Origin of the sequence: Kitasatospora sp. MAP5-34 (assembly GCF_029894335.1) — a bacterium.
Taxonomy (GTDB): Bacteria; Actinomycetota; Actinomycetes; order Streptomycetales; family Streptomycetaceae; genus Kitasatospora.
Map to the genome: position 1 here is coordinate 57672 of NZ_JARXZC010000019.1, position 57334 is coordinate 115005.

At 72.0% G+C, this 57334-nt stretch carries 46 protein-coding genes, 1 tRNA gene and 1 pseudogene; 25 read left to right on the forward strand and 23 right to left on the reverse strand.

Translation table 11 applies throughout. The features are described 5' to 3' along the window. Nucleotides 1–14: 14 nt before the first annotated feature. From P3T29_RS17470 to P3T29_RS17490, 5 genes are all read right to left on the reverse strand, one after another. Nucleotides 15–1052 carry an ABC transporter permease gene (locus P3T29_RS17470; protein WP_280717412.1) on the reverse strand — a complete coding sequence of 346 codons (1038 nt, stop codon included), beginning with the start codon at nt 1050–1052 and terminating at the stop codon, nt 15–17. Beyond that, on the reverse strand, nt 1049–2686 hold the full coding sequence (locus P3T29_RS17475; protein WP_280717413.1) for a sugar ABC transporter ATP-binding protein: 1638 nt from the start codon (nt 2684–2686) through the stop codon (nt 1049–1051). The genes P3T29_RS17470 and P3T29_RS17475 overlap by 4 nt, the downstream gene beginning before the upstream one ends. 97 nt (nt 2687–2783) lie before the next feature. Next, entirely contained in the window at nt 2784–3827 is a 1044-nt protein-coding gene (locus P3T29_RS17480; protein ID WP_280717414.1) for a substrate-binding domain-containing protein, read from the reverse strand. A gap of 665 nt (nt 3828–4492) precedes the next feature. Continuing rightward, nucleotides 4493–5263, reverse strand: a complete 771-nt coding sequence (locus tag P3T29_RS17485) for a leucyl/phenylalanyl-tRNA--protein transferase (protein ID WP_280717415.1) — start codon at nt 5261–5263, stop codon at nt 4493–4495. A gap of 19 nt (nt 5264–5282) precedes the next feature. Continuing rightward, complete coding sequence (locus P3T29_RS17490; RefSeq protein WP_280717416.1) at nt 5283–8312, reverse strand: amino acid adenylation domain-containing protein; 3030 nt, start codon at nt 8310–8312, stop codon at nt 5283–5285. A 622-nt stretch (nt 8313–8934) separates the two neighbouring features. On the opposite strand from P3T29_RS17490, the gene P3T29_RS17495 reads away from it, so the two are divergent. Next, entirely contained in the window at nt 8935–11985 is a 3051-nt protein-coding gene (locus P3T29_RS17495; protein ID WP_280717417.1) for an EAL domain-containing protein, read from the forward strand. Nucleotides 11986–12044: 59 nt separating this feature from the next. Here the strand turns inward: P3T29_RS17495 and P3T29_RS17500 are convergent, their stop codons facing one another. Both P3T29_RS17500 and P3T29_RS17505 read right to left on the reverse strand, forming a co-directional pair. Then, nucleotides 12045–12419: a hypothetical protein gene (locus P3T29_RS17500; RefSeq protein ID WP_280717419.1), complete on the reverse strand. Its 375-nt coding sequence runs from the start codon at nt 12417–12419 to the stop codon at nt 12045–12047. 52 nt (nt 12420–12471) lie between these two features. Beyond that, nucleotides 12472–12918 carry a DUF1772 domain-containing protein gene (locus P3T29_RS17505; protein WP_280717420.1) on the reverse strand — a complete coding sequence of 149 codons (447 nt, stop codon included), beginning with the start codon at nt 12916–12918 and terminating at the stop codon, nt 12472–12474. Between the two features lie 91 nt (nt 12919–13009). Between P3T29_RS17505 and P3T29_RS17510 the strand changes: the two genes are divergently transcribed. After that, nucleotides 13010–13588, forward strand: a complete 579-nt coding sequence (locus tag P3T29_RS17510) for a TetR/AcrR family transcriptional regulator (protein WP_280717421.1) — start codon at nt 13010–13012, stop codon at nt 13586–13588. Between the two features lie 129 nt (nt 13589–13717). On the opposite strand, the gene P3T29_RS17515 is transcribed toward P3T29_RS17510, so the two are convergent. Next, nucleotides 13718–14008, reverse strand: a complete 291-nt coding sequence (locus tag P3T29_RS17515) for a PASTA domain-containing protein (RefSeq protein ID WP_280717422.1) — start codon at nt 14006–14008, stop codon at nt 13718–13720. A 475-nt stretch (nt 14009–14483) separates the two neighbouring features. Here P3T29_RS17515 and P3T29_RS17520 point away from each other — a divergent pair, with 475 nt between their 5' ends. Then, the gene (locus P3T29_RS17520) at nt 14484–14876 is read left to right on the forward strand and encodes a DUF4280 domain-containing protein (RefSeq protein ID WP_280717423.1); all 393 of its coding nucleotides are present in this window, start codon (nt 14484–14486) and stop codon (nt 14874–14876) included. A 38-nt stretch (nt 14877–14914) separates the two neighbouring features. Here P3T29_RS17520 and P3T29_RS17525 read toward each other — a convergent pair whose 3' ends face one another. Continuing rightward, nucleotides 14915–16306, reverse strand: a complete 1392-nt coding sequence (locus tag P3T29_RS17525) for a hydrolytic protein (RefSeq protein WP_280717424.1) — start codon at nt 16304–16306, stop codon at nt 14915–14917. A gap of 296 nt (nt 16307–16602) precedes the next feature. On the opposite strand from P3T29_RS17525, the gene P3T29_RS17530 reads away from it, so the two are divergent. From P3T29_RS17530 to P3T29_RS17545, 4 genes are all read left to right on the forward strand, one after another. Beyond that, nucleotides 16603–17229 carry a response regulator transcription factor gene (locus tag P3T29_RS17530; RefSeq protein ID WP_280717425.1) on the forward strand — a complete coding sequence of 209 codons (627 nt, stop codon included), beginning with the start codon at nt 16603–16605 and terminating at the stop codon, nt 17227–17229. Nucleotides 17230–17517: 288 nt separating this feature from the next. Continuing rightward, nucleotides 17518–20565 carry a hypothetical protein gene (locus tag P3T29_RS17535; protein ID WP_280717426.1) on the forward strand — a complete coding sequence of 1016 codons (3048 nt, stop codon included), beginning with the start codon at nt 17518–17520 and terminating at the stop codon, nt 20563–20565. Then, entirely contained in the window at nt 20562–21281 is a 720-nt protein-coding gene (locus tag P3T29_RS17540; protein WP_280717427.1) for a DUF4255 domain-containing protein, read from the forward strand. The genes P3T29_RS17535 and P3T29_RS17540 overlap by 4 nt, the downstream gene beginning before the upstream one ends. Continuing rightward, nucleotides 21278–23338 (forward strand): ATP-binding protein, encoded by a 2061-nt coding sequence (locus tag P3T29_RS17545; protein ID WP_280717428.1) that lies wholly within the window; start codon nt 21278–21280, stop codon nt 23336–23338. The genes P3T29_RS17540 and P3T29_RS17545 overlap by 4 nt, the downstream gene beginning before the upstream one ends. A 36-nt stretch (nt 23339–23374) precedes the next feature. Here P3T29_RS17545 and P3T29_RS17550 read toward each other — a convergent pair whose 3' ends face one another. After that, nucleotides 23375–24949, reverse strand: a complete 1575-nt coding sequence (locus P3T29_RS17550) for a DUF4157 domain-containing protein (RefSeq protein ID WP_280717429.1) — start codon at nt 24947–24949, stop codon at nt 23375–23377. 341 nt (nt 24950–25290) lie between these two features. Here P3T29_RS17550 and P3T29_RS17555 point away from each other — a divergent pair, with 341 nt between their 5' ends. The 4 genes from P3T29_RS17555 (at nt 25291) to P3T29_RS17570 (ending at nt 27967) form a co-directional block, all read left to right on the forward strand. Next, nucleotides 25291–26847: a phage tail sheath subtilisin-like domain-containing protein gene (locus tag P3T29_RS17555; RefSeq protein WP_280717430.1), complete on the forward strand. Its 1557-nt coding sequence runs from the start codon at nt 25291–25293 to the stop codon at nt 26845–26847. A 63-nt stretch (nt 26848–26910) separates the two neighbouring features. Next, nucleotides 26911–27357, forward strand: coding sequence for a phage tail protein (locus P3T29_RS17560; protein WP_280717431.1), 447 nt, complete (start codon nt 26911–26913; stop codon nt 27355–27357). Next, nucleotides 27354–27815, forward strand: a complete 462-nt coding sequence (locus P3T29_RS17565) for a hypothetical protein (RefSeq protein ID WP_280717432.1) — start codon at nt 27354–27356, stop codon at nt 27813–27815. Before P3T29_RS17560 ends, P3T29_RS17565 begins: the two co-directional genes overlap by 4 nt. After that, the gene (locus tag P3T29_RS17570) at nt 27812–27967 is read left to right on the forward strand and encodes a DUF6760 family protein (RefSeq protein WP_280717433.1); all 156 of its coding nucleotides are present in this window, start codon (nt 27812–27814) and stop codon (nt 27965–27967) included. Before P3T29_RS17565 ends, P3T29_RS17570 begins: the two co-directional genes overlap by 4 nt. Before the next feature lie 1581 nt (nt 27968–29548). Here P3T29_RS17570 and P3T29_RS17575 read toward each other — a convergent pair. Together P3T29_RS17575 and P3T29_RS17580 are read right to left on the reverse strand one after the other, a co-directional pair. Next, nucleotides 29549–30544, reverse strand: coding sequence for a hypothetical protein (locus P3T29_RS17575; RefSeq protein ID WP_280717434.1), 996 nt, complete (start codon nt 30542–30544; stop codon nt 29549–29551). Between the two features lie 273 nt (nt 30545–30817). Further along, entirely contained in the window at nt 30818–31171 is a 354-nt protein-coding gene (locus tag P3T29_RS17580; protein WP_280717435.1) for a hypothetical protein, read from the reverse strand. Between the two features lie 52 nt (nt 31172–31223). Between P3T29_RS17580 and P3T29_RS17585 the strand changes: the two genes are divergently transcribed. The 8 genes from P3T29_RS17585 to P3T29_RS17620 all read left to right on the forward strand — a co-directional run bounded on the left by P3T29_RS17585 (nt 31224) and on the right by P3T29_RS17620 (nt 38632). Then, nucleotides 31224–31415: a hypothetical protein gene (locus P3T29_RS17585; protein ID WP_280717436.1), complete on the forward strand. Its 192-nt coding sequence runs from the start codon at nt 31224–31226 to the stop codon at nt 31413–31415. Between the two features lie 123 nt (nt 31416–31538). Next, nucleotides 31539–31964 carry a phage tail protein gene (locus P3T29_RS17590; RefSeq protein ID WP_280717437.1) on the forward strand — a complete coding sequence of 142 codons (426 nt, stop codon included), beginning with the start codon at nt 31539–31541 and terminating at the stop codon, nt 31962–31964. Between the two features lie 59 nt (nt 31965–32023). Then, the gene (locus P3T29_RS17595) at nt 32024–32722 is read left to right on the forward strand and encodes a LysM peptidoglycan-binding domain-containing protein (protein WP_280717438.1); all 699 of its coding nucleotides are present in this window, start codon (nt 32024–32026) and stop codon (nt 32720–32722) included. A gap of 4 nt (nt 32723–32726) precedes the next feature. After that, the gene (locus P3T29_RS17600; protein WP_280717439.1) at nt 32727–34502 is read left to right on the forward strand and encodes a VgrG-related protein; all 1776 of its coding nucleotides are present in this window, start codon (nt 32727–32729) and stop codon (nt 34500–34502) included. Nucleotides 34503–34580: 78 nt separating this feature from the next. Then, nucleotides 34581–35033: a GPW/gp25 family protein gene (locus tag P3T29_RS17605; RefSeq protein ID WP_280717440.1), complete on the forward strand. Its 453-nt coding sequence runs from the start codon at nt 34581–34583 to the stop codon at nt 35031–35033. Further along, nucleotides 35033–36976 (forward strand): putative baseplate assembly protein, encoded by a 1944-nt coding sequence (locus P3T29_RS17610; RefSeq protein ID WP_280717441.1) that lies wholly within the window; start codon nt 35033–35035, stop codon nt 36974–36976. Before P3T29_RS17605 ends, P3T29_RS17610 begins: the two co-directional genes overlap by 1 nt. Beyond that, a complete protein-coding gene (locus tag P3T29_RS17615; protein ID WP_280717442.1) occupies nt 36973–37629 on the forward strand; it encodes a phage tail protein in 657 nt (218 codons plus the stop codon). The genes P3T29_RS17610 and P3T29_RS17615 overlap by 4 nt, the downstream gene beginning before the upstream one ends. 16 nt (nt 37630–37645) lie before the next feature. Continuing rightward, on the forward strand, nt 37646–38632 hold the full coding sequence (locus P3T29_RS17620; protein WP_280717443.1) for a zinc ribbon domain-containing protein: 987 nt from the start codon (nt 37646–37648) through the stop codon (nt 38630–38632). 14 nt (nt 38633–38646) lie between these two features. On the opposite strand, the gene P3T29_RS17625 is transcribed toward P3T29_RS17620, so the two are convergent. The 3 genes from P3T29_RS17625 to P3T29_RS17635 form a co-directional block, all read right to left on the reverse strand. After that, nucleotides 38647–40752 (reverse strand): BTAD domain-containing putative transcriptional regulator, encoded by a 2106-nt coding sequence (locus P3T29_RS17625; RefSeq protein WP_280717444.1) that lies wholly within the window; start codon nt 40750–40752, stop codon nt 38647–38649. Nucleotides 40753–41069: 317 nt separating this feature from the next. Continuing rightward, nucleotides 41070–42725 (reverse strand): phosphoglucomutase (alpha-D-glucose-1,6-bisphosphate-dependent), encoded by a 1656-nt coding sequence (gene pgm, locus P3T29_RS17630; protein ID WP_280717445.1) that lies wholly within the window; start codon nt 42723–42725, stop codon nt 41070–41072. 87 nt (nt 42726–42812) lie between these two features. After that, the gene (locus tag P3T29_RS17635; RefSeq protein WP_280717446.1) at nt 42813–43661 is read right to left on the reverse strand and encodes a helix-turn-helix transcriptional regulator; all 849 of its coding nucleotides are present in this window, start codon (nt 43659–43661) and stop codon (nt 42813–42815) included. Nucleotides 43662–43761: 100 nt separating this feature from the next. Here P3T29_RS17635 and P3T29_RS17640 point away from each other — a divergent pair, with 100 nt between their 5' ends. After that, entirely contained in the window at nt 43762–44814 is a 1053-nt protein-coding gene (locus P3T29_RS17640) for an NAD(P)-dependent alcohol dehydrogenase (RefSeq protein WP_280717447.1), read from the forward strand. 40 nt (nt 44815–44854) lie between these two features. Here the strand turns inward: P3T29_RS17640 and P3T29_RS17645 are convergent, their stop codons facing one another. The 5 genes from P3T29_RS17645 to P3T29_RS17665 form a co-directional block, all read right to left on the reverse strand. Then, nucleotides 44855–45706: a maleylpyruvate isomerase N-terminal domain-containing protein gene (locus P3T29_RS17645; RefSeq protein ID WP_280717448.1), complete on the reverse strand. Its 852-nt coding sequence runs from the start codon at nt 45704–45706 to the stop codon at nt 44855–44857. A 169-nt stretch (nt 45707–45875) separates the two neighbouring features. Beyond that, nucleotides 45876–45949 (reverse strand) — tRNA-Met (locus P3T29_RS17650). A gap of 124 nt (nt 45950–46073) precedes the next feature. After that, nucleotides 46074–47027 (reverse strand): NADPH:quinone oxidoreductase family protein, encoded by a 954-nt coding sequence (locus tag P3T29_RS17655; RefSeq protein ID WP_280717449.1) that lies wholly within the window; start codon nt 47025–47027, stop codon nt 46074–46076. Nucleotides 47028–47163: 136 nt separating this feature from the next. Beyond that, nucleotides 47164–48519 carry an ammonium transporter gene (locus P3T29_RS17660; protein ID WP_280717450.1) on the reverse strand — a complete coding sequence of 452 codons (1356 nt, stop codon included), beginning with the start codon at nt 48517–48519 and terminating at the stop codon, nt 47164–47166. Beyond that, nucleotides 48516–49874 (reverse strand): ammonium transporter, encoded by a 1359-nt coding sequence (locus P3T29_RS17665; RefSeq protein WP_280717451.1) that lies wholly within the window; start codon nt 49872–49874, stop codon nt 48516–48518. The genes P3T29_RS17660 and P3T29_RS17665 overlap by 4 nt, the downstream gene beginning before the upstream one ends. A gap of 263 nt (nt 49875–50137) precedes the next feature. Between P3T29_RS17665 and P3T29_RS17670 the strand changes: the two are divergent. Further along, nucleotides 50138–50689: pseudogene (locus P3T29_RS17670) on the forward strand (lipase); the annotation flags it as partial. Nucleotides 50690–50754: 65 nt separating this feature from the next. Here P3T29_RS17670 and P3T29_RS17675 read toward each other — a convergent pair. Beyond that, nucleotides 50755–51723, reverse strand: a complete 969-nt coding sequence (locus P3T29_RS17675; RefSeq protein ID WP_280717452.1) for an aldo/keto reductase — start codon at nt 51721–51723, stop codon at nt 50755–50757. Nucleotides 51724–51810: 87 nt separating this feature from the next. Between P3T29_RS17675 and P3T29_RS17680 the strand changes: the two genes are divergently transcribed. Then, on the forward strand, nt 51811–52785 hold the full coding sequence (locus tag P3T29_RS17680) for a magnesium transporter CorA family protein (RefSeq protein ID WP_280717453.1): 975 nt from the start codon (nt 51811–51813) through the stop codon (nt 52783–52785). A gap of 22 nt (nt 52786–52807) precedes the next feature. Here P3T29_RS17680 and P3T29_RS17685 read toward each other — a convergent pair whose 3' ends face one another. Beyond that, nucleotides 52808–53626, reverse strand: coding sequence for a neprosin family prolyl endopeptidase (locus P3T29_RS17685; RefSeq protein WP_280717454.1), 819 nt, complete (start codon nt 53624–53626; stop codon nt 52808–52810). A gap of 149 nt (nt 53627–53775) precedes the next feature. Between P3T29_RS17685 and P3T29_RS17690 the strand changes: the two genes are divergently transcribed. Next, nucleotides 53776–55137 (forward strand): tetratricopeptide repeat protein, encoded by a 1362-nt coding sequence (locus P3T29_RS17690; protein ID WP_280717455.1) that lies wholly within the window; start codon nt 53776–53778, stop codon nt 55135–55137. A gap of 27 nt (nt 55138–55164) precedes the next feature. On the opposite strand, the gene P3T29_RS17695 is transcribed toward P3T29_RS17690, so the two are convergent. Beyond that, a complete protein-coding gene (locus P3T29_RS17695; protein ID WP_280717456.1) occupies nt 55165–56064 on the reverse strand; it encodes a hypothetical protein in 900 nt (299 codons plus the stop codon). Nucleotides 56065–56220: 156 nt separating this feature from the next. On the opposite strand from P3T29_RS17695, the gene P3T29_RS17700 reads away from it, so the two are divergent. After that, on the forward strand, nt 56221–56841 hold the full coding sequence (locus P3T29_RS17700) for a TIGR03086 family metal-binding protein (protein ID WP_280717457.1): 621 nt from the start codon (nt 56221–56223) through the stop codon (nt 56839–56841). A 99-nt stretch (nt 56842–56940) separates the two neighbouring features. Beyond that, the gene (locus tag P3T29_RS17705; RefSeq protein ID WP_280717458.1) at nt 56941–57204 is read left to right on the forward strand and encodes a dsRBD fold-containing protein; all 264 of its coding nucleotides are present in this window, start codon (nt 56941–56943) and stop codon (nt 57202–57204) included. The last annotated feature ends 130 nt before the right edge of the window (nt 57205–57334 follow it).

The following is a 57334-nucleotide window of genomic DNA, read 5'->3' on the forward strand; positions in this document are numbered from 1 at the left end:
GAGGGCCCCGAGGGTCAGGCGGGTAGGCCCACGGCCCGCTCGCCGTTGCGGCGCTGCTGGATCACCACGGCGGCGACCAGCAGGGCGCCCTGGGCGACGTTCTGCCAGAAGTCGTTGATGCCCTGGACGGTGAGGCCGTTCTCCAGCGCGCCGAGCAGGGCGACGGCCAGCAGGGTGCCGCCGATGCCGCCCTTGCCGCCCTTGAGGGCGCAGCCGCCCAGCGCGGCGGCGGTGATCGCCTTGAGTTCCAGGCCCTCGCTGCCGGAGGTCGGCTGGCCGGACCCGGTACGGGCGGTGAGCAGGATGCCCGCGATGGCGGCGACCGTGCCGGTGAGGGCGTAGGCGGCGACCAGGTACTTGTTGATGTTGATGCCGGCGAGCCGGGCGGCCGTGTCGTTGCCGCCGATGGCGTAGATGTTGCGGCCGATGTCGGTGTACTTGAGCAGCAGGTGGACGGCCAGCGCGACCAGCACGAGGATCCAGATCATCACCGGCAGGCCGGCGATCTTGCCCCGGCCCAGGAAGACGAAGACGCTGTCGTTCAGCACGTAGCCCTGGGCCCGGCCGTTGGAGACGAGCTGCGCGACGCCCTTGTAGGCGGCGAGGCCGGCCAGGGTGGCGATGGTCGGGTTCACCCGTCCGTAGACGATGATGAGGCCGTTGAAGACGCCGACCAGCGCGCCGACGCCGATGGCCGCGCCCATGCCGAGCAGTGCGTTGGACCCGGCGGAGGTGAAGGCCATCGCGCTGACCACGGAGGCCAGGCCCGCCTGGGAGCCGACCGAGATGTCCAGGCCGCCGCAGATGATGACCACGGTCTGGACGACCGCCAGCAGGCCGGTGATGGTGACGGCCTCGCCGATCACCTGCATGTTGGACCAGCTGAGGTAGTTGGCGTTCAGCGAGCCGAAGAGTGCCATCACCACGGCGAGGCCGCCGATCAGGCTGAGGTTCTGGCCTCCGACGGCACTGAGCAGCGAACCGGCGCGGCGGGCGGGCACCCGGCTCTGGTTCTTGGCCGAAGTGCCCGGCTCGGTGGTGGCGGTGCTCATGCGGTCTCTCCAAGTACGGGGGCGGGGGCGGAGGTTACGAGGTCGTCGGCCATGGCGAGGGAGAGGATGGCTTCCTCGGAAGCCTCCTCGCGGCTGAGTTCGCCGGTGATCCGGCCGCTCTGCATGACGACGATCCGGTCGGCGAGGCCGAGCACCTCGGGCAGCTCGGACGAGATGACGAGGAGCGCGACGCCCTCCTTCGCCAGGTCGGCGATGATCTGGTAGATCTCCGCCTTGGCGCCGACGTCGATGCCTCGGGTCGGCTCGTCGAGGATCAGCACCTTGGGCTTGCGGGCCAGCCAACGGGCCAGCACGACCTTCTGCTGGTTGCCGCCGGAGAGCTTGCGGACCTCCTGCTCGATCGAGGGGGTGCGCACCCGCAGCCGGTCGGCGAACTCCTGGGCGAGGGCACGCTCGGCCGAGCGCCTGACGAACCGCCAGCGCCGCAGCCGTTCCAGCACCACCAGCGAGGTGTTGTCGCGGATCGTCCGGTGCAGGAAGAGCGCCTGGGCCTTGCGCTCCTCGGGGGCGAGGCCCAGCCCAGCCTTGATCACCTCGCCCGGGCGGCCCGAGCGCAGCCGCTTGCCGTCCAGCCGGACGGTGCCGCTGCGGATGGGCAGGTCCCCGGCCAGCGCGAGGGCCAGTTCGGAGCGCCCGGCGCCGACCAGGCCGGCCAGGCCGACCACCTCGCCGGCCCTGACCTGGAGGCTGATGTCGCGAACGGCGTCGGTGGTGACGTTCCGTACGTCCAGTACGACCCGGGCGTCGGCCGCGGCGGCGGTGCGGTCGGCGCGGGTGAACATGGTGGACAGGTCGCGGCCGACCATCAGCCGGACGATCTCGGTCTCGCTGGTGTTCGCGGCGTCGAGTACGCCGGCGACCGTACCGTCGCGGAGCACCGCGACCCGGTCCGCGAGCTGGAAGATCTCCTGCATGCGGTGCGAGACGTAGATGACGGCGATGCCCTGGTCGCGCAGCCGGCGGATCAGCGCGAAGAGCGCGTCGACCTCGTGCTCGGAGAGCGAGGAGGTCGGCTCGTCGAAGGCGATCGCCTTGGCCGCGCCGGTCAGGGCGCGCATGATCTCGACCAACTGGCGCTGGGCGGGCGTGAGTTCGGAACCCAGTAGATCGGGGTCGAGCACCCGGCCGAAGCCGAGCCGGTCCAGGTCCGCGTTGATCCGGCGGCGCAGCTCGGCGCGGTCCAGGCGGCGGCCCGCCTTGTGCGGCAGCGAGCCCGCGTACACGTTCTCGGCGACCGAGACGTGCGGGATGATCTCCGGTTCCTGCGGGATGATCCGGATCCCGGCGGCGCGGGCGTCGGCGGGGGAGCCCAGGGTGAGCGGCGCGCCGTCGAGCAGCAGGTGGCCCTCGGTGGGCTGGTGGTCACCGGTGAGGATCTTGAGCAGGGTGGACTTGCCGGCGCCGTTCTCGCCCATCAGGGCGGTCACCTGTCCGGCCGGGAAGTCGAGGGTGACTCCGCTGAGCGCCTGGACGGCGCCGAAGCGTTTGGTGATCCCGTGGACGCCGACCGTGCTGCCGGTTCTGGCACCGGTTCTGGCACCGGTTCGCTTGCCGGTGGCGGACGGTGCCGTCGGGGGGCTGGGGTCGGGGAGGGCGCTGTCGGCGCTGGTCATGGATCACCTCTGGGCACGGAGCGGAGGCCCGGGGTGGGGCGGGGAGAGCGAGCTCCACCCCGGGCGGGTTTCGGAGGACCGGTCAGCTGATCGGTGATCAGCTGCAGGTGAGGCCCGAGTCCTTCCAGTTGGTCGCGTCGACCATCTTGGTGCTGGCGAACGCCTCCTGCGGGAAGGCCTTGCCGTCCTTGAGCTTGTCGACCATGGTCTGGACGGCCAGGGCGCCGACGTCGCTGCCGTTGATGAAGAGCGCGGCCTTCATGCCGGACGGCTTGCCGCTGCCCCAGTCCTTGCAGGCGAGGTAGGCGCCGAGGCCGACGCCGATGATGTTGTCGGCGCTGACGCCCGAGTTCTGCAGCGCGGTGACCCCGCCCTGGACGTTCTCGTCGTTGCAGCCCCAGATCACCCAGTGCTTGACGCCCGCGTTGGCGGTGATGGTCGCGGCGACCTTGTCCTGCGCGTCGGTCGGGGTGTTGTCGGTGGCGACGTTGATGGTCTGCACCTGCCCGGCGTCCGCGAAGAAGGCCGAACCGGCCGCCTTGACGCGGTCGCCGCAGACCGTCACGTCCTGCTTCCAGGCCGAGATGATCCGGGTGTCGGCAGCCGTCCAGCCGGCCTTCTTGAACTCGGCAGCGGCGCGCTTGCCGACCTCGCCGCCCATCTGCTCACCGCTGAAGCCGATCCGGGGCACCAGGTCCTGGTGGGCGCAGCCGACCGGGTCCGGGCCGGTGGAGCAGATCTGGTCGTCGGAGGTGAGCAGCGCGACCTTGCCGTCCTTGGCGGTCTGGACCACCTGCGGGCCGACGGCCGGGTCCGGCACGACCATGATCAGGCCGTTGCTCTTCTGCGCGATGGCGGACTGCACCTCGCTGATCGTCTTGTTCGCGTCACTGCCGAGGTCGACGACCTTGAGGTCGACACCGAGCTGGGCGGCCTTCGCCTTGGCGCCGGCGGCCTCGCCGATGAAGTACTCCTGGTCGCCCTGCTTCTGCAGGTAGGTGATCGAGATCTTCCCGGTCACCTTGGCGACGTCGCCGCCGCCGGTCTGAGCGGTGGTCTGGCCGGTCGAACAGGCCGTCAGGCCCATCGCGACCAGCAGGCCGACAGCGGCGGCGGCACGGCGGCTGCGTGCAGTGAACATGAGTGCTCCTTCGCGCGGACACCGGGCATCAGGTGTGCGCGTCGCGGGGGTGCCGGGAGTGCGTGGGTGGCGGGGTGAACCGCCGGCCCGGCGCTGTCCGGCGAGGGGTGGGAGGGTGGCCGCGCTCGGGGGTGGCCGGTTCCGGGGACATGGATCTCGAGTCCTGGCGTACGCACCACCTCAGGCCCCGAGGAAGGGGTGGTGCGACGTTGAGCGCTCAATAATCCATCAGAACCAAACACCTTTAAACGCGATGCGACACATGACACCCTCTGCCATATGCGGCCGTCAAGGGGATGTCGGGCTTCCGGCCCGCTTGATATGTGCTTGTGACATTGCCTGCGTGTGGCAGGTGCCGCACCGGCCACGCGCCGGTCACGCACGTGCCGCCCGACCCGCCCGCACCCTGGGGGTGCGCGCGGGCGGGCGGCAGCGATTGTGGCGCCCAAAGATGTTGACTAATGGGTATTCATGTTCGAATGTGTTGGCATGGTGCCTGTCGGCCCGTTCGGCGGAGCCGGGCCGACAGGCACTGCGTGGAGCCCTCCGGCGGTCACCGTCAGCTGACCCTGCTTGCGACGTGGTCCGCCGGGGCAGGTTGCGGGGCGTGCCGGAGCCGGTCGGACTGACCTGGGGCCATGGCCCGAGCCGGTTGGAGTGCCGCGTCACCCCGCCGGTCGCAGGTCGCGCGGCAGGAGTGGTGACTCCTGGGCGTGGCGCAGGAGTTCGAGGTAGTCGGCCCGGGGGAGCATGGTGCCGCCCAGACTTCGGACGGCCGGGCTGTCCCACTGGGCATCGAGCAGCAGCCCGCCCGCCTCCGCGAAGCGGGCGGCCAGATCGGCGATCGCGACTCGCGCGGCGTCGGTACGGCGGTGGAACATCGAGTCCAGGCTGAGCACCGGCCCGACCTGCACGCCGAAGGCTCCGCCGATCAACTCGCCGTTCTCCCACACCTCGACGCTGTGTGCGTGGCCGTCCCGGTGCAGTCCGTAGAGGCCCTGCTTCAGTTGGTCCGTCAGCCAGCGCGGGCTGCGGCCGGCCCGGCACTGCTCGACGACCTGCGCGAATTCCCGGTCCACGCTGGTGGACCACCGCAGACCGTTGCGCAGCCGCCGGGCCAGCCGCCGCCCCAGCCGGACTCCGCCCGGAGTGATCACCGGCCGTGGGTCCGGCGACCACCAGGCCACTCCGTACGGCACTTCGGACGGCACCTCGCCACCCACACCGAGGACGGCGATGCTCCCCGCCGCGACGCGGTCCTCGTACAGGGCTTCGTTGAGGTACCGGCTGTACTCGTCCGCCGCCGGCAGCGGGTACGCGCCGGCCCGGTAGCCCGCCAGCAGTCCGGCCGGGGTCAGATCGGCGCAGAAGGCGGCCGGGGCGTCGCCGGGCGCCGCCGAGAGGTCGACCGAACTCCACGATCTCAGCGCCGCCACCACCGGCTCCTCCCCGTGCTCACGGTGCTGCCCGTAGCGGCTCCAGGAAGCCGCCGGCCAGCAGATCGTCGAGGTAGAAGTCGAGCAACTGGGCGTCCACGGGCGGGAATTCGATCCCGCTGCCGCGCAGCGCCCGTTCGGCCCGGGCGCGGGAGAAGAGCGGGAAGGTGGGCCGGAAGTACATCTCGCTGATGGAGAGGCCAGCCCCGGCGCACCGGTCCACGAACAGTGGGACGAACGCTGTCATCGGGTGCGTCGGGTGCGCTGCGGCGAACCGTACCAGCTGCTGGACCCAGTCGGGGTAGGGGAGTTGCTCGATCGGACAGCCCCGGGCCCGCAGCCGGTCGGCCAGTTCGCCGAGCAGTGCGTAGCGCGGGTTGGTGAGGTGGTAGACCTCCCCGGCGGCCGGGAGGTGGGTGGCGATGTGGGCGACCGCACGGGTGAAGCGGTCGGCGGGTACGAAGTCCAGCCAGAGCTCGACGTCCGGGCAGACCCCGCTGTCCGCGAGGAACTTGATGAGCGCGCAGATCTCCGTCCCGGTGTTCATCGTGCCGGTGGTCAGATCGCCCGTGACGTCGTTGACCCGGTGGATCGCGACCGGCAGTCCCGCTGCGGCCGCGTTGTGCAGCAGGGCCTCCGCGACCCACTTGCTCTCGACGTAGCCGACCGACAGCTGGTCGGGGTGGCCGAGCGGGGTGTCCTCGGTGACGTACCGGACGCCGGCCGGCCCGAAACCGGCCAGCACCGCCAGACTGGACACGTAGTGCACCGGTATCGACCTGGCGTGGCCCGCCAGCCGGAGGATCTCCCGGGTGCCGCAGACGTTGGCCGGGCGCAGATCCTGGTACGGGTAGAGGAAGTTGACCTGCCCGCCGCAGTGGTGGATGACGTCCAGGCTCGACGCCAGCGCCTCGAACCGCTCCGGCGCCAGGCCCAGCATCGGTTCGGTGAGGTCGCCGACCAGCGGGACGACCCGGTCCGCGACCGGCTCGTGGCGCAGGAACCGGCGGTGCGCCGCGCGGATGCGGTCCAGGGCCCGCTGCTCGTCCGGTGCCCGTGCCAGACAGTGGATGCGGGCCTCGGTGGTCTCCAGCAGGGTGTGCAGCAGGTGGGCTCCGCAGAACCCGGTGGCGCCGGTGAGCAGGATCTCGGCCGGGTGCTGCCAGCGCGGGGCCGGACCGCCGTTCCGGCGTACGGGGACGTCCAGGACCGCCTCGGCCGTGAAGTCCACCGGCTGCGGCGCCTCGCCCGGCGTGCCCGTCCGGGCGGAACCGGTCACCTCGGCGAACGCCCGCAGCGTCGGGTGGTGCAGCAGCGCGCGGGTCAGGAAGCGGATCTGGGTCACGCCGATCCCGAACATGATCCGGGCCCGCGCCAACATCTCCATCGCGATCAACGAGTTGCCGCCCAGGGCGAAGAAGTCGTCGCCCGGTGCCACCCGTTCGACCCCCAGCAGCTCGCACCAGAGCTGGGCGAGGGCGGCCTCCACGGCCGACCCGTTGCCGGGCGCGGCCGGCTCGGCGGGCGGCGGCCGCTGCGGGCCGGTCCTCGTGTCCGGCGTCAGCGGCAGTTGCTCGACGTGCACGAACGCGGACGGGACCATGTGCTCGGGCAGCCGGGCGGACAGGTAGGCGCGGACGCCCCGGTGGAAGGTGTCGGCCCGGGCCGGGGTGCGCAGCGTGAAGTAGGCCGTCAGCATCTTGCCGCCCTTGGGACGGTTCATGGCGACCACCTGGGCCCGGTCGACGGCCGGATGGGTGGCGAGCGCGGACTCGACCTCCGCCGGGTCGACCCGGAAGCCGAGCACCTTCACCTGCTGGTCGGTCCGGCCGGACAGTTCGAGCCGGGCGTCCGGCCGCAGCCGCCCGGTGTCCCCTGTCCGGTACATCCGCGCTCCCGGGACTCCCGCGTACGGATCGGGCAGGAAGAGCTCCGCCGTCAGCTCGGGCTGCCGCCAGTAGCCGCGCGCGAGGGGCCGGCCACCGAGGTAGACCTCGCCCTGTTCGCCGGGTCGCACCGGGCGCAGCGCGGCGTCGAGCACGTACAGCCGGGTCCCTGGCAGCGGCGAGCCGACCGGCACCGGGGCGGGCGGCGGGCCCAGCAGGTCGCCGGTGATCTCGGACATGGTGGAGGTGATCACCGTCTCCGTCAGGCCGTAGGCGTTGACCAGCCGGGTGCCCGGCAGCAGGCGCAGCGAGGTGAGGCAGTCCTCGGCGGGTACGGTGTCCCCGCCGACCACCAGCAGCCGCAGCACTGAGTCCAGCGGGCCGCCGCCGTTCGCGCTGCCGTTCGCGCTGCCGTTCGCGCTGTCCAGGAACTGGTGCCAGTAGGCGGGTGTCAGGTCCGCCACGGTGATGCCGAGCACCGGCAGCCGGTCGACCAGCTCGGTCGGGGCCCAGGTGCGGCGGCCGCCGAGGACGACGGCGGCTCCGCTCAGCAGTGGCGTGAAGATCTGTTCGAGCGAGGTGTCGAACCCGAGCGCGGCGAGCTGGAGTACCCGGTCCGTGTCGGACAGGCCGTACGCCTCGGCGGCCCTGGTGAGCGAGAGCGCCATCGAGCGGTGGCCGACCAGGACGCCCTTCGGGGTGCCGGTGGTGCCTGAGGTGTACATCAGGTACGCGAGATCGTCCGGGGCGGTGGCGTCGGTGGGGGTGTCGTCGGTGCCGCTGTCCGGTGCAGGGGGGTTCTCCACCAGTACGGGCGAGACGCCGCAGGTCCGGAAGCGCCAGCCGTGGTCACCGCTGGTCACCACCAGCCGGGCGCCCGCGTCCTCGGTGAGCTGTCGCAGCCGGCGGTCCGGGTGGGCCGGGTCGAGCGGCAGGAAGGCGCCGCCGGCCTTGAGCACCGCGAGCAGCGCGACCACCATCGGGATGCCCCGGTCCAGGCAGACCGGGACGATCATCTCCGCGCGGACGCCCCGGTCGCTGAGCGTCCGGGCCAGCCGGTCGCTGCAGCTGTCCAGTTCGCGGTAGCTGAACTCGCGGTCCTCGTCGACCACGGCCGTGGCGTCCGGCCGCCGGGCCGCCTGCCGTCGGAACAGCTCGTGCACGGTCGGGAACGGAGCGCTGCGGTCGCTCGGGGGAGTTCGCGTCCGAGGAGTTCGCGGGGGAGTGCCCGGCGGGCTCGGGGGAGTTGTTAACAGGGGAGTTCGCGGAGGAGTCTGCGGGGAAGTTCTTGGGGAAGTCGAAGCCGTCCACCGGGCCCGTACCTCGGCGCGGCACCGGTCGAGCGGGGCGGGCGCGCACACGCTGTGCCAACCGGCGGGGACCGGAAAGTCACCTGGCCAGATCGCGTACTGTCCTTCGCCGTTCAGCAGAACGGAGTTCAGCCCGGAATTCCGCGGTGGGGGAGGGTCGGATCTGTCCACTGGCCTGGACCTCGGAATGCTACGAGGGAGTGCTGACAGTGCCTGAGAGGGACGGGAGTTGCGTGGCCCGCCGGTGTGCGGGCCCCGCTTCTCGACTATAGCCACTCAGTGTGATCTATGTATGATAAAAAGGCCCGGCCAATGGCCGTCCTCCATGCATCGACCCTCCAAGCATCGACCTTCCCGCGTCTGTGAATCGCGTTCGTGACTCGCGTTCGTGACGCGGTGGAGGGAGGGAGCGGCGAAGGGAGAGGCTGCGTTGACATCTCGCCGACAACGTCTGATGGCCTGTTACTTCGGCTGGATGGCATTGCTCACCGTTGTCTACTACCTGAATCCCACCGAACGCATCGTCTGGTGGACCGGAATCGGGCTCAGCGGAGTTGCCGCCATCATCGTCGGGGCCCGGATCAACCATCCGGCACACGCACTGCCCTGGTATCTGCTCGCCGTCGCGAACTTGAGCTTCACGGCGGGTGAGGTGGTGCAGGTCATCCAGACCGACTATCTCCACCAGGTGGATTTCCCGTCGATCGCGGACGGTTTCTATCTCGCCGAGTATCTCCTCTACGCCGCCGGCGTCCTGGGGTTCATCCGCTGGCGGACGGCCCACCAGGACCGTGGCAGCGTGATCGACGCGCTGACGATCACCGTCGGCCTGGCGCTGCTCGTCTGGATCTACCTGATCCTCCCGTACGCGGTGAGTCCCGAGCTGACCTGGGTGCAGAAGGCGATCTCGATGGCGTACCCGCTCGGGGACGTCCTGGTGCTGGCGATGCTGCTCCGGCTGCTCGTCCCACGCGGCGGCAAGAGCACGTCGTTGCAGCTGCTGGCCGTCGGCACCGTCGGCATCCTGGTCTCCGACGTCCTGTACGGGTTGATCCAGCTGCACGGCGTCTGGCACATCGGCACGCCGGTCGACCTGGGCTGGGCCGCCTTCTACTGCGCCTGGGGTGCCGCCGCCCTCCACCCGTCGATGGTCGAACTCACCAGGCCTATCCCGGTCCAGCCGCCGCACATCACGCGCGGGCGGATCGCCCTGCTCGCCCTTGCCTCGCTGATCGCGCCGGGAGTGCTGCTGGTCGAGGTGAACCTCGGGGACTCCAGCCATGCCGGGGTGATCGGCGCGTTCTCGGCCGTCCTGTTCCTGCTGGTGCTGGCCCGGCTGTCCGGGGTGGTCATGATCCACCGGCACGCCGTCGCCAGGGAGCGGGCGCTGCGGGTGGCCGGCGCGGAGCTGACCTCGGTGGTGACGGTGGAGGAGGTGGCGGCGGCCGTCCGGGCGGCGGTGTCGACGCTGATGCCGAACGCTCCCCGCCATGTCGCGCTGCTGGCCCTCGGCGAGGACGAGTTCGTGCCGCCCCTGCCGGCCACCCGGGAGCCTCGGCTGGTGCCGGCCGGCGAGCTGGGCGGTGACCTCGCGACCCTGCTCGACGGCTCACCCAGCGCGCTGCTCTGCCCGCTGGCCCTGAAGGAGCGGCCGTCCGGCAACTCGCTGGTCGGGATGCTGGTGGTGGGCGGAACCGCGCTCGAACTCACCGCGTTACAGAGCTCGTTGGAGATCCTGGCGGCACAGTCCGCGCTGGCCGTCGAACGGGTGATGCTCAGCCAGGAGATCAACGTCCGTAACAGTGAGGCGTACTTCCGTACCCTCGTGCAGAGCGCGTCCGATGTCATCCTGATCCTCAACGAGGACGACAGTGTCAGGTACGCGAGCTCCTCGGCGGAGCGGGTCCTCGGCGAACCAGAGCTCGGCGGGACCCAGTTGATCGATCTCGTGCCGCCCGAGGACAGTCACGCGGTCGTCCTGGCGCTGGCGAAGATGCGCCGGGGGGACCACTCCGAGCAGGGCGTCCACTGGCGGCTGCTGCGCAGTGACCGCCGGAGCATCGAGGTCGAGGTGCGCTGCAACGACCTCCGCGACGACCCGACCGTCGGTGGTCTGGTGCTCACCCTGCGCGACGTCACGGACCAGCGCCAGATGGAGCGCGAGCTCACCCACCGCGCCTTCCACGACTCGCTGACCGGACTGGCCAACCGGGTGCTCTTCCAGGACCGGGTGGGCCACGCCCTCAGCCGGAGCGAGCGCCAGGGCACCGTGACCGGGGTGCTCTTCATCGACGTGGACGACTTCAAGGTGGTCAACGACACCCAGGGCCACGGTGTGGGGGACGAACTCCTGGTCGCCGTCTCGCTACGGGTCTCCACCGCGCTGCGGACCTCCGACACGGCGGCCCGGCTCGGCGGGGACGAGTTCGCCGTGCTGGTCGAGGACGCGCGCTCGCCCGCCGACGTCGGGGGGATCGCCGACAGCGTGCTCGCCGCCTTCGCGGAGCCGTTCAAACTCAGCGCCGGAGCCGTCCGGGTGTCCGCGAGCGTCGGTGTGGCGACTACCGAGGACAGCGCGGACTCGGCGGAACTGCTCAGCCACGCCGACCTCGCGCTCTACTCGGCCAAGGCGTCCGGCAAGCGCCAGTGGTGCCAGTACCAGCCGGCGCTCCAGGCCAGCCTGCTCGAACGGCACGAACTCAACGAGAGCCTCGACTCCGCGATCTCCGAGTCGGCCTTCTCGCTGTGCTACCAACCGATCGTCGACCTGGCGGGCGGCGGTCTGGTGGCCTTCGAGGCGCTGGTCCGCTGGCCGCACGCCCGCCGGGGCATGGTGCCGCCGGAGGAGTTCATCGCCCTGGCGGAGGAGAGCGGACAGATCGTGCCGCTCGGCGCCTGGGTGCTGGAGCGGGCCGCCGCCGAGGTCGCCCGCTGGCAGCGGACGAGTCTCGCACCCCGCGCCGACCGGGGCCGCCCCCCGCTGTACATCAGCGTCAACGTCTCCGCCCGGCAGCTGCGGGACGCCGGCTTCGTCGACATCGTCCGTGCGGTGCTGGACAGTTCGGGCATCCAGCCGGGCTCGCTCATCCTCGAACTCACCGAGAGCGTCCTGATGCGGCGTGACGACCGCGTCCGGGCCGACATGGCCACGCTCAGCGACCTCGGCGTCCGGCTCGCCATCGACGACTTCGGGACGGGCTACTCCTCGCTCAGCTACCTGCGGGAGTTCCCGATCTCCATCCTGAAGATCGACAAGTCCTTCATCGACGGGCTCGGGGTCTCGCCGCAGCAGTACGCACTGGTCGAGGGCATCAGCCGGATCGCCGACACCCTCGGGGTCCAGGTCATCGCCGAGGGCATCGAGACCATCGCCCAGCGGGACCTGCTGACCGCGATGGGCTGCCCGCTCGGTCAGGGCTACCTCTTCGCCGAGCCCCTGACGGTCGACCAGGCGGGCACGCTGGTACGTGACGACGCGGCCCTCGGGTCGCTCGACCTGCACCCGCAGGGGCGCCGACAGGTCTGAGGCGCGCAACCAGGAGGGGCGCCTCGCGGCCGCCGGGGAGCCCGGTTCCGAGCGGCAGGTCAGCGGCAGGTGTAGGTGAAGGAGGTCGAGGCTGAGTGGGCTGTGGGGGAGGTGACGTCCAGGACCGCCGTGGCCGCCATGGTTCCCTTCCCGTCGAAGGTCCAGCGCAGAACCACGTCGGTCCGGTGGCTGCCCTTGGCGACGGGCTGGGTGAACTCGCCGGAGACGGTGCCGTCGCTGCGCCGCCAACGGTGGGAGACCGTTCCGGCGCGGCCGTTCGTCTCCAGGGTGCCGGTGACGACGGCCCGCTGGGGTCTGCTGGCCGCAGGCGCGGGACTGCTGCTGTCCGTCTGGCCGCTCTGGGGGCTCAGCCGGTAGGGAGGTCCGGGACCGGCGGTGCCCTCGAACGACCTGGCATTCGCGGAAGTCGCCACCGCCTGCGGAGTGGAGGAGCGCACGCCGCCTGCGCGGTCTCGGCCCGCAGGCTCAGGCGAGGGCGGCGGCCAGCAGGGCGAAGGCGGCGATGAGGACGGCGACGCGGACGTAGTGGAAACGGTCCCAGCGGTTCGTCTGCTCCTTCCAGTCCTCGGGCCGGTTCTCGGGGGTCCACGTCTTGCTCTGGTTGTTGATCGGGACGAGCAGCAGAAGCGACATGATCACGCTGATGATCAGCAGTGCTCCGGCGGTGACGACAAGGCCGGTGCCGTGGTGGTGCCATCCGGCGATGGCCCAGACCGTGACGAGGACGAGCGAGCCGATGTACCAGACCGGCATCACGGCGCCGAGCATCCGGCCCCCGTGGGCGCGGCCGAGTTGGCCACTGTCACCGGGAAGTGCGTTGAAGATCGGGTTGATGACGAAGGCGACGGAGAACTCCACCCCCACCATCACGCCGAAAACCACGATGGTGACGACCTCGAGTGCGTCGAGCATGATGACCCCTCCTGGGATCTAGCGCCGCTAGGTGATGAGGTAACGCTAGTACTGCTGCCGCTCACTTGTCTAGCGATGCTAGGATCGAATCATGTCGGTACAGGAACGCAAGGAACGCGAACGGGCGGCTCGCGAGCGCCTCATCGTGGCGACGGCCCGCGAACTCGCCGAGCAGCAGGGCTGGGACTCGGTCACCACCCGCCGGCTCGCCGAGCGCATCGAATACAGCCAACCCGTCCTCTACAGCCACTTCCGCGGCAAGCGCGAGATCATCGGCGCCGTCGCCCTGGGGGGCGCCGCCGAGATGGCCGCGGCGCTGCGGGCCGCGACCTCTGCGGCGGACGGCCCGCGCACCCGGGTCGTCGCCCTCGCCCGCACCTATCTCGACTTCGCCGAACGCAACCCGGCGGTCTACGACGCCATGTTCCGGCTCGACGGCGGCCTGGCCTTCGCGGCCGAGGACACCCCGGAGCCTCTGAAGGACGCCTTCGCCGCCCTGCTGGAAAGCCTCGGCGAGGTCGCCGGGGAAGGCGTCCACCCGTCGCTGTTCACCGAGGTGTTCTGGGCGGCCCTGCACGGACTGGCCACCCTGACCCGGGCGGGACGGCTGCCAGCGGCGGAAGCCGAGCGGAGGGTGGAACTGCTGGTGGACCGGCTCGCCGTGATCTGACACACGCTCCGGGCGGAGGGGCAGCCGGGATCTTCCGGCCCGGCTGTCGGCCAACGGCATCGCCGCTCGGGAGCCACCGCACTGATGAAGTGCTGTACCGCGTTGCGGCTATCGGTGTTGGGGTCTGCTTCAGGGGGACGGAGGACGTGGTTCGCGGTCCCCGGCCTCGCCGTCGGGCGCTTTCTTGAACTCGATCACCAGCGACCCCCGGCGGCGCATCCGGGAGCCGGGGGCGGGCGTCTGGGCGGTGACCACCCAGACTCCAGGCCAGGTCAGTGCCCTGACGGGCGGTCCGTCCGGATCGGCGGCGGCGATGACCACGCCCGCCTCCCAGGCGACTTTCCGGGCGTCCGTCACGATCAGCCCGACGATGTCGGGAACGGTCACCTCGTCAGCGGTGCTTGGCCCCACCCAGCTCATGTCAGCCTCCCCGCGTGCAGCATCTCGCTGATCTCAGGCAGAGGGAAGACCTCAACCCAACCCGGTGAACGTATGCGGTCAGTACAACTGGGACCAGCCGTGCCGAGCCAACGCCGACTTGGGGAGACCCGTACAGGGGGGCGTCAGGACTGGGCCTGGACCCACCGCCGGGTATTCGTCGAGTGCCCAGCGGTGATCTTTGGGGCGGTGTCGAGGTGGGCTCCCGGTGGTGGGCAGGCGTGAGTGCCGGGTGGCCGGCCGGATTCGGTGCCCGCTCGGTGTGGCCAGGGGCATCCGTTCGGTGGCCGGGTAGGCCGTCGGTGAGTGGCTTCGCGGGAAGGACGGGGTGCCCGATGAGGCAGCAGGAGTGCCCCCTGGGTGTGGCCCGGTGGCTCCTTTTCGGGGGCGGCGGTGTCCTGGAGAGTCGGTTGCGGCCCGGAAGAGGGCGCGGTCGGCGGTAGGAAGGACGTTTCTCGTGGGAGTGCTGGTGGTGATGGGGGCCGAGCTGGCGTGTGCCTTCGGGCAGGGCGGCCCGGTGGCGCTCCTGGTCGAGCGCGAGGAAGTGGTGGTCGGTGGGTTGCCCGTCGCCACGGTCGTGGACAGCGAACCGCTGCTGAACATCCCGCCGTTCGGCCTATGCATGAGCGAGGAGAACCCGGAGGTCGCTGCGGCGACGGCTGCGGCGCTGGGCGTTCTCACTCCGATGCCGTGTGTCCCCGAGGTGCTCGCCCCCTGGGAGCCCGGCTCGGTGTCCGTGCTGGTCGGCGGCGTGCCCGCGCTGACCAACTCCTCGACGTGCCAGTGCGCTTGGGGTGGTCTGATCCAGATCGTCGCGCCGGGCCAGACCAGCACCGAGGTGGCGGGGTAGGCGGCCGGTCAGGGCCACCCGCCCCGCCACCTCGGGGGTCAGTGCCCGGAGTCGGAGGGTGTGGGTGTCGGCGCCGTGACCGAGCTGCCGCTGACGAACACGGACTCCGCGCAGGCCGTGGTGGCGGACGCGTCCGGCGGTGTCCCCGGCTTGCGGCAGTCGACCGACAGGACGATCTTGCTCTTCGGTGGTGCCTGGATCGGTGTCAGCCAGGGGAAGTTGCGGTCCCGGAAGTTCTCCAGTGCCAGCGTGGCCACCTCCGTCCCGTTGATGCTCACCGTGAGGGTGCCCTCGTCCCCCTGCGGGGCGTAGGCGGTGAGGTCGGTGAGCAGCAGCAACCGGCCGTCCGGCACCTTGTAGGACGCCTCCCCGTGGCCGCCGGGATCCGCCTTGGTGGTGAGCCAGGTGGAGAACCCCTGCCCGGGCCCCTGCGCAGGGCCTCCTGCGGCGCCGGGCCCGGCGGGTGGCGCGCTCTGAGCGCCGCCCGCACCCGGCCCGCCGCCGGCCCCGGGGGAGGCTCCCGCTCCGGCGCCCCCGCCGCCCGCCGCCGGGGAACCGCCGGCGCCGGGGGAGCGCGGCGTGCCGGGCGCCGATGCCGCCGCCGGGTTGACGGCGGCCTGCACGGCCTGCTTGACCTGGGCGTCGACCGACTCCCGGGCGGCGGACCGGACGGCCGGCCGGACCATGGTGAACCAGAGGGTCACCAGCGCCAGGGCCATCGCGGCCAGGCCGAACACCCACCCCGGGAGCAGCGGGAGTTGCTCGTACGTACCGGGCAGCACGGCGGGCTTGGCGGCAGGAGCGGTGGTGGTGGCAGGGTCGGGGTCGGTGGCGGGGGTCACCTCGACCTGGAAGGGATGCGGCTTCGCCTTGCCGCGCCACAGGCGCCGGCGGGAGCGGACGGTCAGGTCGGCGTAGACGAGTTCGCCCGGCCGGATCGTCAGCGTCCCTGGTTTGAGGGTCTGTTGGAGCCGTTCGGCGGAGTCGGTGGCGGCGAGCCGGATCTGCGCGGAGGTGTTGCCCAGGTTCTTGACCCCGACCTGGGTGCGCGCTCGGAGCCGCCCACTGGTCGTCCTCGGCAGCAGCTGAGCGTCCAGCTCGTGGAACGGCAGGACCCGGACGGTCCCCTCGGGCACCACCGCGCCGTCTGGGCGCTCCGAGGGCAGAACTCTTACGGCGTAGGGCATTTCTTCGGCGGGCAGGTCGGGCGAGCGCGGCGGCCGGAAGGTCAGGACGGCGTCCTCGGTGCGGCCGGGCAGGAGCGACAGGGTTGCGGGCTCCACCACGGCCCAGGCGGAGGTCGCGCCGACGACGTCCAGTCGGTACGACTCGACGATGTCGCCGTTGTTGCGGATCCGCACGGTGACGTGCTGCTCGCCGCCCGGCTCTACGGAGACGGAGGGCGTGTCCAGGTGGGCGGTTACGGTCATGGGCGCCGAATGTAGGCAGGATGCCCGCCGTCCGCAGGGGCGGAAAGGGAACACCTTGGGGCAGTCCTGCTTCCTGTTAGGGCGTTGTTAAGTGCATGGCAAGAAGGCTTCGCACAATGAGTACCCCCACCGGCGGGCCGACGGCTCGAGGCTCGGGCACATCGGCGTGCCCGATCGGCTCACGGTCGCCGTTACCGCCGCGTGCCGCCGTCGGTCGTGGCCGGTCGTCCGGTGGCGTCCGGTGTCGGTCCCTTGTCTTCACCCGTCTTCACCTGTCTTCACACCTGAGGAGCGTTGTGGAACGTGTCGCTGTCTTCCTCCATGCCGATGACCCGATCTCACAGTCGGGGGTCGTCAGCCAGTTGCGGATGTGCCCGGAACTCCGGGTGCTGGACGCGGCGGAGCAGGAGCAGGCGGCGGTCCTGCTCGTGGTGGCCGACAGCATCGACCCGCTGGTGGTGACGCTGCTGCGCAGGCTGCGCCGCCGCAGCATGACGGCCCGGCTGGTACTGGTGGTGTCGCGGATGGAGGACTCCGGCCTCGCCACGGCCGTCGAGTGCGGCGTGGTCGGCCTGGTCCGCCGCGCCGAGGCCACCTCGACCCGGCTGACCCAGGTGATCACGGCCGCCGCACGCGGCGAGGGCACGCTGCCGCCGGATCTGCTCGGCAGGCTGCTGGACCAGGTGGGCCGGCTCCAACGCCAGGTCCTCGACCCACGCGGGATCTCCTTCTCCGGTCTGGCCGCTCGCGAGATCGACGTCCTCAAGCTGGTGGCGGAGGGGCGTGACACCCGCGAGATCGCCGAGCAACTGGCCTACTCGGAGCGGACGGTGAAGAACGTGCTGCACGACATCACCAGCCGCCTCCAACTGCGCAACCGCTCGCACGCGGTGGCGTACGCCCTGCGGGAGGGCCTCATCTGAGCGGGAGCGAACGGCAGTTGCCGGGCCGGCAGTTCAGGTGGGACGAGAGGCAGCTGAGCGGGAGCAAAGGGAAGTTGAGGGCTGCGTCTGCCCGAAAGGGCCGAGGCTGCTTCCCCCCGACCGGCCCGTGCGGCCTGGTGACGGCGGGCCGGACGGCCGACGATGCTCCGGGGGTGTGCCCGTCGGCCGCGCCCGGCCCGTCCGGCCGCGCCGTCACGAGCAGCCGGACACGGGCCCCGTCGGACAGGGGCCCAGGGCCTACCCACCCATCCCGAGGGGACACCGCAGGTGCGAGGTACTCATCGCAGGCCGAAGGGCAGGCCGGCCGCCGCCCTGCTCGCCCTGGTCCTCGCGGCCGTCGGCCTGGTGGCGCTGCACGCGACCAGCGGCGCGGCGACCGCGAGCACTCCGGCCGCGCCCGGCCGGATCGCGTACGGCGGCACGCTGCACCGCAGCATCGGGACGATCGACATGGGGGCGAACGCGGTGGCGCCCGTCACGGTGAGTGCCCCCCTCTTCCCCGGCGGGCCGCAGCACTACGACGACGAAGTGTCCGCGCGAGGAAGCTCGGTGGTCTGGACGAGCCTGCGGGCCTCCGCCCTGCCCCAGGTGTACTTCCTCGGCCCGGCGGACGTCGTGCCGGTCCAGGTCACCAAGGACGTCGTGGGCGTCCAGCACCCGGCGCTCGCGCCGGGCGGGCGGCAGATCGCCTTCGCGGCCACGACCGGGCGGCCGGACGGTCAGCACGATCTCTGGGTGGTGAACCCGGACGGCACCGGCCTGCGCAGGGTGACCGACGGCACGGGGGACAACGTCTGGCCGACCTGGTCCCCGGACGGCACGACGATCGCCTTCAGCGGTGCCAGGGGTGCCGGCGGGTGCCGGCAGATCTACTCCGTCCCGGTGAACGGCGGTGACATCCGGCAACTGACCTTCGACCAGGACCCTCAGGTCTGCGCCGACCCGTCGGCCGGGAACACCGAGCCGGACTGGGACCCGGTGGCCGGGGACCGGCGCCTGCTGTTCACGTACACCGTGCCGGGTCCGCCGCCGGTCAGGCAGATCAAGGTGATGCTGGTGGGTGGCGGCGAGTCCGGCATCGAGCAGTCGCTGCTGACGCCGCCCATGGACTCCAGGGCCGGGAGCTGGTCGCCGGACGGCACCGAGGTGGCGTTCCTCAGCGCCGTCCCGCAGGTGGCCGGCTCGACGGCCGACCCGCTCGACTCGCAGGTGTACACGACCCAGCCCTTCCGCGCCCCCACGGACGCTCAGCTTCGGCTGGCGGAGCACCGCCGGCCAGGCACGCCGGCCTGGTACCTGCCCCCGACGGGCGGCTCCGAACTGGTGGTCGCCAGGGACACCGCCGCGACGCCCGGCACGATGGACCTGACGGACGTCCGGCCGGACGGCTCGGACCCGAGGGACCTGCTGGTGCCGCTGCGCGACATGGCCGCGCCCACAGGTAGTTGCGAGGCGAGCCAGCAGTACTCGCCGGACGGCCGCCGGATCGCCTTCACCAAGGTCGGCCCGGTCGGGGACTTCGTGGTCTGCCGGGTGTGGATCGCCGACGCCGACGGCACCAACGCCAGGCCGCTGGGCGGTGACGCCGCCCGGCCCGCCAACGAGGACGACGCCCAGCCGGCCTGGTCGCCCGACGGCACGCGCATCGCGCTGACCCGCGCCGCGCACGGTGACCACGCCGGCAGCGTGATCTCGGTGCTGGACGCGGCCACCGGCCACGAGTTCTACACCGTCCCCACGCCCGGCCCCGGCGTGTACGGCGTGCCGGCGTTCTCGCCGGACGGGAGCAGGCTCGCCTTCGCCCATTCCGTTTACGACGGCCAGGTCACCGTCCACGTCTGGTCCGTCCGGGCGAGCGACGGCACGGACCCGCGCGACCTCACCGCCGTCGACCGGACGATCAGCCACGACGACGAGAGCTGGCCGGCCTATTCGCCGGACGGGCGCACCCTGGTCGTCGCCGGAGGACCCCGGATCGGCTTGATGGACGCGGACGGGCGGCACGCCCGGACGATCCCGCAGAGTCCGGGCGTCTGCGCCGTGTTCGACACGAGCGACCGGTCCGACCGCTGCTCCGCCCCCTCCTGGTCCCCCGACGGCACCCGGCTGCTCGTCGACGTCGGCGACTCCCCCTCCTCGAGCCCGTACGATCACACCAGGCACCGATTCGTCGTGATCATGGACCCGGTCACCGGTAACTCGACCCGCCTCACCGGCGCCGGCCCGGGGCAGCAGGTGGCGCCCACCTGGCAGCCGACCGCAGACCTGAGCACCGCGGCCGAGCCGCCGGCGCCCACGCCCACCCCTGGCGGGGCCACCCGCCTGGTCATGGCGGTCACCAACCAGGGCCCCGCCGCCGACCCCGCCGTCCAGCTGACCGTCGCGCTGCCCGCCGGGCTGCACCTGACCGGCCTCAAACCGGACGCCGGGAGTTGCCGGGCGGCCGAATTCCACTGTGACCTAGGTACTCTGAAGAATGGTCAGACAGTCCGGGTCACGGCCGAGCTGGTCGGCGACGCGGCCGGCTCCCGACAGGTCGGCTGGAGCACCACAGGCTGGGTCCTCGACCCCGACCTCACCGACAACCACGCCGCTGCGGACGTCCCGGTGCCCGGCCCCTCGCCGACCCCCACCCCCACCCCGCCCCCGACCCCACCCCCCGGGCCGGATCCGGCCGTGCGGATCACCGCCCCGGCGGCCCCGGCGTACGTGGGCGGGCCCGTCACCGTCACGTACCTCGTGACCAACCGTGGCGGCCGCCCGGCGAGCGGAGTCCGGCTGCTCCCGGTGATCCCGACCGGCCTCGCGGCCTCCCGCTGGCCAGCCGGCTGTGATCCGGTCGGCGGCTGTCCGGTCGGGGATCTCGCGCCGGGTGCCTCGGCCATGGTGCAGCTGGTGATCGTCCCCGGTTCGGCGGGCACGTTCGACCTCGCGGCGACGGCCACCACCACCGGCCCGGACACGGTGCCGGCCGACAGCCGCGCCGCTCAGCAGCTGACGGTACGTCAGCCGGTCATCGTGGCCGCGCCGCCGATCGGCCCACCGGGGTTCGTGACCTCCGTACGCGGCCGTGACTTCCCGCCGGGCCTGCCGGTGACCCTGGCCTGGAGGCCGGGAATCACGGCCGTGGCCGCACCGGCCGTGCCGGCCGCCGACGGCAGCTTCACGGCGCAGCTGTTGATCATGAGCGGCGACGATCCCGGCGCCCGCAGTATCACCGCCACCGGCACGGGCTTCGCCACGGTCGGTACGCCCTTCCTGGTGGAGACCCCGTCCTGGGGCCTGCCGTCGCTCGCCGGGCAGGTGGGCGGGTGATCCACGAGATCGACGAGGCCCTGCACGGGCTGCTCGCCGGCGAGGTGCTGGGCACGACCGGCATCGAGGTCGTCTTCGACGCGCCGACCCGGGAGTGGGCGGCGCGGCGCAACGCACCCACCGTCAACCTGTTCCTGTACGACATCCGCGAGTCGGTGGCACACCGTCAGCAGGGCCGGCGGCCCGAGTACGCGGCGGACGGCACGGTGGTCGCCGTCCACGGTCCGCCGCGCTGGTTCGACCTGTCCTACCTGGTCACGGCCTGGACCAAACGACCGCAGGACGAGCACCGGCTGCTCTCGGTGCTGCTCGCCGGACTGCTGGGCCGTGGCTCGCTGCCCGCCGACCGCCTCACCGGCTCGCTGGCCGCGCTCGGCCTGGACGTCGCCTACACGATCGCGCTGCCGCCGGGTGAGGGGCGGGCCCTGGCCGACGTCTGGTCCGCGCTCGGCGGGGAGTTGAAGCCCTCGCTCGACCTGGTGGTGACGTCGCCGATGCCGGCCGTCCGGCAGCTCGTCGGGCCTCCCGTCACGGACGCCCTGCTGGTGCATGCGGTGGACCGTACCGTGGACCGTACGGACGGCCGGGCCGAGCTGCGGCGCCCGCGCTACGAGGGCGACACCGAGCAGCCCGGCGTGACACCCCCCGCAGTGGGCGCACGCCGGGTCCGTGGCGAGGCCGGGCGGCGTCCCGCTGCCGGGCCGGTGCCCCGGTGACGGCCGAGCTGCCCGACCGGGCCGGGCAACTCCATCTCGCCGCCCGGCTCCGGCTGGTCGAACACCGCGTCCGCCGGGCCGTCGAGCTGCGCCGCAGCGCGGACCCGAAGCCGGACGACCCGTTCCGTGGGCTGTACCTGTCGGAGGAGGCCGTGGACCGCCTGCTGGACGGCAGGGCGCCGTCCGACGGCCCGTCAGGTGCGGACGAGGCCGAGCTGCTCGACGTGGAGCTTGCGGCCGACCGGGCCGAAGCCGACGGCGCGCGGCTCCCGTTGCGGGCGCTCGCCCGGAGCTTCGCGCTCACTCCGCTGGACGTCGAACTCCTGCTGGCCGCCCTGCTGCCGGACGCGGACAGCCGGTTCGAGCAGCTGTACGGCTACCTCAACGACGACGTCAGCCGACGCCGGGCCAGCGCGGGGCTCGCACTGGAACTCGTCGGGGCCGGACCGCTGCATGCCGCCGCCCGGGCCGCCCTGGCGCCCTCGTCGGCCCTGGTCGCCGGCGGACTGCTGCTCGTCGAGGAGCCCGAACGCCCCTTCCTCAGCCGTTCCCTGCGGGTGCCGGACCGGGTGACCGCCCACCTGCTGGGCGACGACACCGCCGGGCCGGCCCTGCGGCGGCTGCTCGTCCCCACGACCGGCCTGCCGTCTGCCGCCGCTGCGGAGCTGGGCGCCGCGCTGCGGACCGGCGTCCGGCTGGTCTACCTGCGCGAGGAGCCGGGCGGCTCCGCCGCCGCCCTCGCCACGGCCGCGCTGGCGGCGGCGGGCCGGGGTGTCCTGCGGCTCGACCTGGCGGCGCTGGCCGCCGAACCGGCCCCCGAACAGGCGCTGGCCCGGCTGGCCAGGGAGGCCCGGCTGTGCGGCGCGGGAGTCGTGGCCGGTCCGGTCGACGCGCTGGTCCAGGAGCGCTCCCGGCTGCTCCGCCCGCTCGCGGCGCTGCCCGTCCCGGTGCTGCTGACCGGCCGGTCCGGGTGGGACCCGGAGTGGGCCGACGACAGCCCGCTGCAGCTCGCCGCCGACCGGCTCACGGCGGCGCAGCGCGCGCAGCTCTGGCTGGACGCCCTGGACGGCGCCGAGTTGGAGGGAGGTGTGCAGGTCTCCCGGGTGCTCGCGCCGTTCCTCCTGACGCCGGATCAGATCGGCCGGGCCGCCCGTTCGGCCCTCCGGCAGACGCTGCTCACCGGCGGCGGGCCGGTCTCGGCGGCCCACCTGCGGGCCGGGGTACGGGCGCAGAACGCCGCCGGTCTGGAACGCCTCGCCCGCCGGGTGGAGCCCGCCGTCGGCTGGGACGACCTCGTCCTGCCGCCCGCCACGGCCGCCCAGCTCGGCGAGCTGGCGCTGCGCGCCCGGCACCGGGACACCGTGCTGGGGGAGTGGCGGATGCGTCCCGGCGGGGGACGCGGCCGGGGAGTGATGGCCCTGTTCGCCGGGGACTCCGGCACGGGCAAGACGATGTCGGCCGAGGTGCTCGCCGCCGACCTCGGGCTCGACCTCTACGTGATCGACCTCTCCACGGTGGTGGACAAGTACGTCGGCGAGACGGAGAAGAACCTCGAGCGGATCTTCACCGAGGCGGCCGGGGTGAACGGAATCCTGCTCTTCGACGAGGCGGACGCCATCTTCGGCAAGCGCTCCGAGGTCAAGGACGCACACGACCGCTACGCCAACATGGAGAGCGCCTACCTCCTCCAGCGGATGGAGTCCTTCGACGGCATCGCCGTGCTGACCACCAACCTGCGCGCCAATCTGGACGAGGCGTTCACCCGGCGGCTGGACGTCATCGTGGACTTCCCCGTCCCGGCCGCCGCCGAGCGCCGCTCCCTGTGGGACCGCTGCCTCGGCCGCGACCTGCCGCGCGCCGACGACCTCGACCTGGACTTCTGCGCCCGCTTCGAGCTGGCCGGCGGCTCGATCCGGGCCTGCGCGGTGACGGCCGCCTACCTGGCGGCCGACGCGGGACGGCCGCTCTGCACGGCCGACCTGGTCGCGGCCGTGCAGAGCGAGTACCGGAAGCTCGGCCGCCTGGTCCTCGCCCACGAGTTCGCGCCGTACGTGTGACGGGCCGTACGTGTGACGGGCCGGGTGTGCGCCGGCTCAGCCCTGCAGCTCGGTCAGCTTCGACCGGGTGGTGCTGGTGAGGATGAATGGCCGAAGGGGCATGTTCCCAGTCCCGGCCATCGCCCGGAACTGGCTGAGGGTGACTTTGAACCTGACGTTCCCGTAGTTCGGGTCCTTGTAGATCACGAAGTCCGACATGTGCCGGTTGTGCTCTGTCGACTTGTTCCCCGGTATTGCCGGGGCTGGGCCTCCGTGGTGCTCGAAGTGGTCGAGCAGGATGGCGTGCGCCGTCGGCTGCAGCTCTCTGACCGGCCTGGACCTGAGATCAACCTCGTCGGGCAGGCTGCGCAGGACGGGCTTGTACCGTTTCCGGATCCCGACGTAGCTCGGCATCGTCTGGTTCGTGAGGGCGGAGCAGACGTCCCTGAGATGCTGACCGGCGGTGACCATGCCGGGTGCGCTGTTCAGCAGCTGGCTCACCTCCTCGTCGTTGGCGTCCTTGATGATGTTGGCCAGCATGTCGGCGCGGTGCGCCGCCTCGCGGTAGGCCTCCAGGACCGAAGCGAAGCCCGCCCAGCCGGCGGTGAAGGCCAGCCGGTCGACCGAGGCCTCGGAGCCGATCGCCCGCCGGGCCATCAGGCGGAGCTCGTCCTGATGGATCCGGTCGGCGCGCGCTGGTGACCTGTCCCAGTCCACCAGCTCCTGCACCATGGCCGCCAGCCGCTCGGCTGTCATCACCACCGCCAGGTGGCGCTGGTCGACCCCTTCGGCCCGACCGGCTGCCCTGAGGTTCTCGTACCGTGCGGCCCGGTCGGCGGTGCTCGGGTAGGCCCGCATAGCGATCGAGAGCGAGGAGAGATTGAGCCCGTAGGAGGTGCCGATCGCCTCCAGTACGTAGAGCCAGCAGGACGGACCCTGCTGCTTGGACAGGAACGTGTCCCGCTGTACGTTGGCGTTCCGCTGAACGCCGTTGCTTTGCAAGGGAGTTCCGGAGATCTCCTCGGCTCCTCGTTCGATGCCGCTCTCGGCCCTGCCGGAGTGGTCGGTGCTGACGGGCGCCCGCATGACCCGGACGGCGTTGGCCTCGGCGGCCCGCTCGAACCGGTCCGAGGGGTCGGAGACGGAGACCCCGCCACCGTTGTCGGTGCCTGCCACCGGCCCTTGGCGCTGCTGGATGACATGCGTGAGCTCGTGGGCGAGCGTGTGCCGGTCGCCGCCCCCGCTGCCGACCACGATATGGCTGCCCGAGGTGTACGCCCGCGCGCCCAGCTCGGCCGCCGAGCGCTGGGCGGTGGCGCTGTCGTGGACCCGTACGTCCGCGAAGTCCGCGCCGAGGCGGGCCTCCATCTCGCTGCGGACGGGTGTGGCCAGCGGTCGGCCCGACTCTCTCAACACCTGGTGGACGGTGGCGCGTTGGACCGGGTGGGCGTCCGGTGACCCGTGGTCGGCGCAGCGCTGTGCTTCGACCAGCCGGGTGACGGCCGTGTTCCCGGCGCTGCGCTGGAGTGCGCCCAGCAGTTCGGGGCCCAGAGCCGGCCTCTCGTGGGCGGCCGCCGCTCGGGGCCGGTCGGCGACGTCCTCGGGCCGGTCCGGCCGCTCTCGTGCGTGCATGGTTCTCCCCTCGCCCCGCTGGCTTAGCGGCTCTCGCGCCGGTCGGCGGCAGACATCCATCCGTTCTACGCCCGGCGCAGCGGTTGCGGAGGTCCTGACGGGCAGTGGCGGGGGCACGGGCGGGTGCCCGATCGGCGGGTGACGGACCGGGCCCGCCGACGGCGCTCTCGGGTTGGTGTTGGCCGTCGGGGGTCGCGGGTCGGGTGTGGCGCTCGCCGTCAGGGTGAATGCCCGTTCGGGCACGGTTCGTTGCCCCTGGCCTGTGACGCATGGTCATTTCTCCAGGCCGGGCCGTACGTGAGGCTGCTGGACGAACCGGAGACTCCGGAAGAGGAGCAAGGATGCCGACGTACCTGTCCCCTGGCGTGTATGTGGAAGAGGCCCCGGGTGGCCCCCGCCCGATCGAGTCGGTCGGAACCTCGGTGGCGGCCTTCGTCGGCTTCGCCGAGAAAGGGCCCTTCCACACGGCGAGCCTGGTGACCAACTGGAGCCAGTACATCCAGACCTTCGGCGACTTCGTCGACGGGTCCTACCTGGCCCACTCGGTCTACGGGTACTTCGCCAACGGTGGTGGCATCGCCTACGTGGTCCGGGTCGGCGAGCAGGCCGCCGAGCAGGTCCCGGAGCCGGTCGGTGCCCGGCCCGGGGAGATCGAGGCCCCCCGGCCGGCGGCGCTCGGCACGTTCAAGGTGTCCGCGCGCCCCGGCGTCGAGGGCGAGGTGACGGTCGAGGTGGCCGACGCGGCGGGGGAGAACCCCACCGAGGACCGCTTCACGCTGGTCGTCCGGCAGGGCGGCAAGCAGGTGGAGAGCTTCGACGTCTCGGCCAAGAAGGGCACCAAGAACTACGTGGTGGCCCAGGTCAAGGAGCGGTCGGCGGTCGTCGTGGTCGAGGAGGCCGGTGCCGGTGCGCCGGCCAGGCCGCAGAACCAGAGCGTAACCCTCGTCCTGGCCGCCCCCGCAGGCGTGGCGCCGCGCCCGGCCGGCACCCTGTCGCCGCAGGAGTACATCGGAGACGCCGAACACCGGACCGGCTTCGGCGGGTTGGAGGCGATCGACGAGATCACCATGCTGGCCGTGCCCGACCTGATGTCCGCCTACCAGCGGGGTCAGATCGACGAGGAGGGCGTCAAGGCCGTCCAGTCGGCGATGATCACCCACTGCGAACTGATGGGCGACCGGCTCGCGGTGATCGACCCGCTGCCAGATATGACGCCTCGTCAGGTGAAGGAGTGGCGGCAGGTGGGGGCCGGTTACGACTCCAAGTACGCGGCGCTGTACTACCCTTGGATCAAGGTCTTCGACCCGTCCACCGGTCAGAACCGTTTCATGCCGCCGAGCGGGCACATGCTGGGTGTCTGGGCCAGGAACGACGCCGAGCGCGGTGTGCACAAGGCTCCGGCGAATGAAGTGGTCCGGGGCGCCATCGAGTTGCAGACCAACGTCACCAAGGGCGAGCAGGACCTGCTCAACCCGATCGGCGTCAACTGCATCCGGGCCTTCCCCGGGCGCGGCATCCGGATCTGGGGTGCGCGCACGCTCTCGTCCGACCCGGCCTGGAAGTACATCAACGTCCGGCGGCTCTTCAACTACCTGGAGGAGTCGGTCCTGCTGGGCACGCAGTGGGTCGTCTTCGAGCCCAACGACCCGTACCTCTGGAGCACCATCCGCCGTAACATCTCGGCCTTCCTGACCGAGGAGTGGCGGCGGGGCGCGCTGTTCGGGGCGACCGCGAGCGAGGCCTTCTACGTCAAGTGCGACGCCGAGACCAACCCCCCGCAGTCGATCGACTCCGGCCAGGTGGTCTGCGAGATCGGGATCTGCCCGGTGAAGCCCGCCGAGTTCGTGATCTTCCGGCTGGCGCAGTTCTCCGACAACACCAGCCTCGTCAACGAGTAGTAGAAGACAGTTAGTCGCGAAGTCCGATCAGTGAATTGCGAACAGGAGAGGCGGTAGCAGTAGATGCCCACCGAGAGCGGTGACACGCTTGCCACCCATACGTTCAAGGTCCAGCTCGGCAGTATCCAGGTCGAGACGGTCCAGGAGGTCAGCGGCCTGAGCATGGAGCTGGACACGATCGACGTCGTCCAGGTCAACGCGCAGGGCAAGCTGATCGTCCGCAAGCTGCCCGGTGCCCGCAAGGGCGGAGAGGTCCAGATCACCCGGGGTATGGACCAGGCCAGCAGCTTCACCACCTGGATCAAGCAGACCTTCGAGAACGGCGATGTCGCTGCGGCCCGGCAGCAGTTGAGCATCATCTTCACTGACTCCAAGGGCGAGCAGGACCGGACGATCAACCTGAAGAACGCCTGGGTGAGCAAGTGGGAGGGTCCCGGCCTGAAGGCCGGCGACGGCCAGCCGGCCCTGGAGAAGGTCACCATCGTCTTCGAGGACATCGAGTTCAATTGATACGCCGAGCAGGCTCCGGCCAATCCGATTCCTTCCCGGGCGAACCGGCGGGTCCACCCGTGTCCCCCGCCCGGACGGCACCGGAGCGGATCAGGACCGAGTACGAGTTCGAACTGCCGCGCGGCTACGTGGACGAGTCCGGCACCGTGCACCGTCAGGGCGCGATGCGGCTGGCCACCGCCCGCGACGAGTTGACGCCGCTCATCGACCTGCGGGTCAAGGAGAACCCGGCCTACCTGTCGGTCGTGCTGCTCGGCATGGTGGTCACCCGGATCGGCACCATCACCAACGTCCACGCCGGCCTCGTCGAGCAGCTCTTCGCCTCCGACCTGGCCTTCCTCCAGGACTTCTACCGGCGGATCAACGCGGAGGGCCACACCCGGGCCGCCGTCACCTGCCCCGCCTGCGACTCCTCGTTCGAGATCGACCTCGCGGGTGGGCGCCTGGGGGAATCGTGACGTACGCGACCGACCGGCTCTACGAGGAGATCGCGTACATCGCCTACCACTTCCACTGGCAGCAGGAGCCGATCCTCGATCTCACCCACGCGGAGCGGATCCGGTGGGTCCGCGAGATCGCCCGGATCAACACCCGAATCAACGAGGGATGAGTGACGGATCGTGGCGGTGTGGGACCGGCTGAGGCGGCAGCCCCCGGAGCGTCAACGGCTGGAGCGTCAACGTCCGGCCGGTGAAAGGTCGGTGGCTCCGGCGGACGGTGGCGTCGGCGGTGGCGTCGGCGTCGGCAGGGGTGGTGGCGGTTGGCGTCGAGTGGGGCAGGTGCAGCGTGCCGTGACGGGCCAGGCCCTGGTCTCGGACCCGCTCGGCTTCCGGGGCGGGTTGGCGTCCCACCAGGTGCCGACCCTCGGTACCGCGCTGGGGCACCTGGTCACGCCGATGGCTCCGTCCGGGCTGGTGCATGGAGTCGTCCGACCGGTGACCGGCCTGCCGGTGCAACGGGCGTCGGGAGTTCCGTTGACGTACCTCCAGCGCTTGGCGGAGGCGGAGGGTGGGCTCGAGGCCGAGGTCGACGGGCCGGAGGCGGGTGCTGAGACGGGGGCTGAGGCGGGAGCCGGGCATGGATCGCAGCCTTCCGGTGCCGCCGCCGCACACTTTCGGGCACCGAGGCTGGCGGTCGCCCGGGCCACGGTGTCCCGTGCGTCCAGGCCCGCACCGGATCCGGTTCAGCTGCTGACGGTCGCGCGGTCGGGCGGCCCGCCCGCGCGGCGGCTTGCTGCTGTTCCCGCCCGCAAGGGCCGACCGGTTCCGAGGGTCGGCGAGGCGGTGGCATCCACTGTCGGTGCGGCGGCGGGTGTGGCCCCGACCGCGCCTGTGGTCTCCCGGGTGGTCGAAGGGGGTGTGGCGGACCGGCCGTTGGGCGAGGCGAGTGACGTGCCATCAGATCCTCTGGTTCAGCTGTCGGCGGGTCCGCTTGCACCGGATCCACCGACACCGGCTGCGCTCCCATCAACTCCGGCTTTGTTTCCGCCGGTTGTGCTTACTGAGGGGGTGGCGGAGGATCGTCCGCTGGTGCAGCGGTCGGTGGCCCCCAGGGTGGGGTTGGGTGAGCCGTTGCCGTCACTGCCGGGTACAGCTCGGCTGGGCGGGGCTGCGGCGGCTGCTGGCTCTACCGGCCCCACGGTTTCCCGCGCGTCTGCCCGGGTTGCGCCACTTGCTCCGGGGGCGGCGGTGCCCGGCTCGCGGCACGGCGCACCGGGAGAGCCGCCGATGAGCGGTGGGTCGGCGGCAGCGCAAGGGATGGGGCCGCAGCCGGCTCGTGCGGAGCCTGTTTCCGTCGCCGGTCCGGGTTCGGCCTCACGGCTCGGTCTCGGGGCTCCTCTCGTCCGGTCCGCGTCGGTGGCTGCCTTGCCGTCGACGGTGCAGCGGGTGGCAGCGACGCAGTCTGCGGTGGTCGAGAGCGTGTCGCCGTCAGCAGCGTCAGCGGCGTCGTCGGCAGCGGTGGTGGGGGGATCTCCGGTCCGCGCCGGGGATGCCGGGGTTCCGGTGCAGCGAGTCTCTGACGGGCAGGCGGGCCCTGTGACGCCGCTTGTCGGGGACAGCGGGTTGACGAGCGTCGTGGGGAGCGTCCTGCGGTCGGCCGCCGAGGCGCCCCGACCGCAGGTGGCATCCGATGGAAACTCCGAGGCTGGGTCGGCGCTGCCGATCGCTCAGCCCCAGGTTCAGCGGGCTCCTCACGATCGTCCGGCTGAGGCCGGGGCGCAGTCCAATGGCCGGACGAAGGCCTCCCGTCCTCCGGCCGGTCCGGCGGGCCTCCCGTCGTCGGTCGACGTTCCAGGGGTCGGGGGCCAGCTGCACCCGACGTTGGGCCTGGGCGGTCCGGATTCGGTGTCGACTGCTGGAGCTGCGGCGGGTAGTGGCATCGGTTCGGCCGCGTCGATCCAGCGATCGGCAGGGGTGGTGCCCTCGAGGCCCGGTGAGCTGGGCCGGTCGGCGATGCCAATGGCGCCGGCGGTCGATGGGGCTGCGGTCCAGCGGAGCGTGGTGGAGCAGCGGTCGGCTGCGGCGGAGGGTGCGGGCAGCTCGTCCGTGTCGGCCGGCCCTATTCCGGGGACGGCGCACTCGACCACGGCCCAGGCCCCCGCCCCCGCTCCCGTCCTCGCACCTTCGCCGAGCCCCGCCGCCCCTGTGGTGCTGCAACTGCTGGCCGAGCGTCGACTGGATCCGTCGGCGATGGCGGACGGGACGCCGAAGCCCTCGGCCACGGCAGCGTCGGCGGCGCCACCCGTGGTGCTGCAACTGCTGGCCGAGCGTCGACTGAATCCGTCGGCGATGGCGGACGGGACGCCGAAGCCCTCGGCCACGGCAGCGTCGGCGGCGCCACCCGTGGTGCTGCAACTGCTGGCCGGGCGTCCGCTGCATCCGCAGCTGTCGGGCGATGCTACGCAGAGTGCGGCCGTAACCGGCCCGGTCGTAGTGCCGCTGCGGTGGGTGGCGTCTGCCGCAGCGGCCGAGGACCGGCCCGCCCCACCCGACGGGTCGGCAGGGTCGGCGGGGTCGGCGGAGGCCCCGTTGCAGCGCCGCAGGCCTGTCGGCGGTGCGGCACGGGGACCTGCGGGCTCCGGGCAGGCGCTGTCCGGGGTGTCCGTGGCGTCGGGGGCGTCCAGGGTGTCCGGGGTCCCGACGAAGCCGGCCGTAGGCTCGGCGCCGGCGAGTACGCGTCCGGGCACGTCAGAGCCGCTCGCTCGCCCGCGCTCCGGCCGGGGGCACCGGTTGGTGCAGCGGGTGTTCGGCAGGTCGGTGGTGCGGGAGGCGGTCGCCGGTGTTGCCTCAGCGGCTGAGCCCGGAGGCGGGCCGGGGACTGTCGATCCGGTCGCGGCCGTGAGCGTGGGTGGCGCCTCCGGCGGGCCGGCACTGTCGGCCGGCGGCGGCCCGGGGAGCGAGTCGGGTCTCGTGCAACGCGCGTTCGGCGGTGCTGTGGCGCGGCATGGCCAGGCAGGTGGTCAGGGAACGCCGGTTCCGGTGCGGGTGTCGGCTCCGGCGAGTGCGCCGCGCCCTGCCGTGCTTCCGGCGGCTTCGGTCCTTCGCTCGGGGGGAGTCGTGTCGGTGCCACCAGCCGTCGCGCGGAACGGTGTTGAAACCCACCGAGCCGTTCCGCCGATCGGCGGCGGCAGTAGCGCGACCGCCCCGGCGACCGTGCAGCGGCTCCGCTCGCCGACCGGCAGTCCGCCGCCCGAGGCCGTCGTGGTCCGGCGGGCTCCGGAGGTGGTCACGGTGAGCCGGTCCACGAGCGCTCCACGGGCCGCCGTGCAGAGAGCGGGCGTGCCGTCCAGAGCATCGGAGACTGTCGATCCCACGGGCAGCAGAGAAGGCGTGAGCAGAACGCAGCAGACCGGCGGGCAAACGAATGTGACGAAGAGTCAGTCGAAGGTTGATCTGCCTGCTGCGCCACTCGAGGCGGAGGCAGCGCTGCGTGAGCTGAGCAGGGGGCAGTTGGACCAGTTGGCGCGCCGACTGGTCGATCCGGTGGGCCGGCTGCTCCGGGCGGAGCTGCGGCTCGGCCGGGAGCGCGCCGGGCGACTGCTGGACGGTGGACGGTGAAGCGGCTGTGACGACGACGCGGTGGACGGCGACGCGGTGGACGGCGACGCGGTGGACGGTGACGCGGTGGGCGGAGCGCGAACGATGCACGGCTGATGCGAGCAGGAGAGTGAGGACCGGCACATGGAGTACGGGGACCCGGGCACGAGCGTGCACTTCAAGCTGCAGATCGACGGCCTCGATCTGGGCCACTTCACCACCTGTGACGGGCTGGGCGCCCAGGTCGAGGTCGAGCAGCGAGCGGAGGGCGGCAACAACGGGTTCGTCTGGCAGCTGCCGACGCGCGTCTCGTTCCCCAACGTCCGGCTCTCCAGGCCGTTGACGGCTGATTCGATGAAGGTGACCAGGTTCCTCGCCGGGCTCTCGCAGAAGGTCACGCGTGGCACCGCGCAGATCACCGCCCTGCGCCCGAACCTCGCGGACACGATCGTCGAGTGGTCCCTGCGCGATGTGATCGTGGTCGGCTGGACCGGCCCCTCGTTCGACCCGGGCCGCTCCGAGGTGGCGACCGAGAGCATCGAGCTGGCCCACCACGGCTTCTTCCTCTGACACCCGGCGCATCCCCGCACCCCGGCACCTACCCCACCCACGGAGAGGACACCCGCACCATGTCCACCCAGGCCCGCGCCACGCTGACGGCGTACGAGCCGCCGAAGCGGCCCGGCCAGCCCCCCGGCGCCGCACTGGGAGCGGTCACGTTCCAGTTCAACCCGAGCCAACTCGCCCTGAGCAAGAGCGCGGGGTGGGTGGCGCACCAGGCGCGCAGTGCCGAGCAGGTCGGGGTACCCGAGTTCACCGGGGCGCTGCCGCGCAGGCTGAACGTCGAACTTTTCCTGGACGGCACCGCGACCCATGACACCGCCGTCCAGAAAGGCGTTGAAACACTGTTGAGTTGGTGCGCGCCGACGGCGAGGAGCATCTCGGCCAAGGCGCCGTGCGCGCCACGGGTGAAGTTCGCCTGGGGATCGTTCGCCAGTGTGTCGTTCTTCGGGTACCTGGAGGACGTCAGCGCGACGTACTCCCTCTTCGACACCGACGGAACTCCGCTGCGCGCGACCTGCACCGTCCAGCTGACCGAGGCCGGCGACCCGACGCCACGGCAGAATCCGACCTCGGGGACACTCACCGTCCGCCGCGTTCACCGCCTGGTGTCCGGCGACTCGTTGGAGCTGCTGGCGTACCGGGAGTACGGGGACGCCACCGCCTGGCGGTTGATCGCGGAGGCGAACGGGATCGACGACCCGCAACGGCTGCGCCCGGGCACCGAGATCCTGGTGCCCGGAGCCGACGAGGCAGGGGCGAGGTAGTCGGATGCCTGGAGCGAACACCGCCCTCTTCCTGATCGAGGCGCCCGGCCCGCTGGCGCCGCCGTGGGACCAAGTGCCGGTCGACATCTGCGTGGAGGAGAGCGGCAGCCTGTCGGCGGTGGTCCAACTCCGCTTCCTGGACCCGGACCGGGCCCTGCTCGGCGAGACCGGGATCGGGATCGGGACCCCACTCACCATCCGGGTGCAGCCCGGCGACGAGACTGCCGCACTGCCACTCTTCAGCGGTGAAGTGGTGGCGCTGGAGGCCGAGTTCGACGGTCAGGGCAGTTTCACCACGGTACGTGCGCTCGACCTGTCGCACCGCCTGCGGCGCGGCCGTCGGATCACCGGCTTCGTCGGGCAGACGGCCTCCGACATCGCCGCCGCGGTGGCGGCCCGGGCCGGTATCCCGGTGGGGCGGATCGACGAGACGGTGACCACGTATCCGCTGCGCACCCAACCGAACGTCTCCGACTGGGAGTTCCTGGTCTCGCTGGCCGAGGAGAGCGACCGCGAAATGGTGGTGGAGGACGGCAGTTTCTACTTCCGTGCCCCCGTCCCGGCGTCCTCGGCGCCCGAGTCGGGCACCTCGGCCGCCCAGAGTCCGTACGTGGTGGAGATGGGCGAGAACGTGCTCTCGATCCGCTCCTCGGTGTCCTCGGTGAACCAGGTGGGCAAGGTCGCCGTGCGGGGCTGGGACGTGACGCAGAAGAAGGGTCTGCTCTCCGAGCAGACCGTGAGCGCCGGAGCCGGTCCACTGGTCGGGCTCGACCCGTCGCAGGCCGTAGCACCCTTCCCCGCCTCGGAGTTGCTCGTCACCGACGTGCCGTACCGGACCGACGCCGAGGTGCAGGCGGTGTCGGCCGCGCTGGCCGCCGAACTGGCCGCCGCAATGGCCGAGTTGGAGCTGACCGCGCTGGGCAATCCACATCTGCGGGTGGGGAAGCCGGTCTCGGTGACCGGCGCCGGGCAGCCGTTCGACGGGAAGTACACCGTCACCGCCGCCCGCCACACCGACCGGCCCGGCGTCGGCTACCAGACCTGGATCACCGTCAGCGGACGCCAGGACCGTACCCTGCACGGCCTGGTCACGGGAGCCTCCGCCGCCGCCCGGTCCCCGCGCGTGCCGGGCGTAGCGATCGGGGTGGTCACCGACATCCAGGCGCCGGAGGAGCTGGCGGGCCAGGGCTGGGTGCGGCTCAAGTTCCCCTGGCTGTCGGATGCTTCGGACGGCGCGCCGGCGTACGTCAGCGACTGGGTGCGGACCGTTCAGTGGGGTGGTGCCGGCGGTGGCGGGGTCTTCAGCCCCGAGGTGCATGACGAGGTGCTGGTCGCCTTCGAGCAGGGCCTGCTCGACCGCCCCTATGTGATCGGCGGCCTCTACAATGGGGTCGACCAGCCGACCGAGGACGGCCTGGACCTGGTCGACGACGCCACCGGCAAGCTCAACCGGCGCTCGCTGGCCTCCCGCAGCGGCCACCGGATCGAGTTGCTCGACGCCGCCGCTGGGCCGGCGGGAGTGCGGCTGCGCACGCACGAGGACAAGCTCAGTGTGCACCTCGATCAGCAGAACACGGTGATCACCGTGCACAGCGACGGCAAGGTCACCGTCACCGCCACCGAGGAGGTCACGGTGACCGGCCGGGGGATCACCCTGGACGCCGGCTCCGGCGCGCTGACGCTGACCGGCGAGTCCGTCTCGGTCTCCGGGAAGTCGGGTCTGAGCCTGGACGGCGGGCCCGAGTGCAGCGTCAAGGGCGGGATCGTGAAGATCAATTGATGCCCCGGTCGATCACTGCGCCGATCACTGCGCGGATCACCCCACCGATCACTGCACCGAGCGGAGGTGGCTGACCAGATGGCCGAGCAGTTCGTCGGCTCCGGCTGGGCCTTCCCGCTGCGGACCAGCGCCACCGGCGGTGTCGCCCTGGTCACGGGCGAGCAGGAACTCACCGAGTCCATCCGGTTGATCCTGGCCACCGCGCCCGGGGAGCGGCCGATGCGGCCGGAGTTCGGCTGCGGGGTGCACGACTACGTCTTCGCCCCGGCGGACGAGGACACCGCCGGGCTGATCTCGTACGAGGTCCGCCGGGCGCTGGACCGTTGGGAGCCCCGGATCGAGGTCACCGAGGTCGAGGTCTCCTTCGACTCCCAGGAGGAGGGCACCCTCTACATCGACATCCGGTACACCGTGCGCGGCACCAACAGCCCTCGCAACCTGGTCTTCCCGTTCTACGTCATCCCCTCGCACGACGACCCGGGCGCCCCCGGCCGCCCGTACACCCCGTACGTCCAGGAGAGTGCCCGCTGATGGCCCTGCCCGCCCCCGACCTCGACGACCGCCGTTTCCAGCAACTCGTGGACGAAGCCAAGCGGTTCATCCAGCAGCGCTGCCCGGAGTGGACCGACCACAACGTCTCCGACCCGGGGGTGACCCTGGTCGAGGCGTTCGCGCACATGACCGACCAGCTGCTCTACCGGCTCAACCGGGTACCGGAGAAGTCCTATCTCGCCTTCCTGGACCTGCTCGGGGTCGGCCTCTTCCCGCCCGCCGCCGCCGGGGTGGACCTCACGTTCTGGCTCTCGGCTCCCCAGCCCCGGTCGGTGGTCCTGCGGGAGGGGACGGAGGTGGCCACCGTCCGGACCGAGACCGAGGAGGCGCTGGTCTTCGCCACCACGGAGGATCTCACCGTGGTGCCGTGCACGCTCACCCAGGTGCTCACCCAGGCGGTCGACGGCCGTCCGGTCGAGCGGACCGAGGACCTTCTGCAGCGCCGGGACACCGCCTGCTTCACGGCCGCACCGGCGGTCGGCGATGCCGTCCTGTTCGGACTCTCGGACGCGGTGCCGCGCTGCGCGGTGGTACTCCGGCTGGACAGCAGGGTGGCGGGAGTCGGCGTCAACCCGCTTCATCCCCCCTTGAGTTGGGAGGCGTACGACGGCTCCGACTGGCTGCCGTGCGAGGTGGGCCAGGACTCCACCGGCGGCCTGAACCAGGCCGGCGACGTCGTCCTGCACGTGCCCGCCGGACACGTCAGCGCTGCCCTGGCCGGTCGCCGGGCCGGCTGGCTGCGCTGCCGGGTGGTCGCCAACGGGCCCGACCAGCCCGCGTATTCGGCCTCGCCGATCGTCCGGAGTGCCTCGGCCTTCACCATCGGGGGCAGCGCGGCGGCCGTCCACGCCGAGACCGTGGACGGCGAGGGCCTGGGCGAGTCGGCCGGGGTGCCGGGGCAGCGGTTCACCGTCAGCCGGGCCCCGGTGCTGCCCGGGCCGTTCATGGTGGAGGTGTCGGACGGCGGCGGTTGGCGGGAGTGGACGGTGGTCGAGTCCTTCGGCGGCTCCGGCCCCGACGACCGCCACCTGCGCCTCGACCCGAGCACCGGTGAGATCACCTTCGGCCCGGCCGTACGGGAGCCCGACGGGTCGCTGCGCCACTACGGCGCGGTGCCGCCGAAGGGCGCGCGGATCCGGGTCCGCCGCTACCGGACCGGCGGCGGACGCCGGGGCAACGTGGCCCGGCGCACCCTGACGGTGCTGCGCAGCTCGATCCCGTACGTGTCGCGGGTCGAGAACCGGGCGGCCGCCGCCGGGGGCGTGGACGGCGAGACGGTGGAGAGCGCCAAGCTGCGCGGTCCTCTCCAACTGCGTTCCCAGGACCGGGCCGTGACCGCTGCCGACTACGAGCTGCTCGCCCGGCGGGCCGCGCCGTCGGCGGCCCGGATCCGCTGTCTGCCGGCCGGGGGCGGCCCCGACGCGGGCGGGGTACGGGTGTTGGTGGTACCCGAGGTCGTGGCGGACTCCGGCGACCGGCTGCGGTTCGAGCAACTCGTACCGCCGGACGGTATGTTGGCCGCGATCGCCGAGCACCTGGACGAGCGCCGGCCGATCGGCGCCCGGCTGCTGGTCCAACCGCCGTACTACCAGGGCGTCACGGTGGTCGCCCGGCTCACCGCCGAGCCGGCCGAGCCGGGCGGGCGGATCCGCGAGCGGGCCCTGGACGCGCTGTACCGGTACTTCAACCCGGTGACCGGCGGGCCGGACGGCACCGGCTGGCCCTTCGGACGGCCGGTCCAGGCGGGCGAGGTGCACGCGGTGCTGCAACGCGTCCCCGGGGTCGAACTCGTCGAGGACGTCCGCCTCTTCGCCGCCAACCCGCTCACCGGAGAGCGCGGATCGCCGGGCGACCGGGTCGAGCTGGACGCGCACGCGCTGGTCTTCTCGTACCAGCACCAGGTCAGGGTGGAGGAGCGGTGACGGGCAGTGTGACTGAGGGCCGGGCGGCTGTCGAAGGGTTGCTCTCCCCGCACCCCTTCGGCGAACGGCTCCCCGGGCCGTACCTGGACGACGAGTTCACCCAGCGCCTGGTCGCCGCCTTCGACGACGTCCTCGCGCCGGTGATCTCCGCCCTGGACTGCCTGGACGCCTACTGGAACCCGAAGTTGGCCCCGGCCGACTTCCTGGACTGGCTGGCCGGCTGGGTGGCGGCGGACCCAGCAGGAGCCGAGGACGGCAGGCAGTCCGTCGCCGCCCGCCGGGACGCCGTCGCGGGCGCGATGCGGCGGCACCGCCGGCGCGGCACGGCGGGCGGGCTGGTGGAGGAGGTACGGGCGGTGCTGGGGCTGGTGGCCGAGGTGACCGACAGCGGGGGCGCGGCCTGGAGTGCCACCCCCGGTGGGCAGTTGCCGGGTTCCCCTGAGCCGTCGCTCCGGCTGCGTGTCCGGGCCGAGGAGCCGGCCGCGCTGCCGGTCCGCAGACTGGCGGCGCTGATCGACGCGAACCGGCCGGCGCACGTGCCCTACACGCTCGAGGTGCTGCCGGGCCCGGTCGCGGTACACGCGGTGAGGACTGCAACGGAGGCGGCCCCAGGGCCCGGACGGATGGAGGACGGCAGCAGTGGGCACCTGTGATCAGTGCGGTGCGAGGGTGAGCACCGGCGACGACTTCTGCGGGGAGTGCGGTGCGTTCGCGGACTGGCAGGCCGATGGCCGTGCGGCGGCCGTCACCCTGCTCCCGCCTGACAAACCTGACACACTGTCGATATCTGACGAATCATCAGCTGATGGATCGTCGGAAGCCGACGCGCCGGAGCAGAAGCCGGTGGCGGTGCAGCCGGGAACACCGGTCGTGCGGCCGTCGGTGGCAAGCGCTGCCGTCGACGATCACGTCGCCCGGCCGGACGACCTCGCCTGTTCGGCCTGCGCCACCGCGAACCCGGCCGAGCGCGCGTTCTGCCGCCGCTGCGGTGCCGCGCTCGCGAGGGCCGTCCAGGTCGCCCGGGTGCCCTGGTGGCGCCGCTGGTGGCGCGAGCGGCAGCGGCGGCGGATCTCCCGGCGCCGCCGCCCGGTCAGCCGGCTGCGCCGCCTGGTCACCACCCTGCTGGCGCTTGGGGTGACAACGTCCTTGGTGTACACGGGAGTTGCTTACGGGCCCCGGGCCGTCACGGCCCTCCGCGACAGATACACCCCGCCGGCGCCGGTGCACGCCGCCTCGGTGCGGGCCTCCAGCGCCGCGCCCGGTCACCCCGCCCAGGACGCGGTGGACGGCACCTGGAACCACTACTGGGCACCGGCCGGGCCGCTCACCGCCCCGCCGCAGCCGGGGGAGTGGCTGGAGGCCGACTTCGCCCAGCCGTTCCGCCTGCTCGACCTCGTCGTCGACTCGGGCGCCTCGGACCACCAGGACGAGTTCCTGAAGCAGGCCAGGCCGGCCGAGCTGGAGATCACCGCGTGGTCCACCGGCGGCAGCACAGCTCAGAAGACCGTCCGGCTGGAGGACAAGCCGACCCCGCAGACCATCCGGTGGCCGGTCGCCGGGGTCACGAAGATCCGGCTGACCGTCCGCTCGGCCTACGGGACGGGCCCGGCCCGGCTGGTGGCACTCGGGGAGGTGGAGTTCTTCGAACGCTCCTGACCACTGGGACCCGACTATCGCCGGACCAACAGGTCGTCCACCTCCGGGCCGCCGTCGAGGGAGCGCAGCATCCGTTCGTACTCCTGCCGCGTCCGTTCGGCTGCTGCGACGTCCCCCGTCCGGCGGTACACCGTGGTCAGCACCCGCCAGGAGGCGTCCCGGAACGGATCGAGGTCCAGGCTCCGCCGGGCGGCCCGGGCGGACGCTTCCAACTGCCCCAGCCCGAGCCGTACTTCGGCCAGCGCCTGGCAGACGTCCGATGCCTGGTCGCGCAGCCGGGCGCGTTCCGTCACCACCCACTCGGCCGCGCCGTCCTCGGGCAGCAGGTCACCGGCGTACCAACGCAGGGCGGCGCCGAGCAGCTCCGCCTCCTGCTCCGGCGCCGCCGGGCGGGCGTGCCGCCACAGCCGGACGGCGCGCTCGAACGCCCGGACGTCGCACACGGCATCCGGCTCCAGCGCGAGCTGGTACGACGCGCCGCTGCGCAGCAGGAACCGCGACCCGCCGCGCTCGGCCTGCGGCTCCAGGCAGGCCCGCAGCCGGGACACCGTGACCTGGAGGTTTCGCACGCCCTGCTCGGACGGCAGGCCCGGCCACAGGGCGTCCAGCAGGTGATCCCGGTGCACGGCGGTGCCTGCCCTCATGGCCAGCAGCCGGAGGAGCGTCCGCGCCTTCGGACGGACACCCGACAGGTCCAGCTCCACGCCGCTGCGGGCGATCCGGAAGCTGCCGAGGCAGCGGATCTCCAGCGGCCGGTGGGTGTCCCCGCGCTGCTGCACTGCCGCTCTCTGGGGAGGAACCTGGGCGGGCAGCTGGATGGTGAATTGCGCGGTGCCCAGTTCGCGGAGCAGCTGCGCGGTCTCGGCCTCGGACTGCGGTTCGCGCAGCGCGCGGGTCAGATACCGTACGGCGGTCTCCGGACGCCCTGCCGCAGCGGCGTCCAGGCCGGCCGTGCGGAGCATCTCGCGGGCCCAGCTCTCGCCCACGGGGTCGGTCAGCAGCAGGTGTTCCACCGCCGGCTCCGCCCGTCCGCCGGCCTGGTGCAGGGCCCTGGCGGCCCGTACACGGAGCGTGCTGGCCGTGCCGGCGGGGAGGTAGCGGGCCAGCGCGGCCCCCACCACCTGGTGCCGGAAGGTGAGTTGGTGGTGGTTGGACAGCACTCCGCCGCCGATGAGCAGATCCACGGCCGTGGCCGCCTCGGGGCGGGACAGGTCGGCCACCGAGGCGGCCTGGCCGAGGTCCGCTCCGTCGCCGAGCACCGCCACGGCCTGGGCCATGGCGGTGGCCGGCCGGCCGAGCCGGTGGATCCTGGCCTCGGCGTCCCGGGCGGTCGCCTCGGGCGCGTAGTTCAGCAGTCGCTCCGCCGTCCCGGGGCCGGGTGGCAGGTCGTGGCGGGCGATCTCGTCCAGCAGCGCGCGGACCAGGGTCGGGTTGCCGCCGGTGGACCGTCGGCAGGCGGCGACGAAGTCCGGGTGCGGCTCGCCCGGGAGTACCGTACGGACGAGTTCGGCGACGGCCGGCAGGTCGAGCCCGGCCAGCCGGGTGCGGCGCAGGTGGCCTGCAGTGTCCTGGAAGGCCGCCGACCGGCCGACCGGCTCCCCGGTGCGGACGGCCGCCAGGACCACCAGCCGTAACCGTACGCCGTGGTGGACGAGTTGGCTGAGCGCCCGGAGCGAGGCCTCGTCGCACCACTGGAGGTCGTCGAGCACCACGAGCAGCGGGGAGCGGGCGGCCGCCTCCGCCAGCGAGCGGTACAGCCCGACCAGGACGTCGAACTGCGCGGGCATCGACGAGGGGTCGCCCGGCCCGCCGTCCGTCACCTCCGGTATACCCGGGAACCCGGGGGTGGAGAGCAGCAGGGAGGCGAAGACCTGGCGGACCACCCCGAGCGGATGGTGCCGCTCCTGCGGGTGGCAGCGGCCCCGGGCGACGGTGAAGCCGAGCCGTCTCGCCAGGGCGGAGGACTCGACCAGGAAGGTGGTCCGCCCGATGCCCGCCTCGCCCTCCAGCAGCAGGGCGCCGGTCTGCCCGGTCAGGGCCGTGGTCAGGGCCTGCTCGACCAGGGCCGTCGCGGCCGCTCCGTGCGCCTGGTCCTCGGGACCGGGCCGGTGATGAGTCAAGTCCGAAACCTCACTGTGCTCTTGGCCGTCAGGCGCAGGCCGAAGCCGAGCCGCAGTGCGGATCCTGACGGATCGTGGGCACGTTGGCGGATGGCGGATACCGAGCTTAGCTGTGATGATCCGGACACCGGAACGCCGTAATCCACCTTGATTCCAACACGAGATCTTCGGAACGAGGGGATTTCTTGAAGGACCGGAGTCGGGTCATCACCAACTCTCACGCACCGACCTGTGCTTCAGTTCCGTCCAGGAGCGAATCCGCGATGGCTCAAGCGCCCAGCGCCACTTCACGCACCCGCACCTCAGCACCCGGCACCTCAGGCACCCAGGGCCCGGCTCACCAGCTCCCGGGCCTCGGTCTGGACCCGGGCGAGGTGCTCGGGGCCGTGGAAGCTCTCGGCGTAGATCTTGTAGACGTCCTCGGTGCCGGACGGGCGGGCGGCGAACCAGGCGTTCTCCGTACGGACCTTGAGGCCGCCGAGTGCGGCGCCGTTGCCCGGGGCCTCGGTGAGGACTGCGGTGATCGGCTCTCCGGCCAGCTCGTCGGCCCGTACCTGTTCGGCCGTCAAGGCGGCCAGGACGGCCTTCTGTTCACGGTCGGCGGGTGCGTCGATCCGGGCGTACGCAGGGGTGCCGAACCGGTCCGTCAGCTCGGCGTACCGCTGGGACGGCGTCCGCCCGGTGACGGCGGTGATCTCGGCGGCGAGCAGCGCCAGCAGGATGCCGTCCTTGTCGGTGGTCCAGACCCGGCCGTCGCGGCGCAGGAAGGAGGCCCCGGCGGACTCCTCGCCGCCGAAGCCGAGGTCGCCGCCGAGCAGTCCGTCGACGAACCACTTGAAGCCGACCGGGACTTCGACCAACTCTCGCTTGAGTTCGGTGGCCACCCGGTCGATCATCGAGGAGGACACCAGGGTCTTGCCGACGGCGGCTTCGGCGGGCCAGCCGTCGCGGTGCCGGTAGAGGTAGTCGATCGCCACGGCCAGGTAGTGGTTGGGGTTCATCAGCCCGGCGTCGGGTGTCACGATGCCGTGCCGGTCGGCGTCGGCGTCGTTCCCGGTGGCGATGGTGTACTCGTGCCGGCGGTCGATCAGCGAGGCCATCGCGTACGGCGACGAGCAGTCCATCCGGATCTTCCCGTCCCAGTCCAGCGTCATGAACCGCCAGGTGGGATCCGTCAGCGGGTTGATGACGGTGAGGTCGAGCCGGTGCGTCTCGGCGATCCGGCCCCAGTACGCCACCGAGGCGCCGCCGAGCGGGTCCGCGCCGATCCGCACCCCGGCCGCGCGCACGGCGTCCAGGTCCAGCACGGCGGGCAGGTCGTCGGTGTAGCGGCCGAGGAAGTCGTACCGGCCGGTGGTCGCGGCCGCCAGCGCGCGGGCGTACGGGACCCGGCGCACGCCCGTCAGACCGGCCGCGATCAGCGCGTTGGCCCGGTCCTGGATCCAGCCGGTGGCGTCCGAGCCCGCCGGGCCGCCGTGCGGGGGGTTGTACTTGAAGCCGCCGTCGGCGGGCGGGTTGTGCGAGGGCGTGACCACGATGCCGTCCGCGCCGCCACCGCCGTGCTCGCGGTTGTGGGCCTCGCGGTTGTGGGTGAGGATCGCGTGCGAGACGGCGGGCGTGGGGGTGTAGCCGTCGCCGCTGTCGATCAGCACGGTGACCCCGTTGGCGGCGAGCACCTCCAGCGCCGTGACCCGGGCGGGTTCGGAGAGGGCGTGCGTGTCGGCGCCGAGGAAGAGCGGTCCGTTGGTGCCCTGCGCCCGCCGGTACTCGCAGATCGCCTGTGTGGTGGCGGCGATGTGGTCCTCGTTGAAGGCCGTGTTCAGCGAGGACCCCCGGTGGCCGGAGGTACCGAACGCGACCCGCTGCCCCGGCTCGGCCGGATCCGGATGGAGGGCGTAGTAGGCCGTCACCAGCCTGGCCACGTCCACCAGATCCTCCGATGCCGCCTGCTCCCCGGCCCGTACGTGCACCATGTCTTGTCCTCCGTGAGTGGACGGTGTGCGGCCATCGTACGGGCTGTTGCTGACCGGTAGTCAGGAACCACAGCAGGGGGGTTTGCCCTACCTGTCGGCCGTTTCGCTGGTCCAGCTGGCCAGCAGCCGCAGCGACTCCGCCGAGGGGGAGCCCGGTTCGGCGTGGTAGGCGACCAGGAGCTGGTCGGGGTCGCCCGGCATCCGCAGGGTCTCGTACGCGAGGGTGAGCCGGCCGACCAGCGCGTGGTGGAGCTCCTTCACGCCGTAGCTCTTGTCGCGTACGTCGTGGGCGGCCCACAGGCGGCGGAAGTCCGCGCTCTTGAGCGACAGTTCGCCTACCAGGGAGGCGAGTTGGGGGTCGTCGGGGTAGAGGCCCGCGTCCAGCCGCAGGCCGGCGAGCACGTCCGCCGCCTTGCCGTCCCAGTCGTCGTACAGCTCGCGGGAGGCGGGGGAGAGGAAGAGCTGCCAGGCCAGGTTGCGCTGCTCCGCCGGCATCGCGGCGAAGTCGCCGAGCAGGGCGCCGGCGAGCCGGTTCCACCCGATGATGTCCAGCCGCCGCCCGATGACGTACGCCGGGATGTCCGTCATCGAGTCGATGAGCTGTTGCAGCGCCGGACGGATCTGCTGCCGGCGGGTGAACGCGCGCGAGCGGCGCTGGACCGGCTTGGTGAGGTGGCTCAGGTGCTCGCGCTCGGCCTGGCCGAGCCGCAGCGCGCCCGCGATGGCGTCCAGCACCGAGCTGGAGACGTTCTCACCGTGTCCCTGTTCGAGCCGCGTGTAGTACGCGACGCTCACCCCGGCCAGCTGCGCCAACTCCTCCCGGCGCAGCCCGGGGACCCGGCGGCGGCCGCCGTGGTGGGTGATCCCCACGTCCTCGGGCTGCAGCCGGGCGCGGCGCGAGCGCAGGAACTCGCTCAATTCGGTGCGCTGGTCCATGCCGCCCAGTATGAGGGTGATTCCGCCAATGGTAGGAACCGCAGACGTACGTTCAGTGGTGGACTGGCTAGCACCTGGCGGGCGGGCGCAGAGTGAGGTCATGACCATTACGAATGTCCCCGCTTACGCCGCCCCCTCGCCCAAGGCGCCGCTGGAGCGCACGACCGTCCCGCGCCGGGCGCTCGGCGAGCACGACATCCTGATCGCCATCGAGTTCGCGGGCATCTGCCACTCGGACATCCACCAGGTCAACGAAGACTGGGGCGCCGGCATCTTCCCGATGGTGCCCGGCCACGAGATCGTCGGCGTGGTCGCCGAGGTCGGTCCGGGTGTCACCCGGTACGCGATCGGCGACCGGGTCGGGGTCGGCTGCTTCGTCGACTCCTGCCGCGAGTGCGAGAACTGCCTCGCCGGACTGCAGCAGTACTGCACCGGCCAGCCCGGCGCCGTGATGACCTACAACGGCACCGGCCGCGACGGGCAGCCCACTTACGGCGGTTACTCCACCCACCTGGTGGTGGACGAGGGTTACGCGCTGCGCATCCCCGACGCCATCCCGCTGGACGCCGCCGCACCGCTGCTCTGCGCCGGCATCACCCTCTACTCCCCGCTCGCCCACTGGGGCGCCGGTCCGGGCAAGAAGGTCGCGGTCGTCGGGCTCGGCGGGCTCGGGCACATGGGCGTGAAGCTCGCGCACGCCAAGGGCGCCGAGGTCACGGTGCTCAGCCAGTCGCTGCGCAAGCAGGAGGATGGCCTCAAGTTCGGCGCCGACCACTACTACGCCACCTCGGACCCGGAGACCTTCGAGCGCCTCGCCGGTACCTTCGACCTGATCCTCAACACCGTCTCCGCCGACCTCGACCTCAACGCCTACCTCGGCCTGCTGAAGACCGACGGCACCCTGGTCCAGATCGGTGCGCCCGAAAAGCCCGCGCTGGTCGCGCAGTTCGCCCTGATGGGCGGCCGCAGGTCGCTGGCCGGCTCGATGATCGGCGGCATCCCGGAGACCCAGGAGATGCTCGACTTCTGCGCCGAGCACGGTATCGGCGCGGAGATCGAGGTGATCAGCGCGGACCGGATCAACGAGGCGTACGCGCGGGTGCTCGCCAGTGACGTCCGCTACCGGTTCGTGATCGACGTGTCCACCATCTGACACACAGTCGATCAGTCGCGGCGGGGCCGACCGCTCGGCGTCACGGCCTGCAGAACAGCTGGGGGAGCCGGGCGGCGGCCCAGGGGCGGCGGCCCCAGGCCAGGATGCGGCCGGCCAGCACCTCGCGCCAGGTCGAGGAGCGGCCGTAGCCGACGAGCAGGAACGCCACCGGGTCCGCCAGGACGCGGCAGTCGACCCGCTCGCCGGGCCCGGCCGGGCCGGTGGTCACCGTGCCCGCGCTGAGCCGGACCACCAGGTCAGGCGAGCTTCGGGGGGCGCCGCGCCAGCTGATCCGGTACGAGACCTCGGCGCGGCGCCCGGCGTCGGTGAGCATCAGCGGCAGCATCCGGGCGAACACCTCGCGCGCCACCACGGTCGCCTCGGACCGTTCGATCGGCCAGGGCGTGGCGCTCGTGCGGGCTATGTCCAGGCCGTGCACCAGGATCTCGCCCAGGGCCAGCGCGGTGAGGGTGTCCGTGGTCCGGGTCACCCCGGGGCCGTACCAGGGGGTGTCCAACGCGGCCTCGGGGTCGAGCGAGGCGGTGGCGGCCAGAAAACCGGCGATCCCCTCCTCGACCATGCCGATCGCGACGGCGGACTGCTGGTCACCGGCGCTGTCGGCGAGTTCCTGGACGAGCGCGCCGTTGACAGTGGCCAGCCGCCGGTGGAAGTCCGGCTCGTCCGGTACGTACCGGGCGAACTGCGCGCTGTTGCCGACCGCCGCCTCGGTGAACCCCCGGAACACGTAAGCCAGATGGGACGCCACATCGGCCACCCGCCACTGGGAGCCGGCCACCTGAGCTGCCGGATCGCCCTCCCGGAGCAGCCGTACGAGCCGGGCCCCGCCTTCGCCCACCGCACGGCGGGCCTGCTCGCGGTCGCTCTGCTCCATGCCCATGCCTTCCCGGAAACAGCACCAGGGCCTGGGACGGACGCCGGCCCCTGAGGTGTCGGCAGAGCGTAGAGGCGGCCGAGTCACCCTGTCCACCCATTGGTCACCATCGGGCCGGGCCGGAAACGACAGTGGGCCCGGCGCATGCGCACCGGGCCCACTGGTCAAGTAGCGGGGACAGGATTTGAACCTGCGACCTCTGGGTTATGAGCCCAGCGAGCTACCGAGCTGCTCCACCCCGCGTCGGTGAACCAGACTCTACGGTACGTACGCGTCAGCGCGAAATCGCCTGGGCCTGGCGGGGCGGGCGGTCGAGGAGAGCGACTACCGCTGACCGGGCCGCACCTCCGAGTGGTCATCCGAGTGGTCAGCTGCTGGGGTCGAGCACCAGCTTGCCGAAGGTCCGGCGCGCCCTGAGGTCGGTGTGGGCGCGGGCCGCGTCCGAGAGCGGGTAGACCCCGCCGACCTGCGGCTTCAGGCGGCCGTCGGCCGTCATGGCGAAGAGTTCGGCCATCGGCTCGCGGTACATGCCCGGGCGCCCGATGCAGTGCATCAGCCAGAAGCCGACCACCGCCCGGGAGCGGCCCATCAGCCCGGCCGCCGTCACCGGCGCGGGCGCCTCGCGGGAGGCCATCCCGTAGGTGACCAGTCGGCCGAAGGGTGCGAGCGCCGCGAGTGAGGCGTCGAACACCGGCCCGCCGGTCATCTCCAGCACGATGTCGACCTTCTTGCCGCCGTTGGCCTCGATCAGCCGGTCCTTGAGGCCGTCGGCGTCCGCGTCGATCGCGACGTCGGCGCCGAGTTCCACCGCCAGGTCGCGCTTCTCCTCGGAGGAGGCGGTGGCGATCACCCGGCCCGCCCCGAACTGCTTCGCCAGCTGGACGGCGAGCGAACCGGTGCCACCGGCGGCGGCGTGCACGACCACCGACTCGCCCGGCGCGATCCGCGCCGAGGTCCGCAGCAGGTGCCAGGCGGTGAGCCCCTGCACCACCAGGGCCAGCGCCTGCCCGTCGGTGACACCCTCGGGGACGTCGTGGGCCATCGCCTCCCAGGCGACGGCCCGCTCGGCGTACCCGCCGCCCTCGGTGATCGCGACCACCCGCCGCCCCTCGCCGGTCCGCCCGACGACCTCGGAGCCGACCACCATCGGAAGGGTGCTCCGGGACAGGTAGGAGTCCTCGACGGCGTGCGTGTCGGCGTAGTTGACGCCGATCGCCGACACGTCGACCAGCAGCTGTCCGGGCTGCGCCACCGGCTCCGGCAGGTCCACGACCCGCAGGATCTCGGGGCCGCCGAACTCGGTGATCTGGATCGCGCGCACAAGCACTCCCTACTCGCGGGTAACTATCTCCGCCCACCCAACACCTGGCGGGCTCGCTTGTCCAGACCTAAGCGTACGCTTGTTTCAGCTCGCCCGGCGGCCGCCGCGCCCCCGCCGTGGGTCCCAAACGCCGCGCTCACTCCCGCAGGCGGTGCTCCGGGTCGGCGGCCAGCATCCGGCGGACCTGGTCGAGCAGGGCGCTCGCGTCCTGCTCGGTGCCGCCTTCGTCGAGGCCGCTGCCGCGCAGCGCGTCGGCGATCTCCTTGAACTGGACGTCCCAGTCGTTCTGGTAGACCTGCTCGTGCTCCTCGCTGCCGAGCCCGTGCGGCTGGCGCAGTCCGAGGGTGAGGTCGATCACCTTGCCGATCAGGGCGGTCATCCCGAACGAGAAGAGGCCGAGGACCAGCACGGCGACCAGCTGCTTGCCGAGCAGGTCCCAACCGCCGCCGTAGAACAGGCCCTTCTTGCCGGTCATCACGCCGGTGGCCGCCAGGCCGACCATCACCATGCCGAACAGCCCGCCCCAGCCGTGGATGCCGACCACGTCCAGGGTGTCGTCCACACCGAAGCGGTACTTCCAGCTGATCGCGAAGGCGCAGGTCAGCCCGGCCAGGAAGCCGATGACGGCGGCCCAGAGCGGGCTGACGTCACCCGCCGCCGGGGTCATCGCGACCATGCCGGTGACGGCGCCCATGCTCATGTCGAGCAGGCCGACCTGCCGGGTACGCCAGTAACTGGTGGCCGCCCAGCCGGCCATGGCGGCGCCGGCGGCGAGCTGGGTGTTGACGAAGCCCATCGCGGCCGCGCCCGGCACGCCGAGCGAGGAGCCGGTGTTGAAGCCGAACCAGCCGAACCAGAGCAGCGAGAGGCCGACGACGACCAGCGGCAGGTTGTGCGGGCGGATCGGCTGCCGCTCGAAGTCCTCGCGCCGTCCGGCGACCAGGGCCAGCGCCAACCCTGCCGCGCCGGAGCTGAGTTCGACCACGGTGCCGCCGGAGAAGTCGACCGCGCCGAGCTGCTTGGCGACCCAGCCGTCGGGCGCGAACACCCAGTGCGCCATCGGGACGTAGACCAGCAGGGTCCAGGCGCAGACGAACGCGATCCAGCCGTTCATCTTCGTGCGTCCGGCCACCGAGCCGCTGATCAGCGCGACCGTCACGATGGCGAAGGACATGTGGAAGACCGAGAAGATCACCGTGGGCGTGTCGCCGGTCCGGCTCTGCAGGCCGACGCCGTGCATGAACAGGTGGTCCAGTCCGCCGATCACGCCGAGCCCGCCCGCGTCCTTGCCGAAGGCGAGCGAGTAGCCGGCCACGAACCAGATGATGCTGACCAGCACCACACAGACGAAGCACATCTTGAGCATCGCGATGACCTGGCTGGTCTTGACCATGCCGCCGTAGAAGAAGGCGAGGCCGGGTGCCATCAGCAGCACCATGGCGGAGGCCATCATGAGCCAGGAGGCGTTGCCCGTGTCGAACAGAGTGGTCATTTCTCCTGCTCCCGTCGCTGGAGCACCTCGCGGAGTTCGGCCAGCAGCTCGGCGTCCCCGCTGCCGGAGTCCCCGCCGCCGACCGTGACCGGGACGCGGGCCTCGGCCAGGCGCTTGCGGATCTCGGCGATGGTCTCGTCGTCGTACGCCTGCTCCTCCTCCTGGCCCGGGACGTCCTCGTACTCCTCGGCGGCCCGGAAGCCGACGGTCCGCTCGACGGCCTTGGCGATCAGCCAGGTCACGCCGAAGGAGAAGGACGCGCAGGCCAGCACCGCGACGGCCTGGCGCCACAGCAGGTCGACGCCGCCGCCGTAGAACAGGCCCTTCTTGCCGCTCATCTGCGAGGTGGCGAACAGGCCGATGGCCAGCACGCCGACGATGCCGCCCCAGCCGTGCACGCCGACCACGTCGAGCGTGTCGTCGTAGCGCATCTTGTACTTGAGGTTGATCGCGAAGGCGCAGACCACGCCCGCGACGAAGCCGATCACCAGGGCGCCGACGGGCGAGACCTCACCGCAGGCGGGGGTGATGGCCACCATGCCGGCCACCGCCGCCGAGGCGACCCCGAGCATCTCGACGTGTCCGAGCCGCCACTTCTCGATCAGCGGCCAGCCGACCATCGCGCCGCAGGCGGCGAGCTGGGTGTTGAGGAAGGCCATCGGCGCGGAACCGGCGGTCTGCAGGGCGGAACCGGCGTTGAAGCCGAACCAGCCGAACCAGAGCAGGGCGAGGCCGATCACCACCAGCGGCAGGTTGTGCGGGCGGATGGGTTCGCGTTCGAAGTCTCTGCGCTTGCGCACCACGATGGCGACCGCGAGGCCCGCCGCACCGGAGTTGATCTCCACCGGCAGGCCGCCGGCGAAGTCCAGCGCGCCCAGGTGCGCGGTGACCCAGCCGTCGGGCGCGAACACCCAGTGCGCCATCGGCACGTAGACGAACATCGTCCAGAGCACGACGAACCAGAGCCAGCCGCGCATGGTGGCCCGGCCGGCGATGGAGCCGCTGATCAGGGCGACGGTGATGATGGCGAACGCCATCTGGAAGCAGGAGAAGATCACGGTGGGGATGGACCCGGTCAGGCTGGTCATCCCGACGTCGTGCATCAGCCAGTGCGAGGGGGTGCCGATCAGCCCCCAGCCGCCGACGTCCTTGCCGAAGGCGAGGCTGTAGCCGATGGCCAGCCAGAGCAGGGTGACGATGGCCAGGCAGACGAAGCTCATCTTGAGCATGACCAGGACGTGCTTGGTCTTGACCATGCCGCCGTAGAAGAAGGCGAGGCCGGGCGTCATGAGCAGCACCATGGCGGTGCCGGCCATCAGCCAGGCGGTGTTGCCCGTGTCGAGCGAGGTAGGCATCCGAGAGTCTCTCCGGGTCGGGTCACCACGCTGGAGCGCCACGGTGACTGATCGTCAGGACGGTCTGGGCGGTCTGGGTGGCGACTCCCGGAAGTCGGGAGCGGAGGCCCCGGGAGCGGACTGGCAGAATTCCACCATACGGAAACCAAATTCCGTTCGAATGAAACCTAGGCCAGGGTGGAAGGCGCGTCAACAATTTGTTCAGAGCCTTGGCCGGATCTTTAACCGCGAGCGACCTGGTGGGGGTGGCCGCAGTGGCCGACTCCGCGCGGCAGCTGGCCACCTTCGTGGACGGCGTGCTGGCCGCGACCGGCGCCGCGCAGGTCGACATCGTCGGCCACAGCCAGGGCGGCATGATGCCCCGGTACTACCTGAAGTTCGACGGCGGCGCGGCCAAGGTGCACACCCTGGTCGGGCTCGCCCCCAGCAACCACGGCACGACGCTCGACGGCCTCACCACCCTTGCCGGGTCCTACCCGGGCGCGCTGGACGTGGTCGGCTCGCTCTGCCCCGCCTGTGCGGACCAGGTCGCCGGCTCGGACACCCTGGGCCGTCTCAACGCGGGTGGTGACACCGTGCCGGGCGTCTCGTACACGGTGATCGCGACCAGGTACGACGAGGTGGTCACCCCGTACGCCACGCAGTTCCTCTCCGGCCCCGGCGTGCACAACGTGCTGGTCCAGGACCTCTGCCTGGCCAACATCCCCGACCACGTCCTGATGGCCGTCGACCCGGTGGTCCGGCACGAGATCCGGCACGCCCTCGACCCAGCGCACGTCGGCGAGGCCAACTGCCTGGCGAACCTGACCGGTTGAGCACTTCGCGGGCAGCGACCACAGGAGCCCCGCGCCTTGTGGTCGCTGCCCGCCTACCAAGGGCGTCAGCTCCAGGGCAGCTCCGAGCGGTGCTGCCAGTACGCGCGGGCAGGCTCGGCGAGTGCGGCCAGTGCCGCGAGTCGGCCGGCGTCGAGGCGTACGGAGGTGGCCCGCAGGTTGCTGGTGAGCTGGTCGGCGGTGGCGGCGCCCGACAGCACCAGGTCGGCCCAGGGCTGGTGCAGCACGGCGGCCAGGGCGACCGCGTCGGCGGTGGTGTCCGCCGCTGCGGCCGCCTGGTGCAGGACGGCGGGTGCCGCCGGGCCGGCGAGGCGGCCGTTGGCCATGCCCTCCTTGACGATCACGACGCAGCCGGCGTCGTGTGCCTCGGCGAGCGCCGGACCGGCCGAGGGTTCGAGCAGGTTGTACGTGGCCTGCACGCTGCGGAAGAGCGGCTCCCCGTCCACGGTGACGGCCAGCGCCGCGCGGATGGCGTCGGCCTGGGCCGGGCCGCTGGTGGAGAGGCCGATGGTCACGCCCTCGGCGGCGAGCCGGGCCAGCCGGGCGTGCAGGGCGGTGTCGGTGAGCGCCGGACTTTCCGGGGTCACGGAGTGGATCTGGTAGAGGTCGAGCCGCTTGCCGAGCAGGGCCCGGCTCTCGGCGAGCTGGCGGTCGAACGTCCCGGTGCTGTGGTCCTTGACCTCGTGCACCTGGGCGTCGGCGCGCCAGCCGGCGGTGTAGGTGTAGCCCCACTTGCTGCCGACCAGGACGTCCCGGACCTGCGGCCTGCTGTCGAGCCACTCGGCGAGGAACTCCTCGGAGCGGCCGTAGGAGCGGGCGGCGTCCAGGTAGCGGACGCCCTGCGCGTACGCCGCGTCGAGTACCTCGTGCGCGCGCTCGCGCATCGCGGCGACCGTCCGTTCGGCCGGGAGATCCCGCTCCCGGCCGAGGTTGATGTAGCCGGGGCGGCCGACGGCGGCCAGGCCGAGCCCGATCCGCGAGGACAGCGCGGCGGTTGCATTGTGGTCGAAGGACACGGGCGGTTTCCCCCTGCTCGGAGTGGGCGGGTTTCGTCACAGTACCCAGGTCAGGGGTCGGAACGGGCGGTGGTTACGCTGTCGCGCATGTCTCGCACCAGGCTCTACCGCAGTGGCAACCTCGTCCTCGAGGACTTCCCCGTCGAGGACATCTCCGAGTACGTCTCCGACCCGTCCGCCGTGGTCTGGCTGGACCTGTGCGCGCCGGGTCCGAAGGATCTCGCCATGATCGGCGAGGAGTTCGGTCTGCACGAGCTGGCCGTCGAGGACGCCCGGAACGAGCACCAGCGCCCGAAGCTCGACTGCTACCGCACCCACTCCTTCATGAGCGCCTACGCGGTCGGCACCGACCGGGAGACCGGGATGCTGACCACGAGCGAGATCTCGGTCTTCATCACCAGCACCGCGCTGATCACCGTCCGCGCCGACGACAGCTTCGACATCGAGCAGGTGGTGGCCCGCTGGGACGACACCCCCGACCTGGTCAAGCACGGCGTCGGCTTCCTGCTCTACGGGCTGCTGGACTTCATCGTGGACGGGCACTTCGCGGCCGTGCAGGAACTCGACGACCGGATAGAGGAGGTGGAGGACATCCTGTTCGACGAGGACAGCTCGGCGATCCAGTCGATCCAGCGCCGCTCCTTCGAACTCCGCAAGAACCTGGTCCGGGTCCGCCGGGTCGTCCTGCCCATGCGCGAGGTCGTCAACACGCTGCTCCGCCGCGACCTGCACATCGTCAACGAGCCCCTGACGCCGTACTACCAGGACGTCTACGACCACGTGCTGCGCGCCACCGAGTGGACCGAATCGCTGCGCGACATGATCACGTCGATCATGGAGACCAACCTCACCATCCAGAGCAACCGGATGAACCTCATCATGAAGAAGGTGACCAGCTGGGCGGCGATCATCGCCGTCCCGACGGCGGTCACCGGCTTCTACGGGCAGAACGTGCCGTTCCCCGGATTCGCCGCGGAGTGGGGCCTGGTGGCCTCCTCCACGGCGATCGTCGTCCTCTCGGTGGTGCTCTACGTCAGCTTCAAGCGCAAGGACTGGATCTGACGGGTAGTCAACTGACGGGTCGTCAGCAGTCGCCGCTGCCCGGGCCGCCCAGAGTGAACGAGGTCGGGGTGACCCGGCCCGCGTTGTACAGGGCCGGGCTGGTGGCGGTGACCGTCAGGGCCGGGGTGTCGGTCGAGCCGGTGAGGAAGAAGTCGCTGATCCAGCCGGAGTGGCGGGACGTGCCGAAGCGGCCGTTGCCCATGTCCTCGCAGGTGGCGTCCTTGGCGTGGGCGACCTCGCCGAAGGCGGTGACGACCTGGGTGCGGGTGTAGGTGCCGTTCCAGAGCGAGCCGGGGAAGTAGCCGACGGCCTGCTCGTTGTAGAACAGCCACCAGTCGCCGGCCACGTTCTGGATCGAGAACCGGGCGGCCGTACCGGCCCGGACGGGCATGCCCGCCTTGGCCGTACGGGAGACCTGGACGAAGCCGCAGCCGTTGTAACAGCTCTCGGCGCCGTCCACCCAGTGGTAGACGAACAGGTGCGGACGGGTGTCGCCGTTGAGGCCGAAGTCGACCGTCCAGCCGATCTCCACGGTGGACTTCCGGTCGGCGGACTGCACGGCCAGCTCCTGCAGCGAGTGCGACTCCGTGTCGCCGGGCTTGATCTCCGGTGCGGCCTGCAGCATCCGTACGCTCGCGCCCGTCGCGTCGGTGATCTGCCTGCCGGAGACGTAGTCGTAGCACGAGCCGTACCAGCAGACCGGCCCGGAGCTCGCGGCGGCGACGGCGGGCAGCGGGCGGGGGGCGTGCGTTGCGGCCTGGGCGGAGGTGCCCACGGACAGCAGGCTCAGCGCCGCCATCAGCGCGGTCGCGCCACCGAGGATCGTTCGGCCTGTTCGCATGGAGGGCTCCGTTCGAGTTCACTAGCGTGATAACTACGCTTAAGTTGCGAGTTAAGCTAGCGGTGGCCGATGCGCGGCGCAATACCCTGTGCGCGAGTGATCTGCGAGTGGTTCGCGAGTGACCCGGGCCCGAGACGAAGAGGTGCACCATGGCGGAGCAGGCACAGGACCGTGCCGAGATCGGCCGGCGCGTGCTCCGGCGGCGTACCGAACTCGGCCTGACCCAACGTGCGTTGGCGGAGCCGGAATACACCGCCGCGTACATCTCCACCCTGGAGTCGGGCAAGGTGCGCCCGTCCGAGACGGCACTGCGCTTCCTCGCCGGGCGGCTTCGCGTCACCTTCGAGGAGCTGTCCACCGGGCAGCCCGCGCACCTGGCCACCGACCTGCGGATGCGGATCACCGACGCGCGGCAGACGCTCGCCGGCGACGCCCCGCAGGAGGCCGGGGAGCAGTTCGCGGCGCTGGCCGCCGAGGCCCGTCGGTTCGGTCTGCCCGCCGAGGAGGCCGCCGCGCTGACCGGTCTCGGCGACTGCGCGACGGAGAGCGGCGACCTCGACCGGGCCATCGAGCACTACCGGACGGCCGAGGAACTGCTCGCCGACGCGCCGCTGCCGCAGCGCGTCCCCGCCCTGCGCGGCCGGGCCGTGGCCCATCTGCTGGCGGGTGACCTGCGGTACTCCTGCTACCTGCTGGAGACCGCCATCGACCAGCTCAACGCCGGCGGGCTGCACGATCCGAACGCCCTGCTGCTGCTGTACTCGGCGGTGATCGCGCCGTACCTGGATCTGGGCGCCCACGCCCGCGCGGCCCAGGCCGCCGAACTGGCCCTCGCGCTCGCGCCGCAGGTCACCGACCCGGCGCTGGTCGCCCGGATGCACCGGGGCGTCGCCCGCACCCTGCTGGCCGCCGGCCGCGCCGCCGAGGCGGACGCCTCGCTGGCCCGGGCCCAGGAGCTGTACCAGCAGCTCCGGATCCGTACCGAACTCGCCCACTGCCATTGGATGCGCGGCTACATCCAGGCCCAGGGCGGCGACCTGGTGCAGGCCGAGCACGAACTGCGCACCGCGCGCGACATCCTCGCGCACCGCCGGGCCACCCTCTACACCGTCCAGATCGACGTCGAACTCGCCGATGTCCTGCGCCGCCGGGGCAAACCCGCCGAGGCCGAGCAACTCCTGTCACAGCTGGTCGGCGAACTCAGCCCCGCGCGCGGCGCCGTCCACGCGGGCGCCGCGCACCGGCTGCTCGGCCTCATCGCCGAGGAACGCAGCGACCTAAGGACGGCGGAGCAGCAGTACGGCGCCGCACTGGCCCTGCTCGAACAGGCCGGAGCGGCGGGCGACATCGCCGATCTCTGCCGACTCCTCGGCGACCTGCTCCGCCGCACCGGCCGGACCGAGGCCGCACTCGACATCTACCGCACCGGGCTGGGCCACCGCGCCGCCCCCGGCACGACGACCCTGGGCCCGGTCCCGGCCGAGCCGCCGTTCGGCGCGGCCCCGAGTTAGGCCGGTCGGTCCCAGGCAGGACCGGGCCTACTCGGCCGGTTCGGCCGCGTCCGCCGGCACGGCCGCGAGCAGCCGGGCCACTGCGAGCAGGTCGTCGAGTCCGGTGAGGAGGGCGGCGGTGTTCTTGTCGGGGACGGCAGCTCGGAACTGCATCAGCCGCCGGCCGTTCAGGGTGAGTGTGCCGACGTCGTGGTGCGCCATCAGGTACCCGGTCAACTCCGGTGTGAGCAGCGCCGGGACGACGGCGGGGTCGGCGGCCACGACGGTGTACCGCCGGTCGAATTCCTCGTCCACCGGTACGGTCGTGAGTTTCTTGGCAGCGGGGCCCGCGTCGTGGTCGGTGCGGGTCAGCCACAGATACGGGTACGACCGCTCCAGTGTGGTCTGCCACACGGTCACTCGGGTCGGCCGGTTGGGTGCGTTGCTCCCGTCGTGGATCACGCAGCGCAGGCCGTCGGTGGAGAACACGAGGCAGCCGTCCGCATGGACCCGGGCCCGGCTGCCGTCGGCCCGGGCGCCCATGTCGAGGGTCGTGCTGTCGTGGAACCGCCAGCCGCGCTCCACGGCGAGCTGCCGGCGGGCCCCGAACCGCGTGCGCAGACCACGGAGGCCGCCCACCACGGCCACCCCGCCGCCCACCACTCCGACCAGGAGGATGGCGCCGCCGGAAACGGTGGCGATCCAGCCCCATCCGGCGTAGTTGCTCCGCTGCTGGTCGAAGTCACGGGTGAAGGTCTTGCCGAAGCGGGGTGTCACCTCACAGGTGTCGTGCGGGTGCATGTCGTGGGCACCGCAGGGGACGGTGGGGCCGTAGAGGAGATCCAGGCCCAGTGCCAGCATTCCGGCTGGGATGAGCATGAGGGCGATGAAGACCAGCCCTGCCATGGACAATCCCAATACCTTGGACAGCGGTCCGTTGCGCTTCATGGCTTTTCCCTCCCGAGAACAGCTGAGCCGAACCGCATCAACCTAACGTCGGGCACTGACACATGGGGACGGCCCGACGACTCCGATCGGAATGTCCCTGAAGGCTCCCGGCACGTCCGGACGGCCGGGAGGCGCGACACGTGGAAACCTGGAGACATGAGCAGGCAGAGCGAGGTAGCGCAGTCGGAAGCCGTCCGCCGCTATGCGAGGGCGCTGGCGCACTTCGGGCGCCGGGTCTTCCAAGTGGCCGAGGACCAGTGGCCGTTGCCCACGCCGTGTACCGAGTGGTCGGTCCGGGACGTGGTCAACCACCTCGTCTCCGAGCAGCTGTGGGTCCCCGAACTGCTCGCCGGGGCGACCGTCCAGGAGGTCGGCGACCGGTTCGACGGGGACGTGCTGGGGTCCGACCCCGCCGCCACCTGGTCGGCGGCGGAGGCGGCCGCCTGCGACGCCTTCGCCGTGCTGGCCGAGGGCGGCGGGCTGGACCGCACCGTCCATCTCTCGTACGGTGACACTTCTGCGCTGGCCTACTGCCGTCAGATGACCTCCGACGCCACCGTGCACGCCTGGGACCTCACCCGGGCCCTGGGCGGCCACGCCCGGCTGCCGGAGGATCTGGTGGAGGCGGCGCTCGCCGAGGTCACCCCGTACGCGCACGCGCTGTCCGCGACTGGGCTGTTCGCCCCGGCGGTCGAGGTGGCCCCGGGTGCGAGCCGGCAGACCGAGCTGCTGGCGCTGCTGGGCCGCCGGACCGGCTGGCGCCCGCCGGGCGCCTGAGAGCCTGGCTCTGCGGCGCCGAGCGGCTTGCCGCCGGAGCGGGCGGAGCGCACGCTGGTGGGAGCAGGCACGGCGGGGGCCGAGCGCAGGAGGCCCGTGATGCAGAACCAGTGGGACGTACAGCTGAGTTTCGAGGAGGACGGCATCCACACGATGTGCGACGCGCGGCTGGTCGGCGCGCGGGCGCCGGGCCTGAGCGGCCACGGGGAGGCGGTACGGAGCCTCGACGACCGGCCGCTGGCCAGGATCGGCGAGGAGATGGCGGCCTCACGGGCGCTGGAGGAACTCGCCTCCCGCCTGAAGGCCCAGGCCTCGGGCGAGATCGCCGACGAGGGCCTGCGACCCGCCTACCTGATCTACTGAGCCTGGATTCGAACCCATCAAGAACCCCACCAAGAACCCCACCAAGCTTGAACCCCGCCAAGAAATGGTCCTGGCGGGGTTCAAGCTTGGTGGGGTTGCCAAGCCGGACTCAACAGCCGTGGAAGCGGCG

What these genes read in the sequence shown, in the direction of transcription:
- P3T29_RS17645 (WP_280717448.1), bottom strand. Translation starts at nt 45,706, where the DNA reads ATGGAGCAGAGCGACCGCGAGCAGGCCCGCCGTGCGGTGGGCGAAGGC.
- P3T29_RS17640 (WP_280717447.1), top strand. Translation starts at nt 43,762, where the DNA reads ATGACCATTACGAATGTCCCCGCTTACGCCGCCCCCTCGCCCAAGGCG.
- P3T29_RS17610 (WP_280717441.1), top strand. Translation starts at nt 35,033, where the DNA reads ATGGCCCTGCCCGCCCCCGACCTCGACGACCGCCGTTTCCAGCAACTC.
- P3T29_RS17515 (WP_280717422.1), bottom strand. Translation starts at nt 14,008, where the DNA reads ATGAGCTGGGTGGGGCCAAGCACCGCTGACGAGGTGACCGTTCCCGAC.
- P3T29_RS17680 (WP_280717453.1), top strand. Translation starts at nt 51,811, where the DNA reads ATGTCTCGCACCAGGCTCTACCGCAGTGGCAACCTCGTCCTCGAGGAC.
- P3T29_RS17605 (WP_280717440.1), top strand. Translation starts at nt 34,581, where the DNA reads ATGGCCGAGCAGTTCGTCGGCTCCGGCTGGGCCTTCCCGCTGCGGACC.
- P3T29_RS17475 (WP_280717413.1), bottom strand. Translation starts at nt 2,686, where the DNA reads ATGACCAGCGCCGACAGCGCCCTCCCCGACCCCAGCCCCCCGACGGCA.
- P3T29_RS17480 (WP_280717414.1), bottom strand. Translation starts at nt 3,827, where the DNA reads ATGTTCACTGCACGCAGCCGCCGTGCCGCCGCCGCTGTCGGCCTGCTG.
- P3T29_RS17600 (WP_280717439.1), top strand. Translation starts at nt 32,727, where the DNA reads ATGCCTGGAGCGAACACCGCCCTCTTCCTGATCGAGGCGCCCGGCCCG.
- P3T29_RS17590 (WP_280717437.1), top strand. Translation starts at nt 31,539, where the DNA reads ATGGAGTACGGGGACCCGGGCACGAGCGTGCACTTCAAGCTGCAGATC.
- P3T29_RS17635 (WP_280717446.1), bottom strand. Translation starts at nt 43,661, where the DNA reads ATGGACCAGCGCACCGAATTGAGCGAGTTCCTGCGCTCGCGCCGCGCC.
- P3T29_RS17695 (WP_280717456.1), bottom strand. Translation starts at nt 56,064, where the DNA reads ATGAAGCGCAACGGACCGCTGTCCAAGGTATTGGGATTGTCCATGGCA.
- pgm (WP_280717445.1), bottom strand. Translation starts at nt 42,725, where the DNA reads ATGGTGCACGTACGGGCCGGGGAGCAGGCGGCATCGGAGGATCTGGTG.
- P3T29_RS17690 (WP_280717455.1), top strand. Translation starts at nt 53,776, where the DNA reads ATGGCGGAGCAGGCACAGGACCGTGCCGAGATCGGCCGGCGCGTGCTC.
- P3T29_RS17505 (WP_280717420.1), bottom strand. Translation starts at nt 12,918, where the DNA reads ATGCTCGACGCACTCGAGGTCGTCACCATCGTGGTTTTCGGCGTGATG.
- P3T29_RS17700 (WP_280717457.1), top strand. Translation starts at nt 56,221, where the DNA reads ATGAGCAGGCAGAGCGAGGTAGCGCAGTCGGAAGCCGTCCGCCGCTAT.
- P3T29_RS17560 (WP_280717431.1), top strand. Translation starts at nt 26,911, where the DNA reads ATGCCCACCGAGAGCGGTGACACGCTTGCCACCCATACGTTCAAGGTC.
- P3T29_RS17660 (WP_280717450.1), bottom strand. Translation starts at nt 48,519, where the DNA reads ATGACCACTCTGTTCGACACGGGCAACGCCTCCTGGCTCATGATGGCC.
- P3T29_RS17665 (WP_280717451.1), bottom strand. Translation starts at nt 49,874, where the DNA reads ATGCCTACCTCGCTCGACACGGGCAACACCGCCTGGCTGATGGCCGGC.
- P3T29_RS17595 (WP_280717438.1), top strand. Translation starts at nt 32,024, where the DNA reads ATGTCCACCCAGGCCCGCGCCACGCTGACGGCGTACGAGCCGCCGAAG.
- P3T29_RS17495 (WP_280717417.1), top strand. Translation starts at nt 8,935, where the DNA reads ATGGCATTGCTCACCGTTGTCTACTACCTGAATCCCACCGAACGCATC.
- P3T29_RS17705 (WP_280717458.1), top strand. Translation starts at nt 56,941, where the DNA reads ATGCAGAACCAGTGGGACGTACAGCTGAGTTTCGAGGAGGACGGCATC.
- P3T29_RS17555 (WP_280717430.1), top strand. Translation starts at nt 25,291, where the DNA reads ATGCCGACGTACCTGTCCCCTGGCGTGTATGTGGAAGAGGCCCCGGGT.
- P3T29_RS17550 (WP_280717429.1), bottom strand. Translation starts at nt 24,949, where the DNA reads ATGCACGCACGAGAGCGGCCGGACCGGCCCGAGGACGTCGCCGACCGG.
- P3T29_RS17470 (WP_280717412.1), bottom strand. Translation starts at nt 1,052, where the DNA reads ATGAGCACCGCCACCACCGAGCCGGGCACTTCGGCCAAGAACCAGAGC.
- P3T29_RS17525 (WP_280717424.1), bottom strand. Translation starts at nt 16,306, where the DNA reads ATGACCGTAACCGCCCACCTGGACACGCCCTCCGTCTCCGTAGAGCCG.
- P3T29_RS17510 (WP_280717421.1), top strand. Translation starts at nt 13,010, where the DNA reads ATGTCGGTACAGGAACGCAAGGAACGCGAACGGGCGGCTCGCGAGCGC.
- P3T29_RS17685 (WP_280717454.1), bottom strand. Translation starts at nt 53,626, where the DNA reads ATGCGAACAGGCCGAACGATCCTCGGTGGCGCGACCGCGCTGATGGCG.